We start from the raw sequence: 56,729 nt of genomic DNA on the forward strand, positions 1-56,729 counted from the left end.
CGGATTGATTGCACGTACGGCAGCTGAGCGTGTGCCCGTTGACAAACTTGAAGAAGACATTTACTACTTATTGCAGCTGTGGCGGACGATATGCGCCCGTCGCCAAGAAACGAAGCCCAATCAAAGCTCCGAGCTTATTTATCAAGAATTATCGCTACCATTGCGCTCTATCCGTGATTTGGTACACGCTGGTACCGAAAAAGTCATTATTGATAATGTGCAGATTTATGAGCAAGTCCGATATTTTGCCAAAGAATTTGTGCCTTTTGTCTATGATCGCATCGTACATTATACCGCTGAGCAGTCGCTGTTTGATGTTCACCGTGTCGAAGATGATTTACGGGATGCGCTCAAACGGCGTGTGGATTTAAAGTCTGGTGGCTATCTAATTATTGACCAAACCGAAGCCATGACTACCATTGATGTCAATACGGGCTCATTCGTTGGTGGACGATCATTAGAAGATACGGTTTACAAGACCAACTTAGAAGCCACCCATGCCATTGCTAGGCAACTGCGTTTGCGCAATCTTGGCGGTATTATTATCTTAGATTTTATTGATATGCTTGAGCAGCAGCATAAAGATGATATCTTAGAGAGCTTGCAGTCGCAGCTGGTACAAGATTATGCCAAGACCAAAATTACCCAAGTCAGTGAGCTTGGTTTGGTTGAGATGACTCGTAAGCGTACCCGTGAGTCGCTTGGACAGCAATTGTGTGAGCCGTGCTCGACCTGTCAAGGTCGTGGCTTTGTCAAAACAGCCGAAACGGTCTGCTTTGAGATATTCCGTGAAATCATGCGCTGCGCTCGTACTTATAATTCACCCAAAAAGTTTACGGTCGTCGCTCATGCGGCAGTCATTGATTTATTGCTGACGTCAGAATCTGACACCGTGGCAGATTTAGAGTATTTACTCGGCCGAGTGATTACCTTTGATGTTGAAAATTTATATACCCAAGAGCAATATGACATTGTGTTGGACTGATAATTTGAATGTTATTGAGAGGTTTTATACAAATTATTTTCTAGAAATAGAGTTGCCTATAAAGTGTGATATCTTGAAATGGTATGGATATTGCCCTTGCAATGAACAAAATACTATGTATAATATACACCACTGAATTATATACGCGCAGCCCATAAAAAAAGCTGGCGCTATGACAGCTAGAGCATCGTTTCTAGCACTATTTCATTATGCCTTTGCTGACATCCTATAATGGAAGGGTCGGCGGGGCTTTAAACTATTTTGCTTTTGGCACGCTATAAGTTCCGTTAAAGAACTCATTCTGGTTAAGAACAGAAGGCCGCTTTAAGTGAATATTTAACCAAACGGCTTTTGCTCATATCCTTGCAAAGCAAGAATGACAAAAGCCCATATTAGGAGCTTGCTGGCATGGCTAACCAGAGAATCCGTATCCGTCTTAAGTCTTTTGATCATCGTCTGATTGATCAATCTGCACAAGAGATCGTTGATACTGCAAAGCGCACCGGTGCGCAAGTTTGTGGTCCTGTACCGTTGCCGACTCGTATTGAGCGCTTCAACGTTCTAACTTCACCACATGTAAATAAAGACGCTCGTGATCAGTATGAAATCCGTACTCATAAGCGTATGGTTGACATCGTTCAACCTACCGACAAAACTGTGGATGCGCTAATGAAGCTTGACTTGGCGGCGGGTGTTGACGTTCAAATTGCTTTGGGTTAATGAACATCACACCCAACCCATTAATATAAGATATAAAGAGGTCTAAAATGGCGATCGGTTTAGTCGGTAAAAAATGCGGCATGACCCGTATCTTCACTGAAGCAGGCGCATCTATCCCTGTAACAGTGGTTGAGATCAGTGCGAACCGTATTACTCAAGTAAAAAATACTGATGTAGATGGCTATCAAGCCATTCAAGTTACCACAGGTACCCGTCGTGACAGCCGCGTAACAGCCGCACAAAAAGGTCACTTCGCTAAAGCTGGCGTTGCCGCTGGTCGTGGTGTTTGGGAATTTCGTGCCAATGACAGCGATCTTGAAGGTCGTGAAATTGGTGGTGAGATTCTAGCTGACTTGTTTGAACAAGGTCAGATGGTTGATGTCACAGGAAACAGTAAAGGTAAAGGTTTTCAGGGTCCTGTAAAACGTCATAACTTTAGCATGCAAGATGCTACTCATGGTAACTCAGTATCTCATCGTGCACATGGTTCAACTGGTCAAAACCAGTCACCAGGTAAAGTATTCAAAGGCAAAAAGATGGCGGGTCAGATGGGTAACAAGCGTGTTACTGTTCAAGGCCTAGAAGTGATTTCGGTTGATGCCGAAAAAGGGTTACTTGTCATCAAGGGTGCTATCCCAGGTGCCACCGGTGGCGATGTCATCGTACGTCCGTCAGTCAAAGCCTAAGCAAGGGGATTAACGTGGATTTAAAAACAGTTACAGGGGCGGCAGTTGAGCTTTCTGATACGGCTTTCGGTCGTGAATTCAACGAAGCACTAGTGCATCAAGTCGTCACCGCATATCTTGCTGGTGCTCGCCAAGGTACACGCGCTCAAAAAACCCGTGCCGAAGTTTCTGGCGGTGGCATTAAGCCATGGCGCCAAAAAGGTACCGGTCGCGCTCGTGCAGGTTCTATTCGTAGCCCAATCTGGCGTGGGGGCGGTCGTGCATTCGCGGCTAAGCCACAAGATTGGTCACAAAAAGTTAACCGTAAGATGTATCGCGGTGCGATGCAGTGCATCCTAGCCGAATTGATTCGCCAAGAGCGTCTGATTTTGGTTGAAGAGATAAGCGTTTCTGGTCCTAAGACCAAAGAGCTGATCGCAAAGTTAGGTGAGTTAAATGCATCACGTGCATTAATCGTCACCAAAGAAGTTGACGAAAACTTATACTTAGCTGCTCGCAATATCCCACATGTCAATGTACTTGATACAAGTGAAGTGGATCCAGTGAGCTTGATTGCTTTTGATAAAGTGATCATGACAGTCGAAGCTGCGAAACAATTTGAGGAAGCACTAGCATGAATAACGCAAGACTTTATCAGATCCTAAGAGGACCTGTATTCTCAGAGAAATCTCAAATGCTTGGCGACTCACTTGGTGTGCAGGTATTTAAAATTGACTCTAAGGCTACTAAGCTTGAAGTTAAAAAAGCAGTTGAGATGATGTTTGAAGGTGTTGAAGTTTTAAAAGTAAACACTTTGAATGTTAAAGGTAAGACAAAGCGTTTTGGTAAAAGTATCGGCCGTCGTAACGACTATAAAAAAGCCTATGTTACCTTAAAAGCTGGTCAAGATGTACAAATGGCTGATGCTGGTGAAGAGGTCGCAAATACGACTGCTTCTACTAGTGAAACAGCGAATAACGAATAAGGATTACACTCATGCCTATCGTAAGAGCAAAGCCAACATCACCAGGCCGTCGTTTTGTTGAAAAAGTAGTGCATCCACACCTTTATAAAGGTCGTCCGTTTGCAGCGCTTCTAGAATCAAAAAGCAAGACCGGTGGTCGTAACAATAATGGCCGTATCACTACTCGTCACATCGGCGGTGGTCATAAGCAACATTATCGTATTATCGATTTTAAACGTACTAAAGACAATATCCCAGCTACAGTAGAGCGTATTGAATACGATCCTAACCGTACTGCGCATATTGCTTTACTTAAGTACGCTGATGGCGAACGTCGTTATATTATCGCCGCTAAAAAGCAAGCTGTTGGCGATACTGTGATGTCAGGTGAATTATCACCAATTCGTCCAGGCAACTGTTTACCGCTAAAAAACATACCACTAGGTACTGTGATCCATAATATCGAACTTAAAATCGGTAAAGGCGCACAGATGGCTCGTGCTGCGGGTGCTAGCGTTCAGCTACTAGGTCGTGACGGTATTTATGCCATTCTTCGTTTGCGTTCTGGTGAAACTCGCCGCGTACACGTAAATTGCCGTGCTGTTATCGGTGAAGTATCGAACACTGAAAACAACTTGAAATCACTTGGTAAAGCCGGTGCTTCACGTTGGAGAGGTATTCGTCCTTCTGTTCGTGGTGTCGCGATGAACCCGGTTGATCACCCACATGGTGGTGGTGAAGGTCGTAATAAAGGTCGCCATCCTACTAGCCCTTGGGGTCAGAAGTCTAAAGGACTTAAAACGCGTCACAATAAGCGTACTGACAGTATGATCATCCGCCGCCGCGCCAAGAAGAAATAAAGGAAGAATTTCATGCCTCGTTCATTGAAAAAAGGTCCATTCATAGACGCGCATTTATTTGCTAAAGTTGAAACTGCATTAGAAACCAACTCACGCAAACCAATTAAAACTTGGTCGCGCCGCTCGATGATTCTGCCACAAATGGTTGGCCTAACTTTATCTGTTCACAATGGCCGTACTCATGTACCGGTTATCGTGAGTGAACAGATGGTTGGTCATAAACTAGGTGAATTTGCCCCGACTCGTACATATCGTGGTCACGGCATTGACAAGAAAGCTAAGAGATAAGGTGCTTACCATGGAAGTAACTGCAAAATTACGCGGTGCCGCCATATCGGCACAAAAAGTTAGACTCGTTGCTGATGAAGTTCGTGGCAAATCTATTGAGCGTGCTTTGGATATCCTAACGTATAGCAATAAAAAAGGCGCGGTTTTTGTTAAGAAATGTCTTAACTCTGCCATCGCCAATGCTGAAAACAACAACGGTTTAGATATTGATACCCTTAAAGTATCAACCATCTACGTTGATGAAGGCATTACGCTAAAACGTATCCTACCACGTGCTAAAGGTCGTGCTGATCGTATCAGCAAGCGTACCTGTCACATCACTATAAAGGTAGGGGAATAAGTTATGGGACAAAAAGTACATCCAATCGGAATTCGTCTTGGTGTTGTAAAAAAGCATAACGCAAACTGGTATGCTAGCCCTAAACAATACTCAGAATACCTAATTAACGACATTCAGGTTCGTGAATATCTGCGCAAGAAACTTGATAGTGCTATGATTAGCAAGATCATGATTGAGCGTCCTACCGGTGCTGCTAAGATTACCATCGCCACTGCGCGTCCTGGTATTGTTATCGGTAAGAAAGGCGAAGATATTGAAAGACTTCAAAAAGAATTGACCAAAATTATGGGCGTACCTGCTCAGGTCAATATTGAAGAAATCACCTCGCCTGATCTTGATGCTCATTTGGTAGCAGAAGGTATCGCAAGTCAGCTTGAGCGTCGTGTTATGTTCCGCCGTGCAATGAAGCGCGCCGTACAGAACAGCATGCGTTCTGGTGCTAAAGGTATTAAAGTTGAGCTGTCTGGCCGTCTTGGCGGTGCTGAGATTGCTCGTACTGAATGGTACCGTGAAGGTCGTGTGCCATTGCATACATTGCGTGCCGATATTGACTATTCGTCAGTACGTGCGGAAACCACTTACGGCACCATCGGTGTAAAAGTTTGGATCTTCCGTGGCGAAATCCTTGACGGTATGAACAGTGTTTATAACCCCGTTAAAGAAGAGCAGACTCGTGCGCCAAAACGCCGTGGTCGTGGAAACGGAAACCGTCGAAACACAGACAGAGGTTAAACTATGTTACAGCCAAAACGTACCAAGTTTCGTAAAATGCACAAAGGTCGTAACACAGGTCTTGCTCATCGTGGAAGCACCGTTGCATTCGGACAAATTGGTCTAAAATCTTTGACTCGCGGTCGTATGACTGCCCGTCAAATTGAAGCAGCACGTCGTACCATCACTCGTAAAATTAAGCGTGGCGGTAAGATTTGGATTCGCGTTTTCCCAGACAAACCAATTACTAATAAACCATTAGAAGTACGTATGGGTAAAGGTAAAGGTCCTGTAGAATATTGGGTATGCGAAATCAAACCTGGTAAAATACTATATGAACTTGAAGGGATCTCAGAAGAGCTTGCTCGCGAAGCGTTAACGCTTGCTGCAGCAAAACTGCCCTTTAAAACTACCATTGTTAAGCGGACGATAATGTAATGAAGATCAGTGAATTACGTGATAAATCATTAGAAGAACTGACCCAGTTACTTGATGAAAAGCAACTTGATGCTTTCCGTATTCGTATGGCTAAAGCAACTGGTCAGTTGGGGAATACCCATGAAGTACGTGTCAATCGTCGTGCGATTGCTCAGCTTCAGACTTTGATTAACGAGAAACAACGAGGCGACTCATGAGCGATAACAATCAAGCAACGACCAATGCTAGTGTTCTGACAGGACGAGTTGTCAGTGACAAGATGGACAAGTCCATCACGGTTTTGATTGAGCGTCTGGTTCGTCATCCTTTATATGGCAAGCAGCTTCGTCGTTCTACTAAGATCAAAGCACATGATGAGAATAATGTTTGCCAACAAGGCGACCTTGTCCGCATCAAAGAAACGCGTCCAATCTCAAAAACCAAGTCTTGGACTTTGGTTGATGTGGTTGAAAAAGTAGAAAAAATCTAAGTAAATTGCATTAAAAGCCAGAAGCTGTTAAAATAGCTGCCTTTTTAAGGATACTGATTGCGCCGAGCGTATATCAATCACATTAAGAGTAGCAGCGGTTATTAATATTAAAATGCCGACTACTCATACTGTGCTAGCGGCAGCAACTGGTTTTTATTGCTCATACGTGTGGAGTAACGCTATGATTCAGGTTGAATCTATGCTGGAAGTTGCAGATAATAGCGGTGCAAGACGAGTTCAGTGCATTAAAGTACTGGGTGGCTCTCATCGTCGTTATGCATCAGTTGGCGACATTATTAAAGTAACGGTTAAAGAAGCCATTCCTCGCGGTCGTGTTAAAAAAGGCGACGTGATGAATGCGGTAGTTGTACGTACCAAAAAAGGCGTTCGTCGTCCTGATGGTTCGGTATTACGTTTTGACGACAATGCTGCGGTATTGTTGAACCAAAACAAAGCGCCGATTGCAACTCGTATTTTTGGACCGGTAACTCGTGAACTACGTGGTGATCAGTTTATGAAAATTGTATCACTAGCACCAGAAGTATTGTGAGGTAATCCATGTCAAAATTACGTAAAGGTGATACAGTTATCGTGATTGCTGGGAAAGACAAAGGCAAGCAAGGTACTGTACAAGCTGTAAAAAACGATCGTATCAAAGTTGAAGGCATTAACATTGTCACTAAACATCAGAAGCCAAATCAGGCAACTGGCGTTGAAGGCGGCATACTTAAGCAAGAAGCTTTTTTACATATTTCAAATGTCGCAATTTTAAATGCGCAAACCCAAAAAGCAGACCGTATTTCTTACCAGACTGGCGAAGACGGTGTTAAAAACCGTGTTTACCGCTCAAATGGTGAAGTTGTGGCGACTGCGTAAGACACTAAGGGTGTAATGGTAATGGCAAGATTAAAAGCTTTATATAACAATGAACTAAAGCAAAAGATCAAAGAAGAACTTGCTTTAGAAAACGTGATGCAAGTGCCTAAAATCACTAAAATCACTTTAAACATGGGTGTTGGCGGTGCGTCTCAAGATAAGAAATTGCTTGAAGGTGCTGTTGCTGATATGACGGCTATCGCTGGTCAAAAACCTGTAGTCACCAAAGCGCGTAAATCAATCGCTGGCTTTAAGATTCGTGAAGAATGGCCAATCGGTTGTAAAGTAACGCTACGCGGTGAGCAAATGTACGAATTTTTAGATCGTCTTATTGCCGTTGCAATTCCTCGTGTTCGTGACTTTCGTGGTTTTTCAGCTAAAGCCTTTGATGGACGTGGTAACTATTCACTGGGTATCAAAGAGCAAATCGTATTCCCAGAAGTAGATTTTGACAAGATTGATCGTATCCGCGGTATGGATGTGACTATCACTACGTCAGCTACTACTGACGATGAAGGTCGTGCGCTGCTTAAAGCATTCGGCTTCCCATTTAAATAAGGTAAAGACGTTATGGCAAAGAAGAGCATGATTAACCGCGAATTAAAGCGCGAAAAAATGGTTGCTAAGTACGCTGATAAGCGTATCAAGCTAAAAGAAACTATCAGTGATATGACTGCAAGTGACGAAACTCGTATGGAAGCGATGCTAGAGCTACAAGCTCTTCCACGTAACTCATCACCAGTACGTCTGCGCAATCGTTGTGCTATCACCGGTCGTCCTCACGGTTACTTCCGCAAGTTTGGCTTATCACGCAATATGCTGCGTGAGCGTGTCATGCAAGGCGATGTGCCTGGTGTTCGTAAAGCAAGCTGGTAAGGGGTAACTATATGAGTATGCAAGATACTGTTGGGGATATGCTAACCCGTATTCGTAACGCACAAATGGCTAACAAAGTATCGGTAGCAATGCCGAGCTCTAAGCTACGCAAATCAATCGCTGATTTGTTGGTTAATGAAGGTTACGTTGCTAGCGCTGTTGTTACTGAAGAAAACAACAACAAAGCAACTTTGACCATCGTATTAAAATACTTCGAAGGCAAAGCTGTCATCGAAATGATTCAACGTTTTAGCCGTCCTGGTTTACGCCAGCATCGCGGTAAAGATGCTATCCCTACTGTTAAGCAAGGTATGGGTGTTGCTATCGTATCAACCAGCCAAGGTATCATGAGTGATCGTGCTGCACGTGCTGCTGGTATCGGTGGTGAAGTCGTCGCATTTGTAGCGTAAGCTATACGACGATAAAGTCTATTTGACGCGGTTAGGCTTCTATCGATGTGGTAATGAATAATTATTTAACATTGACAAGTGTCTAACGTGGTCAACTATGCTAAACTAACACGCTTTTTAGCCTGTTAGTTTTTTCGCTAATAAAAGCAAGTTAATTTTCTAAGGAATATTCCTATGTCTCGTGTGGCTAAAGCCCCAGTGACGCTGCCAAACGGCGTAAGCGTTACTTTGAACGATCGGCAGGTCGAAGTTAAAGGCAAGAACGGCAATATGTCTTTACGCCTGCATGAATTGGTCGAGCTGAAACAGGAAGATGATGCGATCATTTTCTCACCTACAGTCGATTCAAAAGAAGCCATGATGCATACTGGCACCATGCGCTCTTTACTAAACAACTTAGTAATAGGCGTTAACGAAGGCTTTGAAAAACGTCTTCAGTTGATTGGTGTTGGTTATCGTGCACAAGCTACTGGTAATAAAGTAACGCTAAATGTTGGTTACTCACACCCAGTAGAATATACGTTACCTGAAGGTGTATCAGCTGAAACCCCAACGCAAACTGAAATCGTTTTAAAATCAAACGATAAGCAGCAGCTTGGTCAAGCAGCGGCTAATATCCGCAGTTTCCGCCCACCTGAGCCTTATAAAGGTAAAGGTATTCGTTATAGTGACGAGCATGTGATTCGCAAAGAAGCCAAGAAAAAATAAGGTGAGTTGAAATGTTTGATAAAAAAGCAGCTCGTCTACGTCGAGCTAAGAAAACCCGCGCGCATATCCGCTTTTTAGGCGTTCATCGTCTAACGGTTAATCGCACGCCAAGACACATCTATGCCCAGATTATCTCTCCGAACGGTGGTGAAGTGATTGCTCAGGCATCTACCTTAGACAGCAGCTTGCGTTCAGGCGCGACTGGTAACGCTGATGCAGCGACGTCTGTAGGCCAAATGATCGCAGAACGCGCAAAAGCAGCTGGCATCACTAAAGTTGCATTTGACCGTAGTGGTTTTAAATATCATGGTCGAGTAAAAGCTTTAGCTGAAGCTGCTCGCGAAAACGGATTGGAGTTTTAATCATGGCTAGAAATGATAAAAATGATAAAAATGAACAGACTGACGGTCTAGTAGAACGCTTAGTTACCGTTGATCGCGTTGCAAAAGTGGTTAAAGGTGGTCGTATTTTCTCCTTCACTGCGTTGACCGTAGTGGGTGATGGTAATGGTCGTGTTGGTTTTGGTCGTGGTAAAGCACGTGAAGTGCCAGCCGCTATTCAAAAAGCGCTAGAAGCTGCCAAACGTAATATGATTACTGTTGAGCTAAATGATGCAACTTTGTATCATCCGATCAAAGCACGTCATGGTGCTAGTAAAGTCTATATGCAACCTGCATCTGAAGGTACTGGCGTAATCGCTGGTGGCGCAATGCGTGCTGTATTAGAAGTTGCTGGTGTCAAAGATGTTTTGACTAAATGTTATGGTTCTACCAACACTGCTAACGTGGTTCGCGCTACGTTTAACGGTTTACGTGATATGTCAACTCCAGAAAAGATGGCAGCGAAACGTGGTAAATCTGTAGACGAAATCTTGGGTTAACTTAGACTAGGTGAGTTACGATGAAAAAAATGAAAGTCACTCAATTCAAATCGGGTGCCCATCGCCTCAAGAGCCACAAAGCATGCTTGAAAGGATTGGGTTTACGCCGTATTAATCATTCTGTTGTAGTAGAAGATACACCTTCAACTCGTGGTATGGTCAATCGCGTTAACTACTTGGTAAAAGTGGAGGAAGCGTAATGGGTCTTAGATTAAATGAATTATCACCAGGTGTTGGCGCAAAGAAAACTGCCCAACGTCGTGGTCGTGGTATCGGTTCAGGCCTTGGCAAAACCGGTGGTCGTGGTGTAAAAGGTCAGAAATCTCGTTCAGGTTCTAGCATTCGCTCAGGATTTGAAGGTGGTCAAATGCCTTTATATCGCCGTCTACCAAAATTTGGTTTTACCAGTAAAATGGCTATGACGACTGCTGAAGTTCGTCTGTCTGAACTGAGCCAAATTGAAGGCGATGTCGTTAGTATTGAAACTTTGAAAGCTGCTAACCTTATCCGTCGTGACATGAAGCGTGCGCGCGTTATGTTGTCGGGTGAAGTCACTAAAGCTTATACTTTTAAAGGTATCAAAGTGACTAAAGGCGCCAAGCAAGCAATCGAAGCTGCTGGTGGTAGCATCGAGGAGTAGTAACGTGTCAAAGCAATCAATGTCATCGACTGGTATACCGCTCAATCCATTTGCCTTTATACGTAAGTATGACGAGCTATGGACGCGTTTGTTATTCTTAATCGGCGCATTGATTGTTTATCGTTTTGGGTCGCATATTCCGGTACCGGGTATCAATCCGGTTAACTTGGCTGATCTGTTTTCGCGCAACGAAAATACCATCCTGAGCATGTTTAATATGTTCTCAGGTGGTGCACTAGAACGTATGTCTATCATGGCACTTGGTATCATGCCATATATCTCAGCATCAATTATTGTACAGATGATGTCTGCGGTATTGCCATCGCTTGAAGCCCTCAAAAAAGAGGGTGAAGCGGGACGACGTAAGCTAAACAAGTATACCCGTCAAGGAACGCTTGCTTTAGCGCTAGTACAGTCATTAGGAATGTGTGCTGGTTTAATCAGTCAAAATCTTACTTTATCTTCTGGTCTGACTTTTTATATTCCAGCGGTTACCTCATTGGTAGCTGGCGCTATGTTCTTAATGTGGCTTGGTGAGCAGATTACAGAGCGCGGCGTAGGTAATGGTATCTCAATGCTCATTTTTGCGAGTATTGTGGCTGGTACGCCAGGTATGATTTCGCAGTCTATTGAACAGGTCAACCAAGGTCAGATGAACTTGATTGTCCTCTTTATCTTTGCACTGTTAGGTGTCGCGGTTACTGCGGGTATCGTTTATATTGAACGTGCTCAGCGCCGTGTTCCTGTCAATTATGCGCAAAAACAACAGCAGGGTCGCAAAATTTACGCTCAGCAGCAATCACATTTGCCGTTGAAACTAAATATGGCAGGGGTTATTCCTGCTATTTTTGCCAGCTCATTGCTATTGTTTCCTGCAAGTTTAGGGCAGTGGGTCGGTCAATCGCCTGATCCTACCTTGACGCAAAAGATATTGCAAAATATGGCATTGGTTTTGTCTCCAGGGCAGCCGCTGTATTTGGTTCTATTTGGTGCAATGATTATCTTTTTCTGCTACTTCTATACGGCATTGGTATTTAGTCCGCGTGAAGTTGCTGAAAACCTTAAACGTAGTGGTGCGTATATCCCAGGTATTCGCCCAGGACAACAAACTCAGCGTTACCTTGATCATGTGTTAAACCGATTGACCTTTATTGGCGCGATGTATATGACGGTTATTTGTTTAATGCCAATGGTCGTTCAGTCATCGTTTGGTGTGCCGTTTCAACTTGGTGGTACGTCGTTACTGATTATGGTGGTTGTGGTGATGGACTTCATCTCGCAGATCCAAGCGCATTTGATGACCCATCAATATCATGATCAGACGTTAATTCAATCGCCCACTCAACCTTAAATGAGCGGTACGATATTTAAAGGAGTATGCTATGAAAGTTCAAGCATCAGTTAAGAAGATTTGTGGTAGCTGTAAAGTTGTGCGCCGTAAAGGCCGTGTACACGTAATTTGTACCGCAGAACCTCGCCACAAGCAACGTCAAGGTTAGTAATTTAAGCAAGTCAGTCTTAGGTGATTGGCTTGCTTATTAAATTAATACTTGAAAAATGACGGCGGATGCGATATCATCCGCCACTTGCCGTAGTTTATGCAAAATCTTTTATAAAATGGTCAATGAATAGATTGGTTTACCAATTCGAAGCAGCGATAATAATTATAAGAGCTTTAGTATTGACAGCAACAAATCTGAAAAATAATACCTTATTTTAACGAATAAGGGTATTTTTCTTTAATGGAGAGAAATCAATGGCTCGTATTGCCGGCGTAAACATTCCGGATAATAAGCATGCTGTTATTTCACTAACTTACATCTTTGGTGTAGGTCGTACCACTGCTCAGAAAATCTTAGAAGCAGTTGGCATTGCCCCTACTACTAAAGTCAGTCAGTTAGATGATACACAGTTAGATGCTATCCGTGCACAAGTTGCAGAATACATGACTGAAGGTGATCTTCGTCGTGAAGTGTCAATGAATATCAAGCGCTTGGTTGATCTTGGTTGTTACCGTGGCATCCGCCATCGTCGTAACTTGCCAGTTAGAGGTCAGAACACCAAGAACAACGCTCGTACTCGTAAGGGTCCGACACGCCCTCTCAAAAGATAATTAACTTAGGAAGCTAAAAGATGGCAAAAGACACTCGCAGTCGCAAAAAGGTGGCTCGTCGTTCAGTATCGGAGGGCATTGCCCATATCCATGCGTCTTTTAATAACACCATTGTTACGATTACCGATCGTCAAGGTAATGCATTGGCTTGGGCCACTTCAGGTGGACAAGGCTTCCGTGGTTCACGTAAATCTACACCATTTGCAGCTCAGGTTGCAGCTGAAGTCGCTGGTAAAGCGGCTCAAGAATATGGTGTTAAGAATATCGATGTTTTGGTCAAAGGACCAGGACCGGGTCGTGAGTCTGCGGTAAGAGCACTAGGTGCATTGGGTTATAAAGTCAACAGCATCTCTGATGTAACCCCAATCCCACACAATGGTTGCCGTGCGCCGAAAAAGCGCCGCGTCTAATATTAAAGACGAAGCTTTTTATAATAGAAGCTTATAGGAGACATAACAATGGCCCGTTATATTGGACCAAAACTCAAATTATCACGTCGTGAAGGCACTGACTTAGGTCTTAAGTCTGGTGTTAAACCATACGACGTGAAAACGAAAAAATCGGCTCGTCCACCTGGTCAACATGGTGTTAGCCGTAACAAAAGCTCAGAGTACTCTTTACAGTTACGTGAAAAACAAAAAGTTAAGCGTATCTACGGTGTATTAGAGCGTCAGTTTGCAAACTACTATAAAGAAGCTGCTCGTAAGCGTGGCGCTACTGGTGAAAACTTGTTAGCAATGCTTGAGAGCCGTCTAGATAACGTAGTATATCGTATGGGCTTTGGCTCTACGCGTGCTGAAGCACGTCAGTTAGTTAGCCATCGTACTGTTATGGTGAAAAAAGCTGGCCGTGATGAGTTTATTCGTGTGAATATTCCATCAATTCAGTTGCAAGATGGTGATGTCATCGCTATTCAAGAGAAGTCTCGCGAGCAATTACGTATTAAGAACGCAATTGAACTGGCTACCCAACGTGGTATCCCAGAATGGCTAGATGTTGATCACAGCAAACTACAAGGCACGTTCAAAAAAGCGCCTGATCGTATTGATCTACCTGCTGAAATCAACGAAAGCTTAATCGTTGAGCTATACTCTAAGTAAGTAACGTACTGCTCGATGCTGTTCACATGGCATTGAGCAATTAGCGTTAATTAAACCAGTTTAATAAATCGAGGTGACATCATGATGCTAAATGCAACTGAGTTTCTAACGCCGAACGCCATCAACGTGGACACGGTTAATGAAACGATTGCGAAAGTCACGCTCGAACCGTTAGAACGCGGCTTTGGGCATACCTTGGGTAATGCCTTACGTCGCATCTTGTTATCTTCATTACCTGGTGCTGCAGTCATTGAAGCTGAGATTGATGGTGTTGACCATGAATACTCAACGCTTGAAGGACTACAAGAAGATGTGCTTGATTTGCTTTTGAACTTAAAAGGTTTAGCAATCACTCTTCATGACCAAAATGAAGTATTTTTGACCTTGGATAAACAAGGTCCAGGCACTATTACTGCTGCAGACATCACGTTACCGCACAATGTAGACATCATCAATCCAGAATTGGTATTGGGTACATTGAGTGACCGTGGTCATCTAAAGATGCGTTTGCGCGTAGTAATGGGTCGTGGATATGAGCCAGCAAACCAGCGCCGTGAAGATGGTGATACTAAAGCGATTGGACGCTTAAAGCTTGATGCAAGTTTTAGTCCTGTGCTTCGTGTTGCTTATCAGGTTGAGAACGCACGTGTAGAACAACGTACCGATCTTGATCGTCTTATCATTGAGCTTGAAACTAATGGCACTATAGATCCAGAAGAAGCAATTCGTAAAGCAGCCACTATTTTACAACAACAGATTTCTATCTTTGTTGACCTAGAAGCTGAAGAAGCGCCTGAGCCTGTGAAAGAAAAAGAAGAGGTTGATCCGGTGCTATTACGCCCTGTGGACGATCTTGAACTAACGGTTCGCTCAGCCAACTGCTTAAAAGCTGAAAACATTTACTATATCGGTGATTTGGTACAGCGTTCAGAGACTGAACTTCTAAAAACCCCAAATCTTGGTAAGAAATCATTAACAGAAATCAAAGACGTACTAGCGTCTAAAGATTTGGAGCTTGGTATGCGCCTAGATAACTGGCCACCAGCTGATTTACGTGTTGATGATCGCTTTTCTTATCGTAGCCGTTAAACTTTAAGGATTTTTGACTATGCGCCATCGTAAGAGTGGAGTCAAGCTGGGTCGTACCGGCAGTCATCGTAAGGCAATGTTTCAGAACATGACCAACTCATTATTTGAGCATGAACTGATCAAAACAACTTTACCAAAAGCAAAAGAGTTACGTCGCGTTGCTGAGCCATTGATCACTATGGCTAAAGAAGACAGCGTTGCTAACCGTCGCTTGGCATTTAGCCGTATGCGTAGCAAAGCTATGGTAGGCAAATTATTTGGTACTCTTGGTCCTCGTTACCAAGCTCGTCCAGGTGGTTATTTGCGTATCGTAAAATGCGGTCATCGTGATGGTGACAATGCGCCTATGGCTTATGTAGAATTGGTTGATCGCGACTAATTTTATAATAACCAAAATATGTATGTAAAAGAGCTCCAATTCAATTGGAGCTTTTTTTCGTCTAAAGTATTTGTATCAGTCATTATTAGGGTGAGTATTTGAAAAATTGTAATAAATTTCTATTTATAATAATGAATCCACATCGCCAGCACCCTGCCGAACGATTTCTGGTTGGCTGCTGGTCATATCAACGATCGTTGTCAGTTTAGTGGTTTTGATACCAGCATTGATTAGCCCATCTATCTGATTGCCCAATAATTCTTCGATCTCGAAAGGGTCATCTAGTATATCCTCTCGGTTTGGCAATATTAATGAGCTGGTCAAAATAGGTTCATCCATTGCCTCTAACAACGCCTGAGCAATAGCATTACTTGGAACACGAATACCAATGGTTTTTTTCTTGGCATGTGCCAGTTTCCTCGGTACATCTTTGGTCGCATTTAAAATAAAGGTAATAGGTGCGGGTGTATGCGCTTTAAGCTGTTTAAATTGGACATTGTCTACTGCGGCGTAATTGGCAATCTCACTTAAATCACGACAAAGTAAGGTAAATTGATGCTTATCATCAAGCGCGCGTATTTGCTTAAGTTTTTCTAATGCATCCTTTGCCCCTAAGCGACAGCCAAAGGCATAACTGGTATCAGTCGGATAAATAATTAATTGATCCTTACGTAACAATTCTGCTACTTGTTCAATCAGCCTCGGCTGTGGATTTTCTGGATGAATATAAAATACTTGCATAATAAATCCTTATTTTATAATTATTAGAGTTTGGTTACTGGGGAAGTCGTAATAATAACGTTTTTAGTGTTGTAAGCTACTGATGTTATTTACGCTAAAATATCGTATTAAACATTAGTATAGCGCAAAGTAAATATAGTTTTATGAGCAAGCCGTTAATGTGAGTAGAGAATCGTTAACAATAGCCAGTGGTATAAGACGTTTCGATACGAGTAATAAAAGAGCTTACACGATTGGATTTAGTTAAGATAAAGCACAGAGAGCGAGTAGGGCTTGAAGCAAGGTTTTAGCGTCAGATGGCAAGGTATCTGGTTTAGTAATATATGTCTGAGCTTGTTGATAGACATCCTGAGCGAAGGTGCTGCTACTGGTATCAAAATCTGCATATAAATTGTCCTGTGATACTTGAAAAGGTCGTCCACAAGCTAATGTAAGCAAACACTCTATAGCTTGTGGCTTAACCTCAACACGTTCAAATGCCTGCTGCTGAGCCGCTGAGCGTCCGTCGGCTGCATACCAGTAGCCAAAGTCAGGTAGCTGCCTACGTCGCTTACCTGCCACAAAAAAATGGCTACACTCATGCAGTGCACTGGCAAAAAATCCATGGGCAAACTCAATTCTTGCGGGTTGATTATCTTGGGCAGGGAAGTATTCGGGTTCGCCAGTGCTACGAACCAATATGACCTGTTTGCTAATAAATAAATGATTAAAGAGTTCGATAAGCCAGTCAGTCAATGCTTGCTCAATATCTTCAAACGACAATTCATCTTGTGAAGTAATACCGGTTAAAGTATTTTGAGTAACTTTACCTTCTTTGATAGGCTCAATGAACCCTTTAGAGGAATGAATCAAATAATTACTAGCGAGATATTGCCACTGTAATGACAGTTTTTTTAATGTGGCATCTGTCTCAACATTGCTACTGGGATCATTAAGGTTTGTTTTTTGACTTTGCAATTCATTCAAACGTTGCAAGAAATCTTTGGCTTCAATAGAAGATAGTAAACTGGAAAAATCAGGAGAAGCGGTAGGCGATATCATAAATAAAACTTTAACCAAGTAAAAGATAACAGAGCAAGATGTTCTATTTTTTTAGGCAAACACTGACAGGTAAAAATGCATCACTATCAAAAAATATTAACACACTAGCGCTAGCGCAATAGGGCACTTTCCGTTAGTATGGCAGGCAATATTATACACCGTTTTTGATCAATGAGGCCGCGTATGTCAAGCACCCAAGATAACAAGTCGTCAGCGCTTCATGCTGGTAAAGTACAAGTGCCTACATCAACCAGCATGCCTGATAATATCTCTTTAAATAAATGGGAAGATACTGGTTTTGAATGGGCAGGTGAAGCTGCTCCCAGCTCTTTTGAGCGTCTTGCGACTATTTTAGCCACAGAGCATGAACAATCAAATATCGTACTAAATACCAACCTGTATCGTCGTAACAATGTACTGCATTTGGCTTTTACATTGACTGGTGAAGTCTGGCTGACTTGCCAGCGCTGTTTGCAACCGATTGCCGTTGACTTGAGTGATGAGTATGATATCGCGCTTCTTGATAATGAAAGCCAAATACGCCTAGTCAATGAAGAGCAAGATTATTTATTGTTAGAAGAGATTGTCACTGAACAATCGCCAGAGCGACTATTACCATTTAAAAAATTGGTAGAAGATGAAATTTTGCTTAAAACACCAATGGCACCAAAGCATGATGACTGTGAAATGAGTGTTGAGCAGTTTGGTGAAATACCTGAAGAAGAAGAAACGGAAAATCCTTTTGCTGCTTTAGCGTCTTTAAAAGGTAAATTATAACGCTATAAACGGTATCTATAAAACATATGTCGGAATATGTTCTACTATCTTTTTGCAGGCTTTATGCAGAAGAGTGAAAAGCAGGGCTTTATTAATCCGCCAAACATGCGTATAATGTCCCGTTTATTGCATTCTAGCAATCTGCCACTGGCAGAGAGAAGCTAACCTTGCAGACTATTTAACTAATGATGCATAAGACCTAGGTTGTTGTGATTACATAGCCTCTGTCAGTGTCGATTAAAGCTGAATTTCAAGCTTATCCCTTTTAAGTATAGGAGCTATATCATGGCCGTTCAAAAAAGTCGTAAAAGTCGTTCTCGTCGTGACATGCGCCGTTCACATCATCGTATGGAAATCGCTGAGATAAGCGTTGATGCTACTACTGGTGAAAAACATCGTCGTCATCACATGACCAAAGATGGTTTTTATCGTGGTCGTCAGTTGTTTAAAGTAAGTCAAGACGCTTAATTTATTGTTATTTGATGGCGGCTAAAGATTATGATGGTTTTATGACTGTCAATGCTCTTTATCACGCCATTATCCAGCAATTGGTTTGAGCTAACGAAAGCCAAGTTATTTCGCTATCATATATTATGTGGCTAAATAACTTGGCTTTTTGCTATGGGTTTTTTAGCGCTAATTTTGCAGTAATATTTATTGACTATTGGCTCTTGATGACCGTTTTAACGCTTTAGTGATGAAGCAGTAGCTATTTTAACTATAGTCGGTCCTAAATAAAAGAAATACAAATGTTATAAGGTACTACTGGGGTTAATTTTTCTTGCTTGCTGTGCCTACGCGGACAGAGGCTGCGAATAATTAACCCCGGTAGTTCTGTGCCCTTTTAAAAATGGATTAACTATATCTATTATAAATCCTCTCATAGGACTTATCAGAGCACGACAAACAATTAACTTTCTAGTAGCTTTGTTAATTACCGATGTCAGTGTATAGTTTCATAAGAGCATGCTGTCTTAAAGGACTAGTGGCAGTAACGGCTCTATAAAATAAATATCTTATTATAGTCTTTAACTCTACGATTAACCCCATTCACGCTAGGGGTGTTCCCAATCAAATAAGGAATATTGGTTATGGGCTCTGTACCCGATATGATAAAAAAACAACCAACGCGTATTGCAATTTTGTTTCCTGGGCAAGGCTCACAAGTCGTCGGTATGACAAGCGAGCTTGCTGAAACGTATCCTGAAATCCTTGAAACCTTTACTGAGGCAAGTGTAGCCCTTGGTGAGGATTTATGGGCAATTTGTCAGGACGAAGATAAGCTCAATCAAACGCAATATACGCAGCCCGCATTACTAACGGCTAGCATTGCTATTTGGCGTATCCTACAACAAAAAATAAAAGATAAGCCCTGTTATCTAGCCGGCCATTCTCTTGGGGAATATAGTGCCCTTTGCGCCGCTGGTGTGCTGTCACTGGCTGATGCCGTAAAACTGGTACATAAGCGTGGTCAGTTAATGCAAGACGCTGTTGTGGGTATAGATACGGCTATGGCAGCAGTGTTGGGCTTAGAGGATCATAGAGTCGAAAATTTGTGTGAACAAGCCACCGAGCATGTGGATGATGCAATTGTTGGCGCTGCAAATTTTAATAGCCCAGGGCAGGTTGTGGTTTCTGGTAATGCAGCAGGCGTCAAAGCGGTCATTGATAAAGTGCAAAATACGGGCAAAAAAGCCATTCCATTAAAGGTCAGCGTGCCGTCACACTGCGCTTTGATGGAGCCTGCTAGTAAAGCGTTGGCTCAAGAGCTCGCCTCAATTAAGTTCGATCAAGCATTGATTCCTGTGATTCAGAACCGTCATGCGCGTGTTGAAACCAGTGCGGTAGGTATCAAGGACGCTTTAATCGAACAATTAAGTCAGCCAGTACTGTGGTCAAAAACCATGCAAGCGCTTTCTGACAAACAAATTAATATTTTAATCGAGTGTGGTAGTGGTAACGTCTTAAGTAATTTAGCAAAGCGCCAAGCGCATCCCATTATAAGTTATCCGACTGACAAACTCGCCCGTCTAGAAAAATTGCTGGAGGTATTATCATGAGCCGTACGATCACATTAGTAACAGGCGCAAGCCGCGGTATCGGCAAAGCTGTCGCCAAACGCTTTGCTAAAGAAGGACACTTTGTTATTGGTACTGCCACCACTGAAAAAGGCGCTGCACAGATTGATGAATATCTACACGATAGCGGCGGCATTGGTCGAGTGCTAGATGTACGCTATACTGCGCAGATTGACAAGCTATTTGAAGAGATAGAAAGCGTTTACGGAGCCGTTCAAGTATTGGTGAACAATGCCGGTATCACGCAAGACGGTTTACTGATGCGTATGAAAGATGAAGATTGGGACAATGTGGTTGATACCAATCTGACTTCTGTTTATCGTATGAGTAAACGTGCCATTCGCGGCATGATGAAAGCGCGCCGCGGTCGTATCATCAACATCACCTCTGTGGTAGCGCAAATGGGTAATGCAGGTCAATCTAACTATGCGGCGACTAAAGCTGGCGTAGAAGGTTTTAGCCGTACGCTCGCGCGCGAAATTGGCTCACGCCAAGTGACCATTAACTGCGTTGCGCCAGGTTTAATTGAAACCGATATGACCGATGAGCTTGATGAGCGCTTATTGAATTCAATGCTAGATGCAGTGCCTATCAGCCGCCTTGGTCAGCCAGAAGATATCGCGGCAGCCGTACTGTTTCTTGCGAGTGATGAAGCCAGCTATATCACAGGTGCAGTTTTGCCTGTCAATGGCGGCATGTATATGTAGCAGTTTGCTGTTAGCTTTTACCCAATCATTAGATAACGTTGCGTTAAAAGCTTAAGTGTTACATAGTTATAATAAAAAACTCTGTGAACGAGTGTAAACTATAAAAAAGGGTGCTATAATGTCGAATACTTTTAAGTCAAAGCCCTGTATGATAGCAAGACTTTACTAGATATTAGTCAGGATATATAACTTGTTATAGTATACTCAGATGGTTACATGGGTCTGAAAATCCCACTTATATACAATGCTGTAGCAGCTAATCACGTTACTATGGTAGTTTGTCAAAATAATAGATCAAAAAGGAGAGATTTACATGAGTAATGATACCGAGCAAAGAGTTAAAGCTGCAGTAGCTGAGCAATTAGGTATGAATGTTGAAGATATCAACAATGATGCTTCATTTATGGAAGACTTAGGCGCTGATTCATTGGATCTCGTTGAGTTGGTTATGTCGTTTGAGAGCGACTTTGGCATCACAATTCCTGATGAAGATTCAGCAGAATTAACGACTGTTCAAAAAGCAATCGACTATGTACAAGCACAGCTATAATTAGCCACTTGCTCAGTAAGTCATAGAGCCGCTTATCTTAATAGATAAGCGGTTTTTTTACGGCCATTATTTTTCTTTATACAAGTCATGCATATCTGCTCAATTGGCCATTACGTTAACATTGGCTACGCCAAATCAACATTACTCAACATACTCTTACTATTCATCGCACAAGCCTTTGCCTATACTCATTATGGAAAGCAAAAAACTGGTAACTGACCATGGTTATCATTAGAAAAATAAAGATGCATAATAAATAACAATATTTCAAGGAGTAGTTATATGGGTATGTTCAGTTTTGCAAAAGACATTGGCGATAAGATTTTTAATCGTGATGACGCCAAACATGATGCTAAAGCAGAAACAAAAGCAGATGCTAATACCCCAGTACAGAGTACTGAGCCTTCAGCGCAGTCAGTAGCCAATATTTTACTTCGCCATATTCAGCAGCAAAATCTGAATATCAGCGATTTAAAAGTTAAATATAATGGTTCAACCGATACCGCAGAGATCAGCGGTAAAGCCAAGACCCAAGCCGACCGCGAAAAAGCAATCATTGCCACTGGTAATGTACAGAATGTCGCTAAAGTGATTGATAATATCGATGTTGAACAGCAGGCTCCTGAGTCGACTATGTATACGGTAAAGTCTGGTGACAGCTTATCTAAAATTGCAAAAGACGTTTATGGTTCAACTGGCGATTATATGAAGATATTTGAAGCCAATAAGCCTATGCTGTCTGATCCAGACAAGATTTATCCTGGTCAAGTACTACGTATTCCTAAATAATTAGAATTGTCTAACTGGTCATTGGTATCTAAATACTCACATTGTTTTAGATAATTGTTGTTTTGAATACTTGGAATATGACTTAATAAAAAACACCTCATGATAAGAGGTGTTTTTTTATGTATAAAATATAGATTTAAAAATTAGACTTCTAATTATTAATAAGTAATATATCCAATTTATGATGCTGTTCGGCGATTGCCCAATCTATATGTTCGTCAAGCATAGTGTTATGTAGCCCCAGTTTTGCTTGTAATGCTTCGATGATTTCTTGATTACCAGTGGCATTGCCAAGACCGATAGCGATATTACGCAGAAAATTCACGTAACCGGTGCGTCTAAGTGGGCTACCTTCGGTCTTTTTCATAAATTCTACCTCTTGCCATTGCCACAACTCCAGCAAACTGCTGCTATCTAGACGATGTCTTGGTGCAAAATCCTCTACAGGTGTGAGATTGGCATAACGGTTCCATGGACAAATCAGCTGACAATCATCACAACCAAAGATGCGATTACCAATAGCGCGGCGGTATTTTTCATCAATAATACCGTCATGTTCAATCGTAAGATAAGAGATGCAAGCTGACGCATTAAGCTCATAGGGCGCGACGATAGCTTGAGTGGGACAGATATCAATACAGGCGCTGCAACTGCCACAATGCTCTTTGACGGGCGCATCATCGGGTAATTCAAGGCTAATAAAAAGCTCTCCGAGTACAAAAAAAGAGCCGGCTTGTTTATTGATCAATAACGTATGCTTACCCGTCCAGCCAAGACCAGCAGCATCGGCGATTGGTCGCTCAAAAATAGGCGCTGAATCACTAAAAGGTCTGAAAACAAAATCGATGTCAGCGCCAATGTCTAGATGCTGCCATTCAGGAAGCATGGCCTCAATCTTTAATGCCAGCTGCTTCAGACGGCTGCGCATGGTTTTATGATAGTCGCGCCCTCTTGCATAACGAGCAATAATACCTTGATTGGGATAATCATTATCAGTGACAGCACGAGGTGTTGGGGTCTGGGTCAGATAATCCATGCGCACGCTGATAATGGTTTTTGCGCCTTCTACCAGTTGTTCAGGGTGCGCGCGTAGATGATGATTGCTGTGCATAAACTGTAGTTGTGCTTCATAACCTTTTGCTAACCATTGCTTTAACTGTTCAGTCTGCTTAACAAATAAAGGATGGTGCACGGATAAAAACCCACAATCGGCAAATCCTAAAGATTGTGCTGCCTCTTTAATCCATTGTTTAATGTCTGCTGCAGTAGCAAAGTCATGATGATGATTAACCACAATCTTTTTCTGAGAGACGCTAGCAGTGACAGAGGAGAGCCGTGTTGGCAAGGTCGTTTGAGGTTTATTGGTCATATCTGGCTATCAATGATAATGTGAGTATAGATATGATAAGCCGATGAGCTAGGAGCGCAAGGGTCAAAGCAAATAAATCTACCTTGATATAACTATAGCAGCTCGTATCAGTAATTTACTGAGCTAATATGAATAAAAAATCATCGATAACGTCAAACAATACATCAATCTTATAAAAACAATGAAGGGTCAGCCATGGACATGCAAACTAATTCATTTTCGAAAAATACAATGCCTATCCGACTATATAGTAGTGAGCAGCTCTATGCGATGGAACAAGCGTGGTTTGCACAAGGCAATGATAGCTTTGGCCTAATGCAACAAGCGGCTTGGCAAATGGCACAGCATATTGAAACGCTTTATGAAAATAAATGTCGTGATAACAAGTCATCCGTTCAGGAAATAACTTCTCGTCCTTATGCTCGCCAGCGCCGAGCCAGTATTTGGGTCGGAAAAGGCAATAATGGTGGCGATGGTTGGCTCATTGCTTATTATTTACAGCAGATGGGCTGGCAAGTGCAAGTGATAATGGTCGGCTTCGACAAAGATGATTCAAATAAGGATGATTCAAATAAGGATAAACAAGATTGTGTTTCTGATGCTGTAAAAGCTAAGAAGACAGCGCTATCTGCCAACTGCCCGTATCGGAGCTTTGAAACCAGTACTGATAGAAAAAATGAGGAAACAGATAAGGAGATACGAGCTGATGTCTATATCGATGCGCTATTTGGTATCGGTCTAGATCGAGCACCTAAGAATGTTTATAAGCAAGCAATTTTTGCCTTTAATGAGGCAGCACAGTATGCAGAGGCATTAATCATTGCCGTTGATATTCCAAGTGGGTTGGTTGCTTCCACGGGTCAAGTATTTGACCGTATAGCGATACAAGCAGATGTGACGTTATGTTTGATTGCACGAAAATTTGGGCTGCACACTAAAGACGGTTTGGACTATAGCGGCGCAGTGATTGACATACCGCTGATACCTTATCATTTGGATAGTAACGAGCTAATACCCTTTGCAACACTCATGACTGCCGCTCATACTTTAAAACCACGCCGTCAAAACAGTTATAAAGGCAGCTATGGGCATGTATTGGTCATCGGTGGCAATCGCATTGAGGGCTCACAAGGCATGGGCGGTGCAGCTATTCTTTCTGCCTCGAGTACCATGGCAACAGGTGCTGGGAAAATCACTGTTGCTTGCCATGAGGCGTTTCATAGCGCACTACTAACTTCACTACCAGATGCAATGACTGTCGATTTACATGATACAGATTGGGTGAATCGTCTTATTGGGCAAGCCAGCGTCGTCGCTATTGGTATGGGACTGGGACGTGATGAAAAAGCAAAGTTGATATTTATAAGTTATGTACAGGCTGCCATAGTTGTAGGTAAGCCGATAATAATTGATGCTGACGGTCTCTATCATTTGGCATCATTGCATAGCGAGAATCATAAAATAATAGCCGAGCTAAAAAAACATAGCGCCACTCATCAAGTATGTTTGACGCCGCATAGTGGGGAAGCTGCTAAGCTATTAAATAAAGAGATAAATGAGATAGAAGCCGATAGAGTGGCCGCGATAAGGCAATGTGCAACGACTTATGGCGGTGATTGGGTGCTAAAAGGAGCAGGCTCGTTAATTTTGGAGCAACCATCAGGACAAGCGCACATCTATGTATGCGGTGTGGGAAATGCGGGTATGGCAACCGCTGGCATGGGCGATGTATTATCGGGTGTGATTGCCGGATTATTGGCTCAAGAAGATTTAAAACAAGAACGACGCAGCTTGCACCAAGCGGTCCTTATTCATGGACTCGCAGGAGATATTTTAGTTAATCAGACGAGCAGAAACGATGATAATTCGCTATTGGTAGGTCAGAGAGGTCTGCAAGCTCAAGATATGCCAGCGGCTATCCGTCATGTGATTCAACATATGACATCTAGCCAAATAGACATTAAATAAAATATTTGCGGCTGTATTAGGTAACTGGTTTAAGTCGGGGAGCCATTACAGTATTGCGTGATTGCTTGTTGAACACGTTCACGCTTAAGCTCAATTTCACGACCATCTAGATATTGACGTTTACCATTAGCATCCATCTCATAGATGCGCCCACCCACATTTAGATTGGTCAAGTTATTACGTAACGACTGACAACGCTCGGCATTCGCTTGTGCTTCTTGTTCTTTAATACGTGCTTCTAACTGAGCAACGCGCTGTTCTTCTGCGCTTTGCGGCGCACTTTGATTGGCTTCAGTTTTACCTGCTAGCTGTCCGGCATTGGTTTGTCTACCATCACTACGAAACTCAATAACCTGAATGTTTCTACCATTTTGCGGCGCATATTGGCTGTATTTGACTTCACCATGTGCCCCAATAGATTTGTATACCTGAATGGCATGAACGGCGCTCATGGGTAGCATAAGCATACACGCAGTGCTGACAGTCATAAGCAGTTTGGCAGCGGTATTTATGGTAGACGCATATGCCATGGTAACAATCCTTTTGATGGGTAAAAAATGTGTAGAAATAGGTTAAGGATAGTATTTAATCCTCTCGATAACCATATAAATACATTATGGTTTGATTTTAGCAAATAATTCTTATGAATGTACATTATTTAATAACCAATAGTTAGGGGTGGGCTTTAGAAGTTTTTCTTGACAATGGTGCCCAAACCACCGAATATAATAGCAGTTGATTGGTCAGTGAGCGGCTTTTATGATATTGCCGTGGCACTTGAAAATAAGGACTACGGGTTACTTATCGGTAGCTTGTTTAGCTTTATTATCTTTGTGACAATAATATAAAATAAATAGTGCTTATCACTATTCAAATCCATATTTATTGTCTCCGGACTTATCTGTCTACAATGACTAAGATTAACTTATTAATGCATCTCATAAGATTTTGCTGTTATAAAAAATAGAGTGTCATGTGTGTTTAACATCTACTCATCAAACATGTTATAAGATTTCGTAATCCTATAACGTGATATAAGCTATAAAATACAAGCTTTGAGATTTGTTCTAGCATTCTGTATCCCTTTATTTACTATCAGCGCAAGCTCTTATGCATTGCAAATAATAAGCCTCTTTTATAGGTGCGTTCGCATCTAGTCACTGTATATCGATAAACTCTTGTCACAAAGCTGACCTTAAATATATTGCTATGTTTGAGTGCTATGCTGTCTTATAGCACAGCGTAACTTAGACGTAGCGGGCACATATTCTTGCCACAAAAAAAGGTGACGACAGTGACGCAAACCACGCAAAGTCCGAACATGACCGGACATACTCAAACGGCTAATGCCGCCAAAAATTTCCCTGAAAAGCAGCAAAAGCTCGCTGAAAATAGCCATGAGCCAGTAATGCTATCTGGCGCTGAGATGTTGGTACAAGCACTGACGGATGAGGGCGTCAAACATATCTTTGGCTATCCAGGCGGTGCCGTTCTTCATATCTATGACGCTTTGTTTCAACAAGACAATATTGAGCACATCTTAGTGCGTCACGAGCAAGCAGCCGGTCATATGGCAGATGCTTATTCGCGAGTGACCGGTAACACGGGCGTGGTTTTGGCGACTTCAGGCCCTGGTGCTACCAATACAGTGACTGCTATTGCCACAGCTTTTATGGATTCAGTACCGATGGTGGTCATCGCTGGACAGGTGCCCAGCAGTTTAATCGGTGAAGATGCTTTCCAAGAAACCGATATGATCGGCGTGTCGCGTCCTATCGTTAAGCATAGTTTTCAAGTACGCCATGCTAGCGAAATCCCAATGATTGTTAAAAAAGCTTTTTATATTGCGCAGGCTGGGCGTCCAGGTCCTGTTGTAATCGATGTGCCGAAGGATATGACCGCGCCGAGTGAGAAATTTGCTTATGAATACCCAGCAGAGGTGTTTATACGCTCGTATCAGCCGTCATTAAAAGGTCATAGTGGTCAAATTAAAAAAGCGGTTGAAACGTTACTTGCTGCTAAGCGCCCGATTATTTACTCGGGTGGCGGTGTTGTTTTGGGTAATGCACATAAAGAGCTAATTGATCTTGCGCATCGCTTAAACTTGCCAGTCACCAATACCTTAATGGGTTTGGGTGCTTTTCCTGGCTCTGATGGTCAGTTCTTGGGTATGCTGGGTATGCATGGCACTTATGAGGCCAACATGACCATGCACCATTCTGACGTTATATTGGCAGTTGGTGTGCGTTTTGATGACCGCGTGACCAACAACGTCAAAAAATTCTGTCCAAATGCGACGATTATTCATATTGATATTGACCCCACGTCTATCTCAAAAACTATTTTTGCACATATTCCTATCGTCGGCGATGTCAAGTCAGTCCTTACTGACATGTTAGAGATTATCGGCGAGGATAAAGAGCTGGACCAACCGGCGTTATTGGATTGGTGGTCACAGATTAATGAGTGGCGTAAGCGTCATGGTTTGCGCTATGACACCAGTACCGATAATGGTATTAAGCCTCAAGCGGTCGTTCAGGCTTTAGATAAAGTGACCAATAGTAACGCTATTATCACGAGTGACGTGGGTCAGCACCAGATGTTTGCGGCCCTCTACTATACCTACAATGAGCCGCGCCAATGGCTGAACTCAGGTGGTTTAGGTACGATGGGTGTTGGCTTGCCGTATGCGATGGCAGCGAAACTTGCCAATCCAGATCGCGATGTGGTTTGTATTACTGGTGAAGGCTCTATTCAGATGAATATCCAAGAGCTATCAACCTGCTTGCAATATGATTTACCAGTCAAGATCCTAAACTTGAATAATGCGCAGTTGGGCATGGTTAAGCAGTGGCAAGATATGCTCTATGAAGGCCGTCATGCGCATTCTTATATGAATTCTTTGCCAGATTTTGTAAAACTGGCTGAAAGCTATGGTCACGTCGGTATCAAGATTACCGATCCTGCGACTATGGAAGCACAGCTGGCTGAAGCCATGGCAATAAAAGATAAGTTGGTATTTATTGACGTTCATGTCGATCGTAATGAGCATGTGTATCCGATGCAAATCGCTGGGCAGACGATGCGTGATATGTGGTTAACCAAAGGGGAGCGTACCTAATGCAACAACAACATCTGATTTCGGTACTGATGGAAAACGAAGCGGGTTCGTTGTCGCGAGTGGTTGGTTTGTTCTCTCAACGTGGCTACAATATCGAAACTCTGAACGTTGCTCCAACAGACGATGCGAGTATTTCTCGCTTAACGTTAACCACCATTACTTCACCTGAAAAAATAGAACAAATCACCAAGCAATTGCATAAATTGATTGAAGTGGTTAAAGTGCTTAATCTATCAGATACTGTACACGTCGAACGCGAGTTGATGCTAATCAAAGTACGTGCGACTGGCGGTATACGTGAAGAGATCAAACGTAGTGCAGATATTTTTCGCGCACAAATCGTTGACATAAATGCCAGTTTATATACGATTCAAATCGTCGGCGATAAAGCTAAGCTCGATGGTTTTATTGACGTGATTGGTCGCGAACGTATTATGGAAGTGGTGCGCTCAGGCGTGATTGGCATTGCTCGCGGCGACAAAACGCTAAGCTTATAATCAGCGTTTACTACATTTTAGATATTATATTTCAAACTTATTTATTCAACATTAACATAGCGCTTATCTTACAAATCACTTTAAAAAGGTGGCTGTAATTTAAGTGTTTATTTACCCATGGCACGCCATGATTTAGGAAAAGGATTCTATTTATGAACGTTTATTATGATAAAGATTGTGATCTATCAATCATCCAAGGTAAAAAAGTTGCCATTATTGGTTATGGTTCACAAGGTCATGCGCACGCGCTTAACCTACAAGAATCAAACGTCGATGTAACGGTTGGTCTACGTGCCGATTCAGGCTCATGGAAAAAAGCAGAAAATGCTGGCTTGAAAGTTGCTGAAGTTGCTGAAGCGGTAAAAGCGGCTGACATCATCATGATTTTGACGCCTGATGAGTTCCAAAAAGAGCTTTATAACAACGAGATTGAGCCAAATATCAAGCAGGGCGCGACACTAGCCTTTGCTCATGGTTTTGCCATTCATTATAACCAAGTGATACCACGTAGCGATCTCGACGTCATCATGGTAGCACCAAAAGCACCAGGTCATACCGTTCGTTCAGAATTTACTAAAGGTGGTGGTATCCCAGATCTTATCGCTATCTATCAAGATGCGTCAGGTCAAGCCAAACAACTGGCGTTATCATATGCAGCTGGTGTTGGTGGTGGGCGTTCAGGCATTATCGAAACCACGTTCAAAGATGAAACTGAAACGGATCTATTTGGTGAGCAAGCGGTTCTTTGTGGCGGCGCAGTAGAGCTAGTCAAAATGGGCTTTGAGACGCTAACTGAAGCTGGCTATGCACCAGAAATGGCTTACTTTGAGTGCTTACATGAGCTTAAGCTTATCGTTGACTTGATGTATGAAGGCGGCATCGCTGACATGAACTATTCAATCAGTAACAACGCTGAATATGGCGAATATGTGACGGGTCCTGAAGTGATCAATGAGCAATCACGTGAAGCCATGCGTAATGCGCTAAAACGCATCCAGTCTGGTGAGTACGCGAAGATGTTTATCTCTGAAGGTGCGACCAACTATCCATCAATGACCGCTCGTCGTCGTAACAATGCTGAGCATCAAATTGAAATCACTGGCGCTAAGCTACGCGGTATGATGCCTTGGATTGGTGGTAATAAAATCATTGATAAAGACAAAAACTAATTTGCTAATGAGTAATTAGTAAAAAATTAGTTTGAAAAAGCCTATGTTATCAGTGATAGCATGGGCTTTTTAGTAGGCGCTATTTTATAAAGTATTTTTAGCATCGCCAGTCTGTGTTGGTTGAAAATCTGTCGTAGCTGCCTAATATAGGCAAGCATCATCATATATATTAACGGCTTACTCGGTTAGATAGGTATCGTTATTTTTATCCTTACGCTATCAATGCTTGGGATTCTTTCATCTCATATTCTATAGATTACAGGTTGTCTGTTGTGCAAATATCTTATCCTGATTGGCTAACGCCGCAATTCATATACATTACTCTTAGCGCTGTGGTCGCCGTTTTGATTTGGATCGAAGGGGAGATGCTCAAAAAAACCGATGGCAAACTCCCTAACTCTAAATTCTTTCAAATCAGCTCAATTATAGACACCTCATGGTTTTTTATTTCAGTAGTCATGTTATATACGATCGATTTGACGCCAATAGCAGTTGCAGTCCCGGCGGCTTACGGTCTTTATACGACCTTTGGTTGGATCTATGGCGCACGTTTATTGAAGCGTAAAGGCATTCCTGACGCTCCAAAAGACTTGATCATACCCACTAAATATATTGCTTATAGTCAGTCATTTTCGCTGATATTTTTTGCGCTATGTTTATTGGTACTAAGCTCACCGTGGCTACCAATGCCTCTATAGTTTTCTTTCAATATAGGCGCAAATTTGCTGCTTATCACTGTGATTTGTCAAAAGCGATATCTAAGTTCATGGCAAATCTTAAAAGGCAAGTGATAAAAAAGCATTCTATATCAACGCATTAAGTCTCAGATAACCAATAGTAATAATTATTTAAAATTGACTTAAATAGGTTACAAAAATCATCAATTTAAGCTGTTGTGCTTATGAAAAGCTGCTATAATCAGCTTGTACTCAAAGGATTTCGGGTAAAGATATTAAGACGTCTATGAGATGTTTCAATGGTTTTATCCACGCATTCTGCAAGAAAAACTTGGGTATATATCAATTAATCGGTGATGACACACGTCTCGCCAACAGTTAAAGAGTTAGGAAAATTTATGTCAGATAAAGTTGAAGGCACTGTAAAGTGGTTTAATGAAGCTAAAGGTTTTGGTTTTATCGCGCAAGACAACGGCGGACAAGACGTATTCGCTCACTACAGCGCTATCCAAGGCGGTGGTTTCAAAACTCTAGCCGAAGGCCAAAAAGTGTCTTTCATCTTAGGTGATGGCAAGAAAGGCCCACAAGCTGAGCAAATCGAAGCTATCTAATCTCATTTGATATTAAGTAAGCTGTTTTTCAGCCCGCTTAATGACAATAAGATTAATCAAGATGCATTGATACCTTTGTTTGTTAAAACAATAAAAATACTGTTTAGACTTTAAAAAAGAGCAACCTCTGATCAGGTTGCTTTTTTTATACTCTTTTTTTGAGTTATTTGTTTTAATGATAACTGCATGTTAACCTGGATAAACTGCTATAAATATTTTAAAAATTTTTGAAAATAATTATAAGAAAATGGCGTCACTAGGTGTTTATAAACTGTTTATTGTAGAATAGTGACAAATTTATGACGCATTATTCACGGCGTTGCCTTGACCTTAGGGCTGAGCTCACGCAAGATACATAGGTCTGATAATAACGGTTGGCTTCGCTTTGGCAGACTTTATAGATAGAGAGTATGATGCCAGTATATTGTTTATGGTCTGATATTTTTTATTACATTATAGATGCTGACGCAGCCATCAACCTTGAGTACTATTTCGAACGACGATTTAAAGAAATGAACCTTTGGTTCTTAACTGGCAATTTTAATTCATAACATTAATAAACGAGGAACGTATGAAAGCATTAGTAGCGGTCAAGCGTGTCATTGATTACAACGTAAAAGTTCGTGTGAAAGCTGATAATTCTGGCGTAGATTTATCTAACACTAAAATGTCAATCAACCCTTTTGATGAAATTGCAGTAGAAGAAGCAGTTCGTCTAAAAGAAGCGGGCGTGATTGATGAAATCATTGTTGCATCAATTGGTCCAAAAGAGTCACAAGAGCAGATTCGTGCCGCTTTAGCACTGGGTGCTGATCGTGGTATTTTAGTGGTGACTGATGCAAAACCTTATCCTCTACAAATCGCTAAAATCCTGAAAAATATCGCTGAGTCTGAGTCTACTGATATTATCCTATTGGGTAAGCAAGCGATTGATGACGATAATAATCAAACAGGTCAAATGCTAGCGGCATTGATGGGTATTGGTCAGGGTACGTTTGCTTCAGAAGTGAAAGTTGAAGGCGATAAAGTCAATGTAACGCGTGAAATCGATGGCGGTTCGCAAACGGTTGCACTTGATTTGCCAGCGGTCATTACCACTGATTTGCGCTTGAATGAGCCACGTTATGCAAAACTGCCTAACATCATGAAAGCCAAAAAGAAACAGCTTGATGAAAAAACGCCAGCTGATTTTGGTGTTGATATGGCCTCTAAGCAAGAAATTATTAAAGTCGTGCCACCTGCTGAGCGTAAAGCGGGTATTAAGGTAGGTTCAGTTGACGAGTTGGTCGATAAGCTAAGAAATGAAGCAAAAGTCATTTAATACTTTGCTAAGCCTATCTAGTACAAAGTCATGATGTCCTAAATATGTTTTATTGAAATGGGACATAAAATGGCTTTGTATACCAACAATCACATGAATAGATGATACGAACAAATAAAGGATAAAAACAATGGCAATTTTGGTATATGCAGAACACGACAATGCCAGTCTAAAAAAGGCAACTTTGAATACGATCGCTGCCGCTAAGCAAATAGGCGGTGATATCCATGTATTGGTCGCTGGTAGTGGTAACCAAGCTGTCGCTGACGAAGCTGCTAAGGCTGAAGGAGTTACTAAAGTATTATTAGCAGATAATGCCGTTTACGAGCATCAATTGGCAGGTAACTTAGCATTACTGGTTGCTGATATTGCTGGTGACTATAGTCATATTATTGCGCCTGCTACGACAACTGGTAAAAACTTCTTACCACGCGTTGCGGCATTGCTTGATGTGAGCATGCTGTCAGAAATCTCTGCTGTAATAGATGCGCAAACGTTTGAGCGTCCTATCTATGCAGGTAACGCGACAGCAACGGTTAAAACATCAGAAGACAAAGTCGTATTAACCGTACGTACTACCGCTTTTGATCCAGTAGCAAGCGAAGGTGGTTCAGCTACTGTCGAGACACTTGATAATGTTCAAGAACTTGGTAAAGCAAGCTTCGTAAATGAAGAGATGGCTAAATCTGACCGTCCAGAATTGACATCAGCTAGCATCGTGGTGTCTGGTGGTCGTGCGCTAGCAAATGGTGAGAACTTCACTAAGTATATCGAGCCACTAGCTGATAAACTTGGCGCTGCTGTTGGTGCATCACGTGCCGCCGTTGACGCAGGCTATGTACCAAATGATATGCAGGTCGGTCAAACAGGTAAAATCGTTGCACCAGATTTATATATCGCAGCAGGTATTTCAGGTGCGATTCAGCATCTAGCCGGTATGAAAGATTCTAAGGTGATTGTTGCTATCAACAATGATCCAGAGTCACCTATCGCTAGCGTTGCTGATTACTTCTTAGAAGCGGATTTATTTACAGCCTTACCTGAGCTGACTAGCAAAATTTAATTACTCTTTAGTATTAAAATAAAAATAAAAAACCCGCTATCATTGATTGCGGGTTTTTTTATATTCAACTTAAAAATATAGTCAAAATACTCTAGAAACGCGACGGTATTGCTGATATCAATTTTTTGTAGCCTCTTTCTGCGCAGGCACAGCAAGCAAGAGAAATTTATATTAGCAGTATTTGATGTATCGATATTACTTTTCACTGACTATAGCCAATATCTCGATATTATCTGCACTATTTTCCTTGTTTGGCTATCATTTACCTCATTTTTATCAGCATTTTTAACATGAGGGCACGCTCTAGTGGGAGATTGGTTTAGTTAAACAAACGAATGTGCGATACTACGATTTGTCTAAAACTTTCAGGGATAAGATTACAAGGACTTGGATTCAACATCGAAGTGCAACGCACCCGAAGCTAGATTTTACCTCAAGCGGTGTTCTAAACCCTAGCACCTTTCTAGGTCGATTATTTAAACTATCTTCAATCGACTGAACTAAGTGCCTGCATAGGTTATCTAGACGCATCGACTTAGGTAGAAACTGACGAATTAAACCATTGGTATTCTCATTCGTTCCACGCTCCCAAGAATGATAAGGCTGAGCAAAGTAAATATCAGCCTTCAACGCGGTTGCCATCGTTTCATGGTCAGCAAACTCTTTACCGTTGTCAAAGGTGATGCTTAACGCCTGCTCACCTTTTAGCATGCCAATACAAGCTTGTGTGACAGCTTTTGCCTTACGATTGGGTAGCGCTTTGATCTTAGTCTCTCGAGTCGTTCTATCTACTAAAGTAACCAGAACACCTTGATGTCCATGACCAACCACCGTATCTCCTTCGTAATCGCCCATACGAATGCGCGTATCAATGATACTAGGACGGTCATTGATATCACAGCGGTTCGCTATCTTTCCACGCCTATCATTGCCTTGCAGACGGCGTTTCCTATAGCGCTTTTGACATCTGAGGGCGTTGTGTAGATCACCCCCTGCCTTTTTGTCAGTATAGATGCGTTGGTATATCGATTCATGGCTTGGGACCTCTTCCCAACCCAGCATCCTCAGTCGCCCTGTGATTTGTTCAGGTGAGTAGTGCTTGCTGAGTAGATGCTCAATATAACACCAGCCAAAGCGGCTGATTTGTGCGCTATTTACAACTTTGCGCGCGTTTGCCAAACGATGGGCTTGTTTGGGGCGATAACCCCTTTGTCCTAGGTTTCGCCTTATCTCTCGACTCACCGTTGATTTATGACAGCCGATAATTCTAGCTATTTCACTCATGCCTTTTTTAGCTTGCAATAGCGCTGATATTTGATATCTTTGCTCTTGGGTAAGATGTGTATAGTGTCTCATAACGTTCTGATATGTAGGAGTTGAAGTTTGAAATGCAACACGGCACATCTTACTCTTCAACTCATTCTTTTAAAACGTTGCACTTCTTATTTGAATCTAGGGGAGTAAATATGAACGCAATTTTACAGTTAGAACCCACCTGGCAACAGTGGATTACAGAAAACATCGAGCGCGGCGTACCCCATAATAAGATTATCAGTACTCTCTTTGAAAGAGGATTTTACAGTGCTGCTTACGAGTTAATGTCACAACAGTCTGATGTTATCAATATTCCCTACATAGACATGACTCACAATTCGATAGAATTGCCAGACAAGACGGTCAAGTTGGCATCAACTTTTCATCCCCCTTTTGTGGCTGTTATAGAGAGTTTTTTGAGTCATCAAGAATGTGACCAACTTATAAAAAGCACTGAAGGTAAAATGAAGGAATCCAGAGTCGTCAGTCCTACTGATGGCACTTTTGCCGCGCATAATGCAAGAACCAGTCTAAGCTTCGGCTTTCAACGCAGCGCTACTCCTTTGATAACGATAATTGAGAATAGAATCGAGGCTTTATTACATTGGCCAGCCATTCGCGGTGAAGGTTTGCAAGTTTTACAGTATGGGAAAGGTGCTGAATATCGTCCACATTATGATTTTTTTGACCCTAAGAACGAAAATTTTCAAAGAAATGTGGGTAAAGGAGGGCAACGAGTAGGTACTCTACTGATGTACCTATCTGATGTAGAAGCTGGGGGTGGCACCAGTTTTCCTAAAGTAAATCTTGAAGTGCGACCTAAAAAGGGCATGGCTTTATATTTTGCTAACACTAAGTTTGATGGTAGTGTTGAATCTTTAAGTTTGCACGCTGGTATGCCAGTGATAAAAGGTACAAAGTACTTGGCTACTAAGTGGTTACGTACTAATCCTTATATAGGCTAGTTTGTATTCGCATTAAAAGCAGTATCAACGTACGGTCTTATCAGTAAAAGGGATAGAATATTGCTCGGAAAACCAAAAAAATAGCTGGATAACTATGTGCAGTTATTCAACTATTTTTTAGTCAATATTTCTTCATATAATCAAAATTATAGTTAACAGTATTTCCTTTGACGCAGCGTTTCATATAAGCATAATGAGCCTGCAATGGCGACATTGAGGCTTTCTTGTCCATTAGGCTGCGGTAGGGCGATAGGGGTTGCGCACTGCATCAGCTCGTCACAAACGCCTTGACCTTCATGTCCCATAATCCAAGCGATCGGTTTTTTTAAGTCATGTTGATAAATGACGGTATCGGTATGCGAGCTAGTGGCAAATAAAGGCGTTTGTACAAAGTCTAAAATATCTTGTACGCTTAAACCTTCATAAATCGTTAGCGCAAACTGCGCGCCCATGCCTGCTCGTAATGTCTTCGGTGACCACGCTTGAGCGGTGGCACTGGTACAGAGTATGTTATGAATACCGACAGCTGCTGCGGTACGGAGTATAGTGCCGACATTACCACTGTCTTGAACGTCATTGAGAATCAAGCAGTCATCATTAATCATGGATAAGCTAGGTGTTGGTATCTTGATCACAGCCATGATATCAATGCCAGTGCCTAAGCTGCGCATACTTTCATAAAGCGCATCTGACAAGGTTAAAATAGGCGTATAAGTTGGCAGACGAGTAAGGACTTGCTGCACCTCAGGATGATGATGCGCTGATTCAGCTAGCAATATTTGCACAAACGGGTAGTCACTACGAAGGGCAGCATCAATAAGATGAATACCCTCAATCACAGTTTGACCTTGTTTTTTACGTTGGCGAGCTTGCGTCAACAACGCCTTTACTAGCTTGACCGTTGTATTCTTATCTGAGGTAATCAGCTCGGTGGGATTTGCTACCATAATAGATCGCTTAGAGAAAAAGTATAAAATATAGACATCGGCTATAAAATGATTATTGATATGGCTTTATAGGCGCTGTCAAAATGTGCTTGTATAGTCAATAAAAAGTAATATCGACACATTATGTACTGCTGGCATCAATTTTTCTTGCTTGCTGCGCCTACGCAGACAGAGGCTGCAAAAAATTTATACCCGCAGCACCGTAGCGTTTTATTTTGACTATATGTATTATTTATCAGTATGGTTTAAATGCAAATTTTTAATATACTCGACTTCATTCTTGCTACCAAGCACTACAGGCACGCGTTGATGAATATCGGTCGGCTCTATATCTAAAATACGATTGACCGCGTCCGTTGCACCGCCACTAGCACGCTCAATGAGTAAACTCATGGGATTGGCTTCATACATGAGACGTAATTTGCCTGCTTTATTGGCATATTTGGTATCGAATGGATAAGTAAATAAACCACCGCGGCATAGAATACGATGGACATCGCCCACCATGGCGGCAACCCAGCGCGTATTAAAATCGCGACCACGTACGCCTGTCTTGCCAGCGATAAGCTCATCGATATACTGTTGCATTGGCGCGCGCCAATAGCGGTAGTTTGAGGCATTGATAGCATATTCGCTGGTATCGGCATCGATTTGTACATTTTCTTCTATAAGCACATAGTCATTGGTATCTGGGTCTAGACTAAACATAACCACATTATCAGTGATGGTCAGCGCGAGAACGGTAGAGGTGCCATAGAGTAAGTAACCGGCTGCTAGCTGCTGATTACCCGCTTGTAAAAAGTCGCTATTTTCACTCACTTGACCTTGACGCTGGTACGGTAAAATCGAGAATATGGTGCCGACCGCCATATTGATGTCGATATTTGACGAGCCATCGAGCGGGTCAAACAATACCAATAAACTGCCATCAATATTGGCAGGAGTGGCGTCGTCAAGCTCTTCTGAAGCAACACCTGCACAATGGCGGTTTTGTGCCAAGGCATCTAACAATAAATCATTCGCCAATACATCTAACTTCTTCTGGTCTTCACCTTGCACGTTTTGATTACCTGCTTCACCAAGGATATCTGCCAAAGCGCCTTTTCTGAGCAGCTGTGAGATGGTTTTACCGACGTCAGTAATCGTAGTAATAACATCATTGAGAGCAGTGCTTTTGCCATGAGTGTTTAGGTAGTGTGCTAAGGTTGTCATAGGGCTTCCTGATAAATGAGTCTGATAAAGAGTATTGCAAATAAAAGAGAATGAGCGTTTAATATTTTGTTACGTTGTATAGTCTGTTCTACATAAAAGAAACACAATATTATAACGCGCTATTGAAATTCATTTTTCTTGCTTGCTGTGCCTACGCAGACAGAGGCTGCAAACAATGAATCCCAGTAACGCTGTATTCTTTTAAAAGTGGATCAACTATATCTATGTGAGAGATATTTTTAAATACTGGCTAAGGCGTCTTTGTCCTGACCACGAAATCAGCTACACTAACACTATTATTATTTATTTATGGTTGAAAAAGCTATTTTTTGATACGGCTGCTAAATGGTGTGCGGCTATTCTCTAAAATGAGAACCTCATCTATTTTAGCATTGCTTATATCACTGCGGTAAATTGTAGCAAATAAGCAGCAAAATGTCCTTGCCTCTATGCGTGTCTGCCTTATTATCGAGCCAAAATTATTAAAAAAATGAATGAAAACGTATTATCAAATCATATAAACCCTTAATAAAGACGTGTCCTTATGTCAAATTCTATCGATAGCCAATCAATATCTACCGTCTTGCTGACAGACTATGCAAAATTTGATCCTAATACCATTCATGAAAAACTTGATGCGTCGCTAAGTCGTCCGCAGCTCAATAATGATGGGAGCATTCGTCATTTTTTGGGCGTAGAGGGGCTTAATAAAGCACAGTTGCAGGCGATTATCACCAAAGCTGAGTCCTTTTTTGATGATAAGGGACAGCTGATTAACCGTCCTGAGCTTGAAGGCTATACGGTGATGAATCTGTTTTTTGAGCCATCGACGCGCACGCGTACCACTTTTGAGGTAGCAGAAAAACGCCTAGGTGCCAATGTACTGAATATCGATATCGAACGCTCTAGCACCAAGAAGGGAGAGAGCTTGCGTGATACGTTATGGAATCTACAAGCGATGACGGCAGATATCTTTGTGGTACGCCATTCAGCATCAGGTGCGGCACATTTTATGGCGACCGAAGTGACACCAGATATTGCTATTATCAATGGTGGTGATGGTTGGCACGCCCATCCGACGCAAGGCATGCTTGATATGCTGACTATTCATCGCGAGGCACCACGTCCTTTTGAAGAGCTATCGATAGCAATCATTGGTGATATCAAGCACTCTCGGGTAGCACGCTCTGATATCAGCGCACTACAAACCTTGGGCGTAAAAGACATTCGCGTCTGTGCGCCTCGTACCTTATTGCCAAAAGGGATTGAACGTTTTGGCGTGCAGGTTTATGAAAACATGAATGAATGCGTGACCGACTGTGATGTCATTATGGGATTAAGAATACAAAACGAGCGTATCGGCTCACCGCTCCTCGCCTCATCGAGTGAATACTATAAGCACTATGGCATTACCCCTGAGCGCGTGGCATTGGCTAAGCCTGATGCCTTGGTTATGCACCCAGGACCGATGAACCGTGGCGTTGAGATTGCCTCGAGTGTCGCTGACGGTGCGCAATCTGTGATTTTAAAACAGGTAAATAACGGCATTGCCATTCGTATGGCGGTACTGTCATTGGCAATGGAAGGTCAGCGCGCTCACCAAGCCGCGAGTAAATAATATTTTGCTGCGCTATCTTATATTTATTTATCCCATTTTATTGATACGGTAATAACGCTCATGGTTCACATTACGAATTCAGATGTTCATATGCACGACTTACTTCCAAAAGTATTTAAAGAATCCCTCTCACAAATTGCCACTGCTCAGTTAGCAAAGCTGACAAGCGAGCGCGAGACATGGATATTACCGCCGTTGGTTGATTTGTGCGCACGCTTGCGGGAGCCAGGGCAACAACAGCATGGTACATTGGAGTCAGAAGGGCGTGCGGCCCGTGCCAATGGTTTTTTGCATGTGGTGATTCCGCCCGATACCAATCCTATCTTAGAGAACGGTTCATTGTTAAAAGGTTTACGTGAGCGTGCACTTGAAGATGGTGGTATTTATTTGCATATTTTGGGCGCGTTGACTGCTGGCTTAGAGGGTGAGCGCCCGTCTAATATTGCAGGGCTCAAAAAAGGCGGCTGTATTGCGGTCTCCAATGCTCGTAGACCCTTTCAAAACGACTTAGTGCTCTTACGTACACTCGAGTATGCGGCGACGTTTGGTATGAAAGTATTCTTTTATCCTGATGAACCAAGCCTATCTGGTGATGGGGTGGCGCATGAAGGCTATATCGCGTCATATCATGGTCTGCAAGGTATTCCTTGGATTGCAGAAACCGTCGCCTTATCAACGCAGTTACTTATGATGGAAGAAACGGGTATAGCCGCTCACTTTAGCCAATTATCCTGTAAATCTTCAATTGAGCTGATGCGCTGGGCGAAAGATAAAGGTCTGCCAGTGACCTGTGATGTGGCAATGCATCAGTTGTATTTAACCGATGATAATTTGGAAGGCTTTAACGCTCAGGCTTATGTTCTACCGCCTCTGCGTAGTAATACCGATCAGCAAGCGATTCGCCGTGGTCTAAAAGATGGCACTATCGATGCAATTTGTAGTCATCATGAGCCATTAAACAGTACCGCGAAAAAAGCCCCGTTTGCGGAAAGTACGCCCGGTATCTCAAACTTTGATACCTTTATGGCGCTGGCATGTCAGCTGGTAAAAGATAACGTATTAACACTTGAGCAGCTGGTCGATAAAATCTGTCTAAATCCTGCAAAAATTGCCGGTATCAGCGAGCAATATGAGACTATCGGTGGCGCAGTATTGGTCGATCCCAATCTTGAATGGCAGGTGACTAGCGAATCCATGCTGTCAAACGGTAAGAACACGCCCTTCTTTAATCAAACACTGCAAGGTCGCGTTGTGGAGACTTTCTTTGGCTAATTTGCCTAGGCAGGATGATAGTCTCCAGTCTTCGTCAAAAGGCAAGTCATCAAAAGTTAACCATCCGTCTTCAGGCTCACAACACAATGAGCCTCGCACGACGTCAAGCGAATCTATCAAAGCAGTAGCAATCTATGAAGTCGTCAAGGGTATTGGTGCGCTATTAGGCGCAGTGGCTTTATGGTCGTGGCATACCGACCTTGAGCGTTGGCTTATTACGGCGACGGCTTCTTGGCAACAAATATTTGGTCAGTTATTGGCTCCGCAAGTTGATAGTGCGGTACGTATCGCACAGATGGCAAGCAAAAACTGGCCTGTATTCTTATTATTGATTTTTGCTTATGCCAGTTTGCGTTTTGTTGAGGCGTATGGCTTATGGCAAGATAAGACATGGGCTTACTGGTTTGGGGTGCTTGGTTATGGAGTATTTATTCCTATTGAACTGTACTATTTGATTGCGAGTCCGTTTGATTGGTTCAAACTTGCCATATTGGTGTCGAATATTATCATTGTGATTGTGGTTTATCGTAATATGAAACGAAAGGGCTTAATCTAATCAGGTGTCCTTAGGCTCAAATGACAATTTAAAAAACCAGCTTAAGATAAATATCTTAAACTGGCTTTTTTATAAACACCCTAATCTAAGATTTATATAGTCAGAGAAAAGTAATATCGATACATCAAGTACTGCTGATATTGCTTTTTCTTGCTTGCTGTGCCTATGCAGACAGAGGCTGCAAAAAATTCATACCAGCAGCACTGTAGCGTTTTTGAGATATTTTAACTATATATCGGCTTTCTTCTCTTCAGTACGAATGCTTTTGGCGACCTTGCCTACGCTCAAACCTTGTACCAAAATAGAGAATATAACCACCGCATAAGTCAGCGCCAATAAGATATCGCGCTCTGACCCTGTTGGCAGTTGTAATACTAAAGCGACCGAAATACCACCTCGTAGTCCACCCCATGTCAGCACTTTCCAAGCACCTGCCGGCAAATCAAGCTGTCGATGAAAGGTTTTGGTGGTCATACCGACCACAATAAATCGCGCAAGTAAAGCAATCACAATCGTCAAAGCGCCAGCGATGAATAAATTGGCTGAATAAGCAATCATCACCACTTCAAGACCGATTAATACAAATAAAATCGCGTTTAGAATCTCATCGATCAATTCCCAAAACAAATCAACATAATGGCGCGTCTTATCACTCATCGCTAGTGCTCGTCCGCGATTACCCAGCATCAGCCCCATCATTACCATTGCTAGCGGTCCCGATAAATGCCAATGACTGGCCAACGCGTAGCCGCCTATGACACCAGCAAGTGTTAACAGAACCTCTTCTTGATAACTATCGATGCTCTTGAGCATGTAATATAAAATTGCGCCAAGTACTAAGCCAAAAATAATACCGCCACCAGCTTCGACTGCCAAAGTATGTGCCACATAATTGGCGGTTGGGATATCGCCGCTCGATAAAATACCGAGCAGCAGCACAAAGATGACGACGCCGATACCATCGTTAAATAGTGATTCGCCCGCGATGACCGTCTCTATGCTTTTTGGTGCGCCAGCAGAGGCTAAAATACCCATCACTGCAATAGGGTCAGTTGGAGATATCAAAGCACCAAACAATAAGCACCATAAAAAAGAGAGCTCGAAACCAAATAATGGCAACATCAGATATAGAGCGATGGCAATCAGCAGCGCTGATACTAAAGTACCGATAAAGGCTAGAATACCGATAGGTAACTTATAACGTTTTAGATCGCCAATATTGACGTGCAAAGCGGCGGCAAATAACAGCATAGACAGCATGCCATCAAGTAAGACTTCAGTAAAATCAAGCTGCCCTAATAAACTGACCTCGTAATCAATGAGCTGATCAAATCCTAAAAATCCTAAAAATATCGCTCCGATAGACAATAATATAGAAATAACCATCACACCAATGGTCGTCGGTAGTCCAATAAATCGATGATTAACGTAAGTTAATAGGGCGGTGATGGATAAGAATATCGCGCTGATTTCGAGTATGGTCAGGCTGCTCGTAGGGTCCATAAAAAAGTCTCAAGTGGGTAGTAAAAAATATTAACTATGCTCAAATGTGCTTTGATTGGGCTTGTAGTGCCTGACGAATATGGGCATCAAAGTCACTAACATAATGGAAATAATGATGCTGGGCATTTTCACTCATAATAAATTTTTCTGCTTGTTGACACATTGCGGTCAAATCATCAGCAAGTTGATGGTAGTTTAAATTATCCGCACCGGCACGCTCAATCAATTTTATCTCATGTATGAGCGTTTGCTGCTGCGCCTCATTAACCCTAGCATAATTGAGATCAATCATTGCCTGACATAGCGCCTTTAATACCATCAAATCTGCTGCCGCGTAACGCCGTATCTCACCAAGTGAGCTATCAATAAAATCTGATATTTTAGGAATACGAGTAACGATGGCAAGGATGGCTGATGGTTGATGGCTGACAGTGTCCGGTGTGTCTGTCTCATCCACCGGTTTATAAAAATGATACGGCGTCGGCGGCTGACAGCGCATCATAATGCTCAGACAGCTGGTCAGCGATTGGACACAGTTAACCGCTGTTTTTGGGTCATTGATACCTGGCGACAATGCGCGTACGGCAATCTCAGTCATTTGTCCTAAGCTATAAGCAATATCATTAGATTGCGTTAAGCGCTGTTCAACACGTATACAGCCGGCAAAGCGTTGCCAAAACAGTCCGTCAGGCGAACGCGGCACGAGCGCCAAATGCGGCATTTTGGTTTTTTGTAAGTTGATTGGATGGTCTGCCGGACGCTGATAAAAATAGCCAATCACGTTTTTGTCGGTGACAAAGTGACCAAGACTGCTATTTATTTGTACCACACCGCCGTAATCTTGCGATAGAGTAATGAGTGATTCAAAATAAATCTGTTGCAAATAGCCCGAGTGCGGTGGATAAATAGGCGTCGCAGACCAGTGATGAAACTGCTTAATATCATGATGCTCGATATTACGTTGGTGCTCGATATCGCAGCGGTCTTTATACCAATAATGAATGTTTTTAATCGCTTCATTGCTGGCACCTTGGATCACATGCGATGCCTGGATAGCATGTACCATATGCTGCACAAAATAGACCAGTAAAAGGGCACAAATAATCGCCATAATAATGGCAAAGGTCACCGATAATTGCGGCACACCAAAACCAACATCGTATTTATGAATGGCTTTTAACACCAGTAAGCTATAGCTAAAGGTACCGATAAACGCGCCCAGTACAAACTGATTGGGCGTATCGGTCAAAAAGTTGCGTAGTAATCTGGGTCCAAATTGCGAAGATGCCATCGACAACACAGCAATGGTAATCGAGAAAGTCGTGCCTGCCACGCCAAGTACTGCACCAGCAATGGTGGTCATAATAGCGCGCGCGGCATTATCATCGCCAGTAAAAGCAAAAGTAATCTCTCTGACGGTGTCGCGATCAAAATGCTCATCGATCGTCACGAGTATAGGAGCGAGCAAGATGCCTACCAACACACATGCAGTCGGTATAAACCAGTAAGAGCCAATCAGCTGTTGCCACAAATTCGTTAGACGATCAGGTAAGTTGGTGAGCGTTTTTAGCGACCATAACTGAAAAAACTGCTGCAGTTTTTTAATATTTGACGTTGATAGACGGGTAAATAAGTTGCTTTTAGCATGTTTAGTCAACGTGAGCAGCTCCAAAAATGATCCTAGTATGTCTTTTAACAGCGATTAGTACCGTAAAATGGAATGGTGCTAATCGCTGTTAAAAGGTTTCAAAAACAAATTACCTGATTGGCGGTAAATAATCCATTAAAAGTAGAATAAAAAAAATAAGCTCCAGCTGGAACTTATTTTTTACAGAATGTTCTTATTATTGCAACGGTCAAATCGACCTTGGGTTATCGGCTTCTGTAATAATATCGCGTTTAGCATTAGAAAAATTAGCGTTTATTTGATTTTTATCGTCAATGCTGTCTTGTGGAATAAGGATTTCACGATTATGCTCATCACGTTCTAAGTCGCTATCCTTATCATAGGCGACCGGTTCAAACTTCGGTATATCATCGTTATTATCTATAGGCTCTTGTAATAAACGACTGGAAGTCTCCGCGCTAGATTTTCTAAAAAATTCATTTTTCTCTTTTTGAAGCTTTTCGTTTTTATGATGAGTCGATTTATCATTAGAAGTTTTCTTACGTGGTTCACTATGAGCAAAAATAGCACTAAGCGGCACATTCAATTGTGCTTTGGCATAGGCTTCAGTATTTTCAAAGCGATTAACCAATAAGCTAAGCCAAGGTTTCTGGTCTTCTAGGCTCATCTCATCAAGCTCATCTTTGATGGGCAATGGATAAGGCAGCGTGCGATAAAAATCCCACAAGGTCATTTTGCTCAAATCTCTTTTGAGTACATAATGCTCATCTTCTGTCATGGTGATCAAGTTACTGTCTTGCAGGTAGTTGATATAGATATACCATTTTGGCAGCTCTTTACGTCCCAGGACATTGCGTAGCGCTTGCTCGCTCACCGCTTCGCCTTTTAAATGATAGGTATAAACCAGATTTAACATGTCAAGTAAGCTTAAAAATGGATGACGCGGATAGACCTCTTCTGTTTCAAATATCGTTAGGGTATAGCTGATCTCAACCCCTAATAAAATCAGATTCCATGACAGATATATCCATAATAAGAAAATCGGCAGTGCCGCAAACGCACCATAAATCGCCTCATAACTGGTAAAGTTTGCCATCACTGTACCAAATAGATGCTTCATCAGCTCAAAGACAACCGCCACAAAGACACCAGCAATCGCCGCGTTTTTTGCTGGTACTCGCGCTTTTGGAATAAACCAATACATTCCAATGAAGCCAGCTGTCGTCACCCCAATCGATACTATTTGAACCCAAAATGCCCAATCAATACCATAACCGCCAATTTGGCGATTTAAAAAGCTGAGACTTTGTACGGCACTTGAGGCGATAAACGCAATACCCAATACCAAGGGTCCCAACGTGACGATGGTCCAATAGCGCAGCATACTTCTCATACCGCCAGAACGATTTTCTACGCGCCATATTTGGTTAAAAGCGCGCTCAATAGTGGTCAAGGTCATGATGGTGGTAAAAAATAACACCATCGCCCCGATGATGGTGAGATTTGATGATTTTTCAGCAAAATTATTGATGTATTTACTGACTTGCAAGCTCGATTGTGGCAGCAAGTTGCTATAAATGACTTCGTAGATCTGCGCCCTGACAGAAGCAAGTGCTGGCACTGAAGACAGAATCATCAGCAGTACCGTTAAGATAGGCACGATTGACAGCAAAGTTGTGTAGGTCAATGAGGCAGCTTTTTGCTGACAGTTATCCTCAAAAAAGTGCCGCGTCAAAAAACGTAAGAACTGAAACCAACGTTGGTGTAAAAAAGGTATTTTTTTTAATAAGTTTTCCATAATGACCATCTAACAGGGATAATGAGTGCGAATAGTGTAACAAACATGGGCGGTCTGAATCTGCCCAATAAGTGTGTCAATATGCATTAGATTGTATTGAACAATTAAATAGGATACTGCTGATGGTTAAAAATAGTGAATACAAGACGCAAGACAAAGATTAGTGGGTTTGCTTGGTTACTAGGGCGTGTCCCTAATTGGAAAAAGGGATAATATTCGCTAAAATAATGCCTATATTTTAGCGATCGATAGGTATTGAGAAAAAATGGCCAGACAAGCATTAACCGATAATCTCTGGGAGCAGCTACAAGAGACTATGGCACAACATGGTTGCTATCAAAAAGATAAGAACCGAGACGTGATGGAAGCCATTCTTTGGAAGCTCCGTACAGGCGCACCATGGCGTGACGTACCTGAAGAATTATGCCCGTGGAAAACCGCTTATAACCGTTTTAATCGCTGGTCAAAGACGGGTTTGTGGGAGAAATTTTTTTTAGCTTACGAAAAGAAATTGATACAGAATGGGTATTCGTCGATGGAAGTTATATACGCTGTCACCAGCATGCAAGTGGAGCTCGGCTTGGTGAAGATCGAGCAATTGGACAAAGCCGTGGTGGAGCAACTACAAAGATACACCTATCCTGTGATGCCGATGGATATACGCTCGATTTTAAAATCACTGGAGGTGAGGTTCACGACAGTCAAGTTGCAGGTGAATTGATTGAGCTCATAGGGCAAGCGGACTACTTTATTGCTGATAAAGGCTATGATTCAGAAGTTATTAGAGACAAAGCTCGTACCCACGATATGGTACCTGTCATCCCTAAAAGAAAAAATGCCAAACAGCCTAATCCAGAATTTGATCGTTATTTATACAAGTTACGCCATTTAGTAGAAAATATGTTTGCGAGACTCAAGCATTTCCGTAGCATCGCGACTCGCTACGAGAAGTTGGCTCGTAATTTTAAGTCTATGCTTTACCTAGCGTGCACTATTATTCATTACAAGATGAATTGAGGACACGCCCTAGGTTAAGTATGCTGCCAAGTAACAGGGTTTGTTTGCATGTCAGTGAACGACTCGGGCATAATGAGCAGTATCTATATTCATAATGAGCAGTATCTATATTACTGCTAACGATTTTATAAGGAAGTTTTGCTAATGAGTCAGACCGCCCCTTATGTTTTGGTGCTCTATTATTCTAATTATGGTACGACTAAGACATTAGCCTATGCTATCGCTCAGGGTATTGAAGAGGCGGGCATGACAGCGCGTATTCGCACAGTGCCGACAGTAGCGCCCGAGACCACATCGAGTAAGCCTGCGATACCTGATGAAGGTGACCTATATTGCACCATGGAAGATTTAAAAGACTGCAGTGGTCTTGCGCTTGGTAGTCCAACGCACTTTGGTAATATGGCCGCACCCATGAAGTATTTTTGGGACAATACGGTGACACTTTGGCTAGCGGGAAATCTACAAAACAAACCAGCTGCTGTCTTTACGGCGACTGGCTCTATGCATGGCGGTCAAGAGACGACATTGCTGACCATGATGCTGCCACTTATGCATCATGGCATGATGATTGTGGGCGTGCCTTATGCTGAGCCTGCACTCAACAGAACCACGCGTGGCGGTACGCCTTATGGTGTAAGCCACGTCAGCGGCGCATCCCATGACCAACCTGTATCTGCTGATGAGCGCGAGCTTGGCATCGCTCAAGGGCGTCGTTTGGCGATTACGGCATCTGCATTAGCGCAAGCCAACTGGAGCCGTTAATGCGTTCATCTATTGCTGTTTGGCATGAATAATTAGGAAATACATATCTCTAATGGCTACTAACCCTTCTCATGACGACAGTCATAAGCCAACATCCCAAATAAGCAGTCAAACAACTCAGCTGCTGAAACCGATTACGCCTGTTCGTCAGCGCTTAATGGTCACGTGGCTTGTTTGGCTGGTCTTTAGATTGCTTGCGCTACCTGTTTTAATTAACATTTTTAATCCTAGCCGCCCTGATATTATCGGCGGTATCGCATGGCAAGCGCTATGGTTGGTACCGGCATTTGTCTTGACGCCATCTATGCTGCGCGGGCGCTCGCCTTACGCACTATTAATAGACAGTATGTTTACCTTGGTGTATCTAGGCGCAAGTGGGGTCGTATTATTCACACGTGCTTATGGCAGTAGCTGGGCAGAGATAGCCGTCTATTTCATTGATTTCGTCCTGCTATTTGCAATTAACGTTTGGCTGTTTATTTTATTAAAGCGCCTGCCTTCGATGAATAATGTGGTTAAACAACCCCGCTCATAACTCATTACATAGTTGCTTAAGCAATGGATTGCTATAGTTCTTGAAAAATGTCCATTACACCAAAAAACGATATTAAGCTTAAGACATTAAAAAAGCGGCAAGCCAAATAGCGTGCCGCTTTTTTAATGTCTTAAACTTGAGAATTATGTTATTAGTTCACTTTAGACAATTCTAAATCCATCTTTTTACCATCGTTGATCTGGCTTACTTTTACCGGTAAGTAATCTAAGCTTGGGGCCAACCAAAAACTGGTAGAGCGGCTGTTGTCGTCATGGATACGGTCGACACGTACAGTATCAAACGTACCAGCTGGCACGGTGATTTTGGTATTGCCAGATTTTTTAAACGGTGTTTTCTCAATTTTACCTTTCTTCGCCATGTAGTAATCGCCAGAAAATTTACCATTTAATAAGTCTTGGCGAATTTGCACCTCAAGACTTAAGTCGTCAAAGGCTTGCTGCGCCATATTCATGGTGGTCGATTTGCCTCTATAGTTACTCACAACTTTTTTGCTGCTTGGGTCAAAGTCTAATTTGTGCGTACGCCCAAGACCCAATAACTTATACGTCGTGCTGGCTTGTGTTGGACTGACATTGTTACCTTTGATAGTAAAGGTACTGTGCTGATTAGCACTTGCAACACCAGCGACTCGTGCATTGACGTCATATTTCCAAGTATTACCTGACTTATTCAAGGTGCGGGTAGCGGTCCCTTTATATTTGTCTTCAACGGTAAAGCTATAACTAGCGCTTGAGGGTTGAATGGTTTTTGCGCTGGCAAGGGTAGGGGCGGTCATACTCAAAGCTCCGATAGTAGCAATACTGGCGCCAGTGGTTAAGGCGGTCAAAAATTTAGAGTTACTGTGGGTTTTATTATTAGAATCAATGCGGACTGATTTTTGCTTCATTGATAAAAAACTCATGAATATTCCTTACTTTTTATCTGTGGGATTGATCATAACTATTATTGTTTTCTCAAGCATTATAATGGTCATAAGTTGTTACATTTTCAAGAGCTGAGGATTGCATGATCGTTTGCCTCTTGTAGCAGATGTTGCTGCCATAGCTTCCTTTATCAAACTGAGTAACTTGCTGTAAAACTGGTAATAGCGTCAGGATAATTTCTTTAGTCCTATAGCTTATACACTGTTTAATATAGATTTATGGAAAATACTGCTTAAAAAGCAAAATTCTTGTAAATTTTTGGCCTTTACACTTGAAGCTACCTTGCCATGCCCCCACTTTTTGAAACAAGCTCAAAGCTTATCTTAGTAAAAGCGTTTTTATAAGATGGCTTTTGAAGATAGAGTATTGAGACTAACAAACCAAATAAATTTTTCATTTAAACAACCAACTTATTGGAGACATATTGATGAATATTCGTCCTTTACATGATCGTATTGTTGTCCGCCGCATAGAAGAAGAAACAAAAACGGCTGGTGGTATCTTGCTTCCTGGTTCTGCGCAAGAAAAGCCTTCACAAGGTGAAGTGTTGGCAACTGGTAATGGTCAGATTCGTGACAACGGTGAAACTCGCGCGTTAGATGTAAAAGCTGGCGACAAAGTCTTGTTCGGTCAATATGCTGGTCAAACCGTGAAAGTTGACGGCGAAGAACTATTGATTATGAAAGAATCTGATGTATTGGGTGTGTTAGAAGGCTAGACCTTTTTGAGTATATTTATACTCAGCATATTTTGACAATATCATTGAAAAATTCAACTGCATTCTCATACTTATAATAGTGGAGTAATTTAACATGGCAAAAGACGTAAAATTCGGCATTGATGCCCGTAAACAAATGATGGATGGTGTAAACATCCTAGCAAATGCAGTACGTGTAACCTTAGGTCCTAAAGGGCGTAACGTGGTTATCGATAAATCTTTTGGCGCGCCTACCATCACTAAAGATGGTGTTTCGGTTGCCAAAGAAATCGAGCTTGAAAATAAATTTGAAAACATGGGCGCTCAATTAGTCCGTGAAGTGGCTAGCCGCACCAATGATGTGGCTGGTGATGGTACGACTACAGCTACTGTATTGGCTCAGTCAATCTTGCAAGAAGGCATGAAATCAGTTGCCGCTGGCATGAACCCAATGGATCTAAAACGCGGTATCGATAAAGCGGTTCGCGCAGCCGTTGAGCAAATTCATTTGCTATCAACGCCAGCTGATGATTCAAAAGCGATTGCCCAAGTAGGTTCTATCTCTGCTAACTCAGACACCAAAATTGGTGAGCTGATTGCTGAAGCGATGGAAAAAGTCGGTAAGCAAGGCGTTATCACTGTTGAAGAAGGTTCAAGCTTTGAAGATACCCTAGAAGTTGTCGAAGGTATGCAGTTTGACCGTGGTTATATCAGCCCATACTTTGTGAATAAGCAAGACAGCTTAACGGCTGAGTTTGAAAACCCGTATATCTTGCTTGTTGATAAAAAAATCAGCAATATCCGTGAAATCGTGCCATTACTTGAGCAAGTGATGCAGCAAAGCAAGCCGTTGCTAATCATTGCTGAAGATGTAGAAAACGAAGCATTAGCTACCTTAGTTGTGAACAACATGCGTGGTGGCTTAAAAACTTGTGCCGTTAAAGCACCAGGTTTTGGCGATCGCCGTAAAGCAATGTTAGAAGATATCGCGACGCTAACTGGCGGTACCGTTATCTCTGAAGAGATTGGTCTGAGCCTTGAGACTGCGACCCTTGAGCAATTGGGTACGGCTAAAAAAGTCACTATCGGTAAAGAAAACACCGTTATCGTTGATGGCGCTGGTAACTCTGCTGATATCGAAAATCGTGTTGAATCTATCAAACGTCAAGTTGAAGAATCAACGTCTGATTACGATAAAGAGAAGCTTCAAGAGCGTATGGCGAAACTGGCTGGCGGCGTTGCCGTTATCAAAGTTGGCGCTGCGACTGAAACTGAAATGAAAGAGAAAAAAGATCGCGTTGATGATGCGCTACATGCGACTCGTGCAGCGGTCGAAGAAGGCGTTGTACCTGGTGGTGGTGTTGCCTTGGTTCGTGCAATGAATGCATTGTCTGAACTACGTGGTGATAACGACGACCAAAACGCTGGTATCAATATCTTACGTCGTGCAATGGAAGCGCCATTACGTCAAATCGTTACCAACTCAGGCGAAGAAGCGTCAGTTGTGGTTAACGAAGTGAAGAGCGGCACTGGTAACTACGGTTACAACGCAGCTTCTGGCGAATATGGCGATATGCTAGAGATGGGTATCCTTGACCCAGCGAAAGTGGCTCGTTCAGCGCTAGAAAATGCGGCATCTGTTGCCGGTCTAATGCTAACCACTGAAGTCATGATTACTGATTTACCACAAGGTGATGACGGTATGGCTGGCATGGGCGGTGGAATGGGCGGTATGGGTGGAATGGGCGGCATGATGTAATTTATGCCTCGACTAAACTTGTACGACGTTGTTAACCTCGTTCGATGTACTTTATGTACAATCTTTACTCGGCCGCCTAATCGTACTGCTTTAGTCAATCCATAAATAACTCTTTAAAATAAAACCCCGATAGGCTGAGCTTATCGGGGTTTTTTAAATTGATAAATTTTAACGTATTGTTCTTCTAATAGATTCGATAGTTGACAATGTAATATCTATATTTTCTATGTCACCTATATCTCTAGAAATGGATAATGAATCATTAAGGTGCTTTAAAGCGATATCGAAGTTTCCTTGCTCAAAATAGATAGATGAAATATTATATAATACTGTACTTAAAAGAACTTTATTGCCTAATTCTTCACATATTTTTAAAGCTTTTTTTAAGTGTTTAAGTGCTAAATCTTTATTGCCTTTATTATAATACACACTGGCTATACCATTGAAAGAATGACTTATACCTACTTTGTTTCCAGTATCTTGGCTAATTTTTAAAGCTTTATTCATGTAGTCTAAAGCTTTGTCATACTCTCCAGTTTTATAATATATACCTCCTGTATTAATATAACGTGTACTCAGAGCTACATCATCGTCGATTTTAGCATCAATTTTTAAAGATTTTTCTAGTTCCTCTAGTGCTTTCTTATAATCACCACGGGCTATATAAATTAACGATATATTATTGGATATTGCTCCATTGTCACTTATAAAATTTAAGCTCTCTCCTAATCTTTGAGCTTCCATAAGACAATCTAATGCTTTATCGTAGTTTCCTTGGGCTTGATAAACTTGAGAAATATTACTTAGAATAGTTTGTTCAGCTACCTGATTATTCATTTTAATAACAATTTGCATTGCATCTTTCCAGTGCATTAAAGCTTCATCCAAACGTCCTATTGAAAAAAATAAGTCTGCCATTAAAGTTCTTATATAGGCTTGATCATTTAGTGTAGTCGCTTCATCTAGTAATGCTCTAAGGGACTTCAATTGAGATTCTTTTTCTGTAGAAGTTTGATAATGCTGAGAAAGGATTTTAGAGTCTGGGTGCTTGAGTGAGTTATATTGATTGAAAGCAGCAAGTTTTTTCTGATTTAAATTACTATCGAAATGATAGATATCGCTATACCAATCATAAAAATCACTAGCTTGGGTTGCAAGCAATTCTAATGCGTAACTTGGCAACCAAAATATAATAGGAACTTTAAGCGCTTGAAAATAGCTTCTACGCCAGTTTAACTCGCTTACGGTTTTGATAATTTGTTCATCAGAGCCTGTAGGTAATAGTTGTTCAAGACCAATTATATTGATGGCATCTAATGGTTGTTTAGACTTTGCGTTTTGATACTTATTTTTCTGTTTATGTACCCACTCATCTATATGTATACCTTCGTTTTTCGGATAATCAGCAGTATCAAGGGTAAGTAAGTTTAGATTATCTATATTGTCAAGTTCACCAATCAACTGCCTGCGTAAATTAGGTAAATTGCACTCGACAAAATACAAAGCATATTCGTTTTCAGAACGCCTTATATTGCGCCTAATACGTTGAAGAACTTCTATTTGTTCTTCAGTAATAGGATTGTTTATTGAAAAATCTAAAGTATCCATAAGTAAAATTCGCTACTAAGTCGTGCCAGAACTATTAAAGTTCTAAGTATTAGCCGCTGTTAGATTGTTTATCTCATCCATAACCCATCCGATCTCTAAACAAGCGGGGTGTAGTTTGGCGGAACGTTTGCCGTTCTCGTATTCAAGTATAACTCGGTTAAGCAGTAATTGATTTGTTCTCTCATCGTCTGGATTAACTAACTCGGTTCTATAGACTCTTTCTAAAATGGGAATATCGCTTGGTTTCAACAATCTATCGTATTCTCTAGTCAATCTAGAGACTGCATATTTTACTTCTTTAGCAGATACTTGAGTTTCGTCAGTATCACAAGACAATCTAATAAGACGCATCAAATCACGTACTACACCACCAGAACTTTCAATCAACATATCAACAAGCGTAGGGTCAGAAAATACCGCTTCTATATCAACACGTTTTTGTACCAAATCTTTAAGAGTAGATTTACCAGCATTATTTAGCCTTACCATTGGTAAAATGTAGACGTTTTCATAGTCGTTTTGCAGATTACTAATAAAGAACAAGCTTATTGGGGTGGTGTAGACCACATGAGATTGTAGTGATAACAATTGCTCAGCATGTTGAACAAAAAGCTGAGTATGACTATCTGACTGATTATTCATTAACGAAAAGGTTCGATAGTGCATTTTTTCGAGACCATCGACAATAATAACTATGTCTTTATAGTTATTCTTCTGAATAGCAATACGGACACTAATTAAGAATTGATTTATCTTTCTAATAAAGTCTGATGCTTTCTTTTCAATATTTTCACGTATTATGTGGCGTTGGCTTTGACTATGCTTAATGTCTCCAGTCAAATTACCGAATAGCTTCAATATAGAAGGTATGCCTACATTAACTTCTATACCTGCACTAGCTTTACCGTCTATTTGCTTCTCTACAGTCGATTCTGCATATGCTTCTTGAGTGACCCAGTTATGGATTTCTTTTATAGCGTCATTATCAATGTTGATATTACTTTCTTGCAAAGATTTGCTAGTTGCATCAACCATTGCTAGAAAAATATCAATATAGCTAATATCTGCCAAATCTAAAGCGTCGCCTACATCGAAATAAACACATAAATATTGGTCTTGTTCTAATCTTTGCTTAAGTCTAAATAGTTCAGTTGTCTTGCCTGATCCTCGGTGTCCACTTATTAAATAAGTACAGGTATTATCGTCTGAGCGCTCAATACTACGACGAATCGTGCTAATAATCTTTATGTTCTCTCCTCTTACTTCTGACAAATCTATATAACGATTATCATTAGCAGGAAGAGCGTAATCAGGATTACATTGCTTGTATGCATCAACGACATTGGTTGCTGGCGAGATAGTCATAGAATACCTATATAGTTATCGATTTAATCTAATTGCTTATTTTTTTAGTATACCTCTTTTAGAGAGAGGCTTGGAGTAATCCAGATAGCCGTTACTAAGCCACCGCATCACGCCTAAACACCCACGTCTTATCATCAGAGGCATCCGCACAATAATGATATCCCGCCAAATCAAACTGTTTTAATTGCTCAGCATTGGTCAATTTATTATCAGCGGCATATTTCACCATCAGTCCGCGCGCTTTTTTGGCATAGAAGCTAATGACTTTATATTGACCATTTTTTTCATCTTCAAATCGTGGCGTGATAATCTCCGCATTCAAGGCCTTCTTCTTTATCGCTTTAAAATATTCATTAGAAGCTAAATTAACCAAGACCTTGTCATCGCTATCAGCCGTGCGCTTATTAATAATCTTAGTGACGTCCTCGCCCCAAAACTCGTATAAATTACCACCGCGCGCATTTTTCAGCTTGGTGCCCATCTCTAGGCGATACGGTTGGATTAAATCTAACGGTTTTAGCACGCCATAAAGCCCGGACAAGATACCCAGATGTTCATTGACGTAAATAGCCGTATCTTTATCCATATGATACATATCAAGACCCGTATAAACATCGCCATCGAACAAATAACCAGCAGGCTTAGCCGCATTACCAGAAGCCTCATCAGTAAATGGCTGCTCTGTACTCCAGTGCCAATCTTGATTACGTTTAGCATTCAGCTGCGACAAATCATCAGAGATGCTCATCAGCTCTTGTAAGTCAATCGGTTCTTTCGACTTCAATATTTTCATCAGCGCCTGTGAGTGTTCAATCAGCTCAGGTTGACTATAGTAATTGCCAAGATTCACAGGGATGGCGTCTGTCTCATTTAGAGATTTGGCAGGAGAGAGTAAAAAATACATGGTTATTCCTTATTATAATGAGTCGGCGAACACGCCATTAACGTGTCAAGCTTTCTCATTATACGATACCTACAGGTTTAACTTGACTTACTCGTGGCTGTTTTGTACTTTTAAGCCTCATCATGGACACCTGTCAAATATTATAGTAACTGTGATGACCTTTGTAAGCTAATGGCCAAAGGCCTTTAAGCGCTTCAGGGGAAAATAAATTTTTTTAACACAACAATAAAAGTTATAATCATATTATAAATAGCTAACTTTTATTTTACTTGCGGGTCATCATTAAACGATGAAAGTTAGCAGACGATATATCTATAATAAAACGGCATGATGGCA

66 protein-coding genes (1 of these 66 only partly in view) are annotated in these 56,729 nt (G+C 41.8%); 52 read left to right on the forward strand and 14 right to left on the reverse strand.

The window, feature by feature from the left end; all coding sequences use genetic code 11:
* From JMW90_RS04575 to rplQ, 29 genes are all read left to right on the forward strand, one after another.
* On the forward strand, window positions 1-985 hold the 3' portion of the coding sequence (locus JMW90_RS04575) for an Rne/Rng family ribonuclease (protein ID WP_201561907.1). The gene continues 602 nt to the left of window position 1, outside the view; only the last 985 of its 1,587 coding nucleotides appear in the window; its start codon lies off the left edge, out of view; its stop codon occupies window positions 983-985.
* A 408-nt stretch (window positions 986-1,393) separates the two neighbouring features.
* Entirely contained in the window at window positions 1,394-1,705 is a 312-nt protein-coding gene (gene rpsJ, locus JMW90_RS04580; RefSeq protein WP_010196670.1) for a 30S ribosomal protein S10, read from the forward strand.
* A 47-nt stretch (window positions 1,706-1,752) separates the two neighbouring features.
* Window positions 1,753-2,391 (forward strand): 50S ribosomal protein L3, encoded by a 639-nt coding sequence (gene rplC, locus JMW90_RS04585; RefSeq protein WP_201561908.1) that lies wholly within the window; start codon window positions 1,753-1,755, stop codon window positions 2,389-2,391.
* A gap of 14 nt (window positions 2,392-2,405) precedes the next feature.
* A complete protein-coding gene (rplD, locus tag JMW90_RS04590; protein WP_011512852.1) occupies window positions 2,406-3,008 on the forward strand; it encodes a 50S ribosomal protein L4 in 603 nt (200 codons plus the stop codon).
* Window positions 3,005-3,355, forward strand: a complete 351-nt coding sequence (rplW, locus tag JMW90_RS04595) for a 50S ribosomal protein L23 (RefSeq protein ID WP_011279789.1) — start codon at window positions 3,005-3,007, stop codon at window positions 3,353-3,355. Before rplD ends, rplW begins: the two co-directional genes overlap by 4 nt.
* A gap of 11 nt (window positions 3,356-3,366) precedes the next feature.
* On the forward strand, window positions 3,367-4,194 hold the full coding sequence (gene rplB, locus JMW90_RS04600) for a 50S ribosomal protein L2 (protein ID WP_201561909.1): 828 nt from the start codon (window positions 3,367-3,369) through the stop codon (window positions 4,192-4,194).
* A gap of 12 nt (window positions 4,195-4,206) precedes the next feature.
* Window positions 4,207-4,482, forward strand: coding sequence for a 30S ribosomal protein S19 (gene rpsS, locus JMW90_RS04605; RefSeq protein ID WP_011279791.1), 276 nt, complete (start codon window positions 4,207-4,209; stop codon window positions 4,480-4,482).
* A gap of 10 nt (window positions 4,483-4,492) precedes the next feature.
* A complete protein-coding gene (rplV, locus tag JMW90_RS04610; protein ID WP_010196689.1) occupies window positions 4,493-4,822 on the forward strand; it encodes a 50S ribosomal protein L22 in 330 nt (109 codons plus the stop codon).
* Between the two features lie 3 nt (window positions 4,823-4,825).
* Window positions 4,826-5,554 (forward strand): 30S ribosomal protein S3, encoded by a 729-nt coding sequence (gene rpsC, locus JMW90_RS04615; RefSeq protein WP_011512854.1) that lies wholly within the window; start codon window positions 4,826-4,828, stop codon window positions 5,552-5,554.
* Window positions 5,555-5,557: 3 nt separating this feature from the next.
* The gene (rplP, locus tag JMW90_RS04620) at window positions 5,558-5,971 is read left to right on the forward strand and encodes a 50S ribosomal protein L16 (protein WP_011512855.1); all 414 of its coding nucleotides are present in this window, start codon (window positions 5,558-5,560) and stop codon (window positions 5,969-5,971) included.
* Window positions 5,971-6,168, forward strand: coding sequence for a 50S ribosomal protein L29 (gene rpmC / locus JMW90_RS04625; protein ID WP_011279794.1), 198 nt, complete (start codon window positions 5,971-5,973; stop codon window positions 6,166-6,168). The genes rplP and rpmC overlap by 1 nt, the downstream gene beginning before the upstream one ends.
* Entirely contained in the window at window positions 6,165-6,440 is a 276-nt protein-coding gene (rpsQ, locus tag JMW90_RS04630) for a 30S ribosomal protein S17 (protein ID WP_011512856.1), read from the forward strand. The genes rpmC and rpsQ overlap by 4 nt, the downstream gene beginning before the upstream one ends.
* Before the next feature lie 181 nt (window positions 6,441-6,621).
* Window positions 6,622-6,990 carry a 50S ribosomal protein L14 gene (gene rplN, locus JMW90_RS04635; protein WP_010196702.1) on the forward strand — a complete coding sequence of 123 codons (369 nt, stop codon included), beginning with the start codon at window positions 6,622-6,624 and terminating at the stop codon, window positions 6,988-6,990.
* Window positions 6,991-6,998: 8 nt separating this feature from the next.
* Window positions 6,999-7,316 (forward strand): 50S ribosomal protein L24, encoded by a 318-nt coding sequence (gene rplX, locus JMW90_RS04640; RefSeq protein ID WP_201561910.1) that lies wholly within the window; start codon window positions 6,999-7,001, stop codon window positions 7,314-7,316.
* 21 nt (window positions 7,317-7,337) lie between these two features.
* Complete coding sequence (gene rplE / locus JMW90_RS04645) at window positions 7,338-7,874, forward strand: 50S ribosomal protein L5 (protein ID WP_201561911.1); 537 nt, start codon at window positions 7,338-7,340, stop codon at window positions 7,872-7,874.
* A 12-nt stretch (window positions 7,875-7,886) separates the two neighbouring features.
* Window positions 7,887-8,192, forward strand: coding sequence for a 30S ribosomal protein S14 (rpsN, locus tag JMW90_RS04650; RefSeq protein WP_021813378.1), 306 nt, complete (start codon window positions 7,887-7,889; stop codon window positions 8,190-8,192).
* Window positions 8,193-8,203: 11 nt separating this feature from the next.
* Window positions 8,204-8,602: a 30S ribosomal protein S8 gene (rpsH, locus tag JMW90_RS04655; RefSeq protein ID WP_201561912.1), complete on the forward strand. Its 399-nt coding sequence runs from the start codon at window positions 8,204-8,206 to the stop codon at window positions 8,600-8,602.
* Window positions 8,603-8,776: 174 nt separating this feature from the next.
* Window positions 8,777-9,310, forward strand: coding sequence for a 50S ribosomal protein L6 (gene rplF / locus JMW90_RS04660; RefSeq protein ID WP_201561913.1), 534 nt, complete (start codon window positions 8,777-8,779; stop codon window positions 9,308-9,310).
* 11 nt (window positions 9,311-9,321) lie between these two features.
* On the forward strand, window positions 9,322-9,672 hold the full coding sequence (gene rplR / locus JMW90_RS04665; protein ID WP_011279801.1) for a 50S ribosomal protein L18: 351 nt from the start codon (window positions 9,322-9,324) through the stop codon (window positions 9,670-9,672).
* A gap of 2 nt (window positions 9,673-9,674) precedes the next feature.
* A complete protein-coding gene (gene rpsE / locus JMW90_RS04670) occupies window positions 9,675-10,190 on the forward strand; it encodes a 30S ribosomal protein S5 (protein WP_010196711.1) in 516 nt (171 codons plus the stop codon).
* A 20-nt stretch (window positions 10,191-10,210) separates the two neighbouring features.
* Window positions 10,211-10,390 (forward strand): 50S ribosomal protein L30, encoded by a 180-nt coding sequence (gene rpmD, locus JMW90_RS04675; RefSeq protein ID WP_011512861.1) that lies wholly within the window; start codon window positions 10,211-10,213, stop codon window positions 10,388-10,390.
* Window positions 10,390-10,830 (forward strand): 50S ribosomal protein L15, encoded by a 441-nt coding sequence (rplO, locus tag JMW90_RS04680; protein WP_011512862.1) that lies wholly within the window; start codon window positions 10,390-10,392, stop codon window positions 10,828-10,830. The genes rpmD and rplO overlap by 1 nt, the downstream gene beginning before the upstream one ends.
* Before the next feature lie 19 nt (window positions 10,831-10,849).
* Window positions 10,850-12,181: a preprotein translocase subunit SecY gene (gene secY, locus JMW90_RS04685; RefSeq protein ID WP_011512863.1), complete on the forward strand. Its 1,332-nt coding sequence runs from the start codon at window positions 10,850-10,852 to the stop codon at window positions 12,179-12,181.
* A 31-nt stretch (window positions 12,182-12,212) separates the two neighbouring features.
* Window positions 12,213-12,329 carry a 50S ribosomal protein L36 gene (rpmJ, locus tag JMW90_RS04690; protein WP_011279805.1) on the forward strand — a complete coding sequence of 39 codons (117 nt, stop codon included), beginning with the start codon at window positions 12,213-12,215 and terminating at the stop codon, window positions 12,327-12,329.
* 257 nt (window positions 12,330-12,586) lie between these two features.
* On the forward strand, window positions 12,587-12,943 hold the full coding sequence (gene rpsM, locus JMW90_RS04695; RefSeq protein WP_149490921.1) for a 30S ribosomal protein S13: 357 nt from the start codon (window positions 12,587-12,589) through the stop codon (window positions 12,941-12,943).
* Between the two features lie 20 nt (window positions 12,944-12,963).
* Window positions 12,964-13,353, forward strand: a complete 390-nt coding sequence (gene rpsK, locus JMW90_RS04700) for a 30S ribosomal protein S11 (protein ID WP_010196728.1) — start codon at window positions 12,964-12,966, stop codon at window positions 13,351-13,353.
* Between the two features lie 48 nt (window positions 13,354-13,401).
* Entirely contained in the window at window positions 13,402-14,043 is a 642-nt protein-coding gene (gene rpsD / locus JMW90_RS04705; protein ID WP_011512865.1) for a 30S ribosomal protein S4, read from the forward strand.
* A gap of 81 nt (window positions 14,044-14,124) precedes the next feature.
* Window positions 14,125-15,132, forward strand: coding sequence for a DNA-directed RNA polymerase subunit alpha (locus JMW90_RS04710; protein WP_011279808.1), 1,008 nt, complete (start codon window positions 14,125-14,127; stop codon window positions 15,130-15,132).
* Between the two features lie 19 nt (window positions 15,133-15,151).
* Window positions 15,152-15,511, forward strand: a complete 360-nt coding sequence (gene rplQ / locus JMW90_RS04715; RefSeq protein WP_025652195.1) for a 50S ribosomal protein L17 — start codon at window positions 15,152-15,154, stop codon at window positions 15,509-15,511.
* A 123-nt stretch (window positions 15,512-15,634) separates the two neighbouring features.
* Here rplQ and JMW90_RS04720 read toward each other — a convergent pair whose 3' ends face one another.
* Both JMW90_RS04720 and JMW90_RS13715 read right to left on the reverse strand, forming a co-directional pair.
* Entirely contained in the window at window positions 15,635-16,252 is a 618-nt protein-coding gene (locus JMW90_RS04720; RefSeq protein WP_201561914.1) for an L-threonylcarbamoyladenylate synthase, read from the reverse strand.
* 243 nt (window positions 16,253-16,495) lie between these two features.
* On the reverse strand, window positions 16,496-17,293 hold the full coding sequence (locus tag JMW90_RS13715) for an elongation factor P hydroxylase (RefSeq protein ID WP_227691858.1): 798 nt from the start codon (window positions 17,291-17,293) through the stop codon (window positions 16,496-16,498).
* Window positions 17,294-17,476: 183 nt separating this feature from the next.
* Here JMW90_RS13715 and JMW90_RS04730 point away from each other — a divergent pair, with 183 nt between their 5' ends.
* The 6 genes from JMW90_RS04730 to lysM all read left to right on the forward strand — a co-directional run bounded on the left by JMW90_RS04730 (window position 17,477) and on the right by lysM (window position 22,194).
* Window positions 17,477-18,070: a YceD family protein gene (locus JMW90_RS04730; protein WP_201561915.1), complete on the forward strand. Its 594-nt coding sequence runs from the start codon at window positions 17,477-17,479 to the stop codon at window positions 18,068-18,070.
* A gap of 285 nt (window positions 18,071-18,355) precedes the next feature.
* Window positions 18,356-18,538 (forward strand): 50S ribosomal protein L32, encoded by a 183-nt coding sequence (gene rpmF / locus JMW90_RS04735; protein ID WP_011512869.1) that lies wholly within the window; start codon window positions 18,356-18,358, stop codon window positions 18,536-18,538.
* Window positions 18,539-19,161: 623 nt separating this feature from the next.
* Window positions 19,162-20,130 carry an ACP S-malonyltransferase gene (gene fabD / locus JMW90_RS04740; protein ID WP_201561916.1) on the forward strand — a complete coding sequence of 323 codons (969 nt, stop codon included), beginning with the start codon at window positions 19,162-19,164 and terminating at the stop codon, window positions 20,128-20,130.
* Complete coding sequence (gene fabG / locus JMW90_RS04745) at window positions 20,121-20,855, forward strand: 3-oxoacyl-ACP reductase FabG (protein WP_265089220.1); 735 nt, start codon at window positions 20,121-20,123, stop codon at window positions 20,853-20,855. The genes fabD and fabG overlap by 10 nt, the downstream gene beginning before the upstream one ends.
* Window positions 20,856-21,168: 313 nt before the next feature.
* Window positions 21,169-21,405 (forward strand): acyl carrier protein, encoded by a 237-nt coding sequence (gene acpP / locus JMW90_RS04750; RefSeq protein ID WP_011279816.1) that lies wholly within the window; start codon window positions 21,169-21,171, stop codon window positions 21,403-21,405.
* Between the two features lie 282 nt (window positions 21,406-21,687).
* A complete protein-coding gene (lysM, locus tag JMW90_RS04755; protein WP_201561918.1) occupies window positions 21,688-22,194 on the forward strand; it encodes a peptidoglycan-binding protein LysM in 507 nt (168 codons plus the stop codon).
* A 151-nt stretch (window positions 22,195-22,345) separates the two neighbouring features.
* On the opposite strand, the gene queG is transcribed toward lysM, so the two are convergent.
* Complete coding sequence (gene queG, locus JMW90_RS04760; protein ID WP_201561919.1) at window positions 22,346-23,563, reverse strand: tRNA epoxyqueuosine(34) reductase QueG; 1,218 nt, start codon at window positions 23,561-23,563, stop codon at window positions 22,346-22,348.
* A 195-nt stretch (window positions 23,564-23,758) separates the two neighbouring features.
* Here queG and JMW90_RS04765 point away from each other — a divergent pair, with 195 nt between their 5' ends.
* Window positions 23,759-25,531, forward strand: a complete 1,773-nt coding sequence (locus tag JMW90_RS04765; protein WP_201561920.1) for an NAD(P)H-hydrate dehydratase — start codon at window positions 23,759-23,761, stop codon at window positions 25,529-25,531.
* A gap of 29 nt (window positions 25,532-25,560) precedes the next feature.
* On the opposite strand, the gene JMW90_RS04770 is transcribed toward JMW90_RS04765, so the two are convergent.
* Window positions 25,561-26,061, reverse strand: coding sequence for a DUF4124 domain-containing protein (locus tag JMW90_RS04770; RefSeq protein WP_201561921.1), 501 nt, complete (start codon window positions 26,059-26,061; stop codon window positions 25,561-25,563).
* A gap of 878 nt (window positions 26,062-26,939) precedes the next feature.
* Between JMW90_RS04770 and JMW90_RS04775 the strand changes: the two genes are divergently transcribed.
* The 7 genes from JMW90_RS04775 (at window position 26,940) to JMW90_RS04805 (ending at window position 33,990) form a co-directional block, all read left to right on the forward strand.
* On the forward strand, window positions 26,940-28,652 hold the full coding sequence (locus JMW90_RS04775) for an acetolactate synthase 3 large subunit (protein ID WP_201561960.1): 1,713 nt from the start codon (window positions 26,940-26,942) through the stop codon (window positions 28,650-28,652).
* Window positions 28,652-29,149: an acetolactate synthase small subunit gene (ilvN, locus tag JMW90_RS04780; RefSeq protein WP_201561922.1), complete on the forward strand. Its 498-nt coding sequence runs from the start codon at window positions 28,652-28,654 to the stop codon at window positions 29,147-29,149. Before JMW90_RS04775 ends, ilvN begins: the two co-directional genes overlap by 1 nt.
* Before the next feature lie 152 nt (window positions 29,150-29,301).
* Window positions 29,302-30,318, forward strand: coding sequence for a ketol-acid reductoisomerase (ilvC, locus tag JMW90_RS04785; RefSeq protein WP_201561923.1), 1,017 nt, complete (start codon window positions 29,302-29,304; stop codon window positions 30,316-30,318).
* 272 nt (window positions 30,319-30,590) lie between these two features.
* Window positions 30,591-31,016, forward strand: a complete 426-nt coding sequence (locus JMW90_RS04790; RefSeq protein ID WP_201561924.1) for a hypothetical protein — start codon at window positions 30,591-30,593, stop codon at window positions 31,014-31,016.
* Window positions 31,017-31,393: 377 nt separating this feature from the next.
* The gene (locus JMW90_RS04795) at window positions 31,394-31,606 is read left to right on the forward strand and encodes a cold-shock protein (protein WP_010196799.1); all 213 of its coding nucleotides are present in this window, start codon (window positions 31,394-31,396) and stop codon (window positions 31,604-31,606) included.
* A gap of 571 nt (window positions 31,607-32,177) precedes the next feature.
* Window positions 32,178-32,927, forward strand: a complete 750-nt coding sequence (locus tag JMW90_RS04800) for an electron transfer flavoprotein subunit beta/FixA family protein (RefSeq protein ID WP_201561925.1) — start codon at window positions 32,178-32,180, stop codon at window positions 32,925-32,927.
* Between the two features lie 130 nt (window positions 32,928-33,057).
* Window positions 33,058-33,990 carry an electron transfer flavoprotein subunit alpha/FixB family protein gene (locus JMW90_RS04805; protein WP_201561926.1) on the forward strand — a complete coding sequence of 311 codons (933 nt, stop codon included), beginning with the start codon at window positions 33,058-33,060 and terminating at the stop codon, window positions 33,988-33,990.
* 393 nt (window positions 33,991-34,383) lie between these two features.
* On the opposite strand, the gene JMW90_RS04810 is transcribed toward JMW90_RS04805, so the two are convergent.
* Window positions 34,384-35,346 (reverse strand): IS30 family transposase, encoded by a 963-nt coding sequence (locus tag JMW90_RS04810; RefSeq protein WP_201561927.1) that lies wholly within the window; start codon window positions 35,344-35,346, stop codon window positions 34,384-34,386.
* Between the two features lie 110 nt (window positions 35,347-35,456).
* On the opposite strand from JMW90_RS04810, the gene JMW90_RS04815 reads away from it, so the two are divergent.
* A complete protein-coding gene (locus JMW90_RS04815) occupies window positions 35,457-36,269 on the forward strand; it encodes a 2OG-Fe(II) oxygenase (protein ID WP_201561928.1) in 813 nt (270 codons plus the stop codon).
* A gap of 152 nt (window positions 36,270-36,421) precedes the next feature.
* On the opposite strand, the gene JMW90_RS04820 is transcribed toward JMW90_RS04815, so the two are convergent.
* Window positions 36,422-37,216 (reverse strand): TrmH family RNA methyltransferase, encoded by a 795-nt coding sequence (locus JMW90_RS04820; RefSeq protein WP_201561929.1) that lies wholly within the window; start codon window positions 37,214-37,216, stop codon window positions 36,422-36,424.
* 228 nt (window positions 37,217-37,444) lie between these two features.
* Window positions 37,445-38,428 carry a class 1 fructose-bisphosphatase gene (locus tag JMW90_RS04825; RefSeq protein ID WP_201561930.1) on the reverse strand — a complete coding sequence of 328 codons (984 nt, stop codon included), beginning with the start codon at window positions 38,426-38,428 and terminating at the stop codon, window positions 37,445-37,447.
* Window positions 38,429-38,972: 544 nt separating this feature from the next.
* Between JMW90_RS04825 and JMW90_RS04830 the strand changes: the two genes are divergently transcribed.
* The 3 genes from JMW90_RS04830 (at window position 38,973) to JMW90_RS04840 (ending at window position 41,874) form a co-directional block, all read left to right on the forward strand.
* Entirely contained in the window at window positions 38,973-40,046 is a 1,074-nt protein-coding gene (locus JMW90_RS04830) for an aspartate carbamoyltransferase catalytic subunit (RefSeq protein WP_201561931.1), read from the forward strand.
* 90 nt (window positions 40,047-40,136) lie between these two features.
* On the forward strand, window positions 40,137-41,318 hold the full coding sequence (locus tag JMW90_RS04835; protein WP_201561932.1) for a dihydroorotase: 1,182 nt from the start codon (window positions 40,137-40,139) through the stop codon (window positions 41,316-41,318).
* Entirely contained in the window at window positions 41,311-41,874 is a 564-nt protein-coding gene (locus JMW90_RS04840; protein ID WP_201561933.1) for a DUF2127 domain-containing protein, read from the forward strand. Before JMW90_RS04835 ends, JMW90_RS04840 begins: the two co-directional genes overlap by 8 nt.
* Before the next feature lie 228 nt (window positions 41,875-42,102).
* Here the strand turns inward: JMW90_RS04840 and JMW90_RS04845 are convergent, their stop codons facing one another.
* The 3 genes from JMW90_RS04845 to JMW90_RS04855 all read right to left on the reverse strand — a co-directional run bounded on the left by JMW90_RS04845 (window position 42,103) and on the right by JMW90_RS04855 (window position 46,802).
* Window positions 42,103-43,377: a cation:proton antiporter gene (locus tag JMW90_RS04845; RefSeq protein WP_201561934.1), complete on the reverse strand. Its 1,275-nt coding sequence runs from the start codon at window positions 43,375-43,377 to the stop codon at window positions 42,103-42,105.
* Window positions 43,378-43,417: 40 nt separating this feature from the next.
* Entirely contained in the window at window positions 43,418-45,034 is a 1,617-nt protein-coding gene (locus tag JMW90_RS04850; RefSeq protein WP_227691859.1) for a DUF2254 domain-containing protein, read from the reverse strand.
* A 199-nt stretch (window positions 45,035-45,233) separates the two neighbouring features.
* Entirely contained in the window at window positions 45,234-46,802 is a 1,569-nt protein-coding gene (locus JMW90_RS04855) for a YihY family inner membrane protein (protein ID WP_201561936.1), read from the reverse strand.
* A gap of 265 nt (window positions 46,803-47,067) precedes the next feature.
* On the opposite strand from JMW90_RS04855, the gene JMW90_RS04860 reads away from it, so the two are divergent.
* From JMW90_RS04860 to JMW90_RS04870, 3 genes are all read left to right on the forward strand, one after another.
* Window positions 47,068-47,819, forward strand: a protein-coding gene (locus JMW90_RS04860) for an IS5 family transposase (protein WP_201561937.1) whose coding sequence is annotated in 2 segments (ribosomal slippage) — window positions 47,068-47,275 and window positions 47,275-47,819 — 753 coding nt in all. Because the reading frame shifts where the segments join, the coding sequence is not laid out codon by codon here.
* A gap of 144 nt (window positions 47,820-47,963) precedes the next feature.
* Window positions 47,964-48,581 carry an NAD(P)H:quinone oxidoreductase gene (gene wrbA / locus JMW90_RS04865; protein ID WP_201561938.1) on the forward strand — a complete coding sequence of 206 codons (618 nt, stop codon included), beginning with the start codon at window positions 47,964-47,966 and terminating at the stop codon, window positions 48,579-48,581.
* A gap of 52 nt (window positions 48,582-48,633) precedes the next feature.
* Window positions 48,634-49,116, forward strand: a complete 483-nt coding sequence (locus JMW90_RS04870; RefSeq protein ID WP_201561939.1) for a hypothetical protein — start codon at window positions 48,634-48,636, stop codon at window positions 49,114-49,116.
* Between the two features lie 151 nt (window positions 49,117-49,267).
* Here the strand turns inward: JMW90_RS04870 and JMW90_RS04875 are convergent, their stop codons facing one another.
* Window positions 49,268-50,038 (reverse strand): DUF3108 domain-containing protein, encoded by a 771-nt coding sequence (locus JMW90_RS04875; RefSeq protein ID WP_201561940.1) that lies wholly within the window; start codon window positions 50,036-50,038, stop codon window positions 49,268-49,270.
* Between the two features lie 446 nt (window positions 50,039-50,484).
* On the opposite strand from JMW90_RS04875, the gene JMW90_RS04880 reads away from it, so the two are divergent.
* Both JMW90_RS04880 and groL read left to right on the forward strand, forming a co-directional pair.
* Complete coding sequence (locus JMW90_RS04880) at window positions 50,485-50,778, forward strand: co-chaperone GroES (RefSeq protein ID WP_025652227.1); 294 nt, start codon at window positions 50,485-50,487, stop codon at window positions 50,776-50,778.
* A 94-nt stretch (window positions 50,779-50,872) separates the two neighbouring features.
* Entirely contained in the window at window positions 50,873-52,516 is a 1,644-nt protein-coding gene (groL, locus tag JMW90_RS04885) for a chaperonin GroEL (RefSeq protein ID WP_201561941.1), read from the forward strand.
* A 168-nt stretch (window positions 52,517-52,684) separates the two neighbouring features.
* Here groL and JMW90_RS04890 read toward each other — a convergent pair whose 3' ends face one another.
* From JMW90_RS04890 to yaaA, 3 genes are all read right to left on the reverse strand, one after another.
* Window positions 52,685-54,124 (reverse strand): tetratricopeptide repeat protein, encoded by a 1,440-nt coding sequence (locus JMW90_RS04890; protein ID WP_201561942.1) that lies wholly within the window; start codon window positions 54,122-54,124, stop codon window positions 52,685-52,687.
* A 42-nt stretch (window positions 54,125-54,166) separates the two neighbouring features.
* Entirely contained in the window at window positions 54,167-55,489 is a 1,323-nt protein-coding gene (locus JMW90_RS04895) for a hypothetical protein (protein ID WP_201561943.1), read from the reverse strand.
* A gap of 94 nt (window positions 55,490-55,583) precedes the next feature.
* A complete protein-coding gene (yaaA, locus tag JMW90_RS04900) occupies window positions 55,584-56,393 on the reverse strand; it encodes a peroxide stress protein YaaA (protein ID WP_201561944.1) in 810 nt (269 codons plus the stop codon).
* Window positions 56,394-56,729: the final 336 nt, after the last annotated feature.

This window comes from Psychrobacter glacincola (genome assembly GCF_904846215.1).
GTDB classification, from domain to species: Bacteria; Pseudomonadota; Gammaproteobacteria; order Pseudomonadales; family Moraxellaceae; genus Psychrobacter; species Psychrobacter glacincola.

Coding starts and splice junctions, on each gene's coding strand:
- rpsK (WP_010196728.1), top strand. CDS start 12,964: ATGGCAAAAGACACTCGCAGTCGCAAAAAGGTGGCTCGTCGTTCAGTA.
- secY (WP_011512863.1), top strand. CDS start 10,850: ATGTCATCGACTGGTATACCGCTCAATCCATTTGCCTTTATACGTAAG.
- rpsE (WP_010196711.1), top strand. CDS start 9,675: ATGGCTAGAAATGATAAAAATGATAAAAATGAACAGACTGACGGTCTA.
- ilvC (WP_201561923.1), top strand. CDS start 29,302: ATGAACGTTTATTATGATAAAGATTGTGATCTATCAATCATCCAAGGT.
- rplO (WP_011512862.1), top strand. CDS start 10,390: ATGGGTCTTAGATTAAATGAATTATCACCAGGTGTTGGCGCAAAGAAA.
- JMW90_RS04825 (WP_201561930.1), bottom strand. CDS start 38,428: ATGACAACCTTAGCACACTACCTAAACACTCATGGCAAAAGCACTGCT.
- JMW90_RS04795 (WP_010196799.1), top strand. CDS start 31,394: ATGTCAGATAAAGTTGAAGGCACTGTAAAGTGGTTTAATGAAGCTAAA.
- rplC (WP_201561908.1), top strand. CDS start 1,753: ATGGCGATCGGTTTAGTCGGTAAAAAATGCGGCATGACCCGTATCTTC.
- rpmF (WP_011512869.1), top strand. CDS start 18,356: ATGGCCGTTCAAAAAAGTCGTAAAAGTCGTTCTCGTCGTGACATGCGC.
- groL (WP_201561941.1), top strand. CDS start 50,873: ATGGCAAAAGACGTAAAATTCGGCATTGATGCCCGTAAACAAATGATG.
- rpsS (WP_011279791.1), top strand. CDS start 4,207: ATGCCTCGTTCATTGAAAAAAGGTCCATTCATAGACGCGCATTTATTT.
- rplE (WP_201561911.1), top strand. CDS start 7,338: ATGGCAAGATTAAAAGCTTTATATAACAATGAACTAAAGCAAAAGATC.
- JMW90_RS04800 (WP_201561925.1), top strand. CDS start 32,178: ATGAAAGCATTAGTAGCGGTCAAGCGTGTCATTGATTACAACGTAAAA.
- JMW90_RS04730 (WP_201561915.1), top strand. CDS start 17,477: ATGTCAAGCACCCAAGATAACAAGTCGTCAGCGCTTCATGCTGGTAAA.
- JMW90_RS04765 (WP_201561920.1), top strand. CDS start 23,759: ATGGACATGCAAACTAATTCATTTTCGAAAAATACAATGCCTATCCGA.
- rpsJ (WP_010196670.1), top strand. CDS start 1,394: ATGGCTAACCAGAGAATCCGTATCCGTCTTAAGTCTTTTGATCATCGT.
- rplR (WP_011279801.1), top strand. CDS start 9,322: ATGTTTGATAAAAAAGCAGCTCGTCTACGTCGAGCTAAGAAAACCCGC.
- ilvN (WP_201561922.1), top strand. CDS start 28,652: ATGCAACAACAACATCTGATTTCGGTACTGATGGAAAACGAAGCGGGT.
- JMW90_RS04775 (WP_201561960.1), top strand. CDS start 26,940: ATGCTATCTGGCGCTGAGATGTTGGTACAAGCACTGACGGATGAGGGC.
- rplQ (WP_025652195.1), top strand. CDS start 15,152: ATGCGCCATCGTAAGAGTGGAGTCAAGCTGGGTCGTACCGGCAGTCAT.
- rplW (WP_011279789.1), top strand. CDS start 3,005: ATGAATAACGCAAGACTTTATCAGATCCTAAGAGGACCTGTATTCTCA.
- queG (WP_201561919.1), bottom strand. CDS start 23,563: ATGACCAATAAACCTCAAACGACCTTGCCAACACGGCTCTCCTCTGTC.
- JMW90_RS04845 (WP_201561934.1), bottom strand. CDS start 43,377: ATGGACCCTACGAGCAGCCTGACCATACTCGAAATCAGCGCGATATTC.
- JMW90_RS04895 (WP_201561943.1), bottom strand. CDS start 55,489: ATGACTATCTCGCCAGCAACCAATGTCGTTGATGCATACAAGCAATGT.
- JMW90_RS04720 (WP_201561914.1), bottom strand. CDS start 16,252: ATGCAAGTATTTTATATTCATCCAGAAAATCCACAGCCGAGGCTGATT.
- rpmD (WP_011512861.1), top strand. CDS start 10,211: ATGAAAAAAATGAAAGTCACTCAATTCAAATCGGGTGCCCATCGCCTC.
- rplF (WP_201561913.1), top strand. CDS start 8,777: ATGTCTCGTGTGGCTAAAGCCCCAGTGACGCTGCCAAACGGCGTAAGC.
- rpsN (WP_021813378.1), top strand. CDS start 7,887: ATGGCAAAGAAGAGCATGATTAACCGCGAATTAAAGCGCGAAAAAATG.
- wrbA (WP_201561938.1), top strand. CDS start 47,964: ATGAGTCAGACCGCCCCTTATGTTTTGGTGCTCTATTATTCTAATTAT.
- JMW90_RS04855 (WP_201561936.1), bottom strand. CDS start 46,802: ATGGAAAACTTATTAAAAAAAATACCTTTTTTACACCAACGTTGGTTT.
- rplN (WP_010196702.1), top strand. CDS start 6,622: ATGATTCAGGTTGAATCTATGCTGGAAGTTGCAGATAATAGCGGTGCA.
- JMW90_RS04830 (WP_201561931.1), top strand. CDS start 38,973: ATGTCAAATTCTATCGATAGCCAATCAATATCTACCGTCTTGCTGACA.
- fabD (WP_201561916.1), top strand. CDS start 19,162: ATGGGCTCTGTACCCGATATGATAAAAAAACAACCAACGCGTATTGCA.
- JMW90_RS04820 (WP_201561929.1), bottom strand. CDS start 37,216: ATGGTAGCAAATCCCACCGAGCTGATTACCTCAGATAAGAATACAACG.
- acpP (WP_011279816.1), top strand. CDS start 21,169: ATGAGTAATGATACCGAGCAAAGAGTTAAAGCTGCAGTAGCTGAGCAA.
- JMW90_RS04870 (WP_201561939.1), top strand. CDS start 48,634: ATGGCTACTAACCCTTCTCATGACGACAGTCATAAGCCAACATCCCAA.
- rplV (WP_010196689.1), top strand. CDS start 4,493: ATGGAAGTAACTGCAAAATTACGCGGTGCCGCCATATCGGCACAAAAA.
- rplP (WP_011512855.1), top strand. CDS start 5,558: ATGTTACAGCCAAAACGTACCAAGTTTCGTAAAATGCACAAAGGTCGT.
- rplX (WP_201561910.1), top strand. CDS start 6,999: ATGTCAAAATTACGTAAAGGTGATACAGTTATCGTGATTGCTGGGAAA.
- JMW90_RS04770 (WP_201561921.1), bottom strand. CDS start 26,061: ATGGCATATGCGTCTACCATAAATACCGCTGCCAAACTGCTTATGACT.
- lysM (WP_201561918.1), top strand. CDS start 21,688: ATGGGTATGTTCAGTTTTGCAAAAGACATTGGCGATAAGATTTTTAAT.
- JMW90_RS04815 (WP_201561928.1), top strand. CDS start 35,457: ATGAACGCAATTTTACAGTTAGAACCCACCTGGCAACAGTGGATTACA.
- rpsM (WP_149490921.1), top strand. CDS start 12,587: ATGGCTCGTATTGCCGGCGTAAACATTCCGGATAATAAGCATGCTGTT.
- rpsQ (WP_011512856.1), top strand. CDS start 6,165: ATGAGCGATAACAATCAAGCAACGACCAATGCTAGTGTTCTGACAGGA.
- JMW90_RS04805 (WP_201561926.1), top strand. CDS start 33,058: ATGGCAATTTTGGTATATGCAGAACACGACAATGCCAGTCTAAAAAAG.
- JMW90_RS04890 (WP_201561942.1), bottom strand. CDS start 54,124: ATGGATACTTTAGATTTTTCAATAAACAATCCTATTACTGAAGAACAA.
- rpmC (WP_011279794.1), top strand. CDS start 5,971: ATGAAGATCAGTGAATTACGTGATAAATCATTAGAAGAACTGACCCAG.
- rpsD (WP_011512865.1), top strand. CDS start 13,402: ATGGCCCGTTATATTGGACCAAAACTCAAATTATCACGTCGTGAAGGC.
- yaaA (WP_201561944.1), bottom strand. CDS start 56,393: ATGTATTTTTTACTCTCTCCTGCCAAATCTCTAAATGAGACAGACGCC.
- JMW90_RS04810 (WP_201561927.1), bottom strand. CDS start 35,346: ATGAGACACTATACACATCTTACCCAAGAGCAAAGATATCAAATATCA.
- JMW90_RS04875 (WP_201561940.1), bottom strand. CDS start 50,038: ATGAGTTTTTTATCAATGAAGCAAAAATCAGTCCGCATTGATTCTAAT.
- JMW90_RS04710 (WP_011279808.1), top strand. CDS start 14,125: ATGATGCTAAATGCAACTGAGTTTCTAACGCCGAACGCCATCAACGTG.
- rpsC (WP_011512854.1), top strand. CDS start 4,826: ATGGGACAAAAAGTACATCCAATCGGAATTCGTCTTGGTGTTGTAAAA.
- rplB (WP_201561909.1), top strand. CDS start 3,367: ATGCCTATCGTAAGAGCAAAGCCAACATCACCAGGCCGTCGTTTTGTT.
- JMW90_RS13715 (WP_227691858.1), bottom strand. CDS start 17,293: ATGATATCGCCTACCGCTTCTCCTGATTTTTCCAGTTTACTATCTTCT.
- rpmJ (WP_011279805.1), top strand. CDS start 12,213: ATGAAAGTTCAAGCATCAGTTAAGAAGATTTGTGGTAGCTGTAAAGTT.
- JMW90_RS04835 (WP_201561932.1), top strand. CDS start 40,137: ATGCACGACTTACTTCCAAAAGTATTTAAAGAATCCCTCTCACAAATT.
- rpsH (WP_201561912.1), top strand. CDS start 8,204: ATGAGTATGCAAGATACTGTTGGGGATATGCTAACCCGTATTCGTAAC.